Annotated in this window: 33 protein-coding genes and 1 riboswitch; of the genes, 17 read left to right on the forward strand and 16 right to left on the reverse strand. The window is 75.1% G+C overall.

Annotated features, from left to right (window positions below):
- Window positions 1-192: 192 nt before the first annotated feature.
- From AW16_RS0111935 to AW16_RS0111965, 7 genes are read left to right on the forward strand one after another with little or no spacing between them, the layout of a single operon-like run.
- Window positions 193-2,538, forward strand: a complete 2,346-nt coding sequence (locus tag AW16_RS0111935) for a hypothetical protein (protein ID WP_029290666.1) — start codon at window positions 193-195, stop codon at window positions 2,536-2,538.
- Window positions 2,538-3,194: a LysM peptidoglycan-binding domain-containing protein gene (locus tag AW16_RS0111940; protein WP_029290668.1), complete on the forward strand. Its 657-nt coding sequence runs from the start codon at window positions 2,538-2,540 to the stop codon at window positions 3,192-3,194. The genes AW16_RS0111935 and AW16_RS0111940 overlap by 1 nt, the downstream gene beginning before the upstream one ends.
- 20 nt (window positions 3,195-3,214) lie before the next feature.
- The gene (locus AW16_RS17180) at window positions 3,215-4,948 is read left to right on the forward strand and encodes a phage baseplate assembly protein V (protein WP_156044155.1); all 1,734 of its coding nucleotides are present in this window, start codon (window positions 3,215-3,217) and stop codon (window positions 4,946-4,948) included.
- A complete protein-coding gene (locus tag AW16_RS0111950; protein WP_029290721.1) occupies window positions 4,948-5,370 on the forward strand; it encodes a GPW/gp25 family protein in 423 nt (140 codons plus the stop codon). Before AW16_RS17180 ends, AW16_RS0111950 begins: the two co-directional genes overlap by 1 nt.
- Window positions 5,370-7,307 (forward strand): putative baseplate assembly protein, encoded by a 1,938-nt coding sequence (locus AW16_RS0111955; protein WP_029290670.1) that lies wholly within the window; start codon window positions 5,370-5,372, stop codon window positions 7,305-7,307. Before AW16_RS0111950 ends, AW16_RS0111955 begins: the two co-directional genes overlap by 1 nt.
- Complete coding sequence (locus AW16_RS0111960) at window positions 7,304-7,858, forward strand: phage tail protein (protein WP_034648977.1); 555 nt, start codon at window positions 7,304-7,306, stop codon at window positions 7,856-7,858. Before AW16_RS0111955 ends, AW16_RS0111960 begins: the two co-directional genes overlap by 4 nt.
- The gene (locus AW16_RS0111965; protein ID WP_029290674.1) at window positions 7,855-8,355 is read left to right on the forward strand and encodes a hypothetical protein; all 501 of its coding nucleotides are present in this window, start codon (window positions 7,855-7,857) and stop codon (window positions 8,353-8,355) included. Before AW16_RS0111960 ends, AW16_RS0111965 begins: the two co-directional genes overlap by 4 nt.
- A gap of 6 nt (window positions 8,356-8,361) precedes the next feature.
- Here the strand turns inward: AW16_RS0111965 and AW16_RS0111970 are convergent, their stop codons facing one another.
- From AW16_RS0111970 to AW16_RS0111995, 4 genes are all read right to left on the reverse strand, one after another.
- Window positions 8,362-14,487 (reverse strand): carboxypeptidase-like regulatory domain-containing protein, encoded by a 6,126-nt coding sequence (locus AW16_RS0111970; RefSeq protein ID WP_051681901.1) that lies wholly within the window; start codon window positions 14,485-14,487, stop codon window positions 8,362-8,364.
- Window positions 14,488-14,558: 71 nt separating this feature from the next.
- Complete coding sequence (locus AW16_RS0111985) at window positions 14,559-17,087, reverse strand: carboxypeptidase-like regulatory domain-containing protein (protein WP_029290678.1); 2,529 nt, start codon at window positions 17,085-17,087, stop codon at window positions 14,559-14,561.
- Window positions 17,080-19,311: a carboxypeptidase regulatory-like domain-containing protein gene (locus tag AW16_RS0111990; RefSeq protein ID WP_156044156.1), complete on the reverse strand. Its 2,232-nt coding sequence runs from the start codon at window positions 19,309-19,311 to the stop codon at window positions 17,080-17,082. The genes AW16_RS0111985 and AW16_RS0111990 overlap by 8 nt, the downstream gene beginning before the upstream one ends.
- Entirely contained in the window at window positions 19,308-19,871 is a 564-nt protein-coding gene (locus AW16_RS0111995; RefSeq protein ID WP_029290682.1) for a DUF4255 domain-containing protein, read from the reverse strand. The genes AW16_RS0111990 and AW16_RS0111995 overlap by 4 nt, the downstream gene beginning before the upstream one ends.
- A 220-nt stretch (window positions 19,872-20,091) precedes the next feature.
- On the opposite strand from AW16_RS0111995, the gene AW16_RS0112000 reads away from it, so the two are divergent.
- From AW16_RS0112000 to AW16_RS0112010, 3 genes are all read left to right on the forward strand, one after another.
- On the forward strand, window positions 20,092-22,032 hold the full coding sequence (locus AW16_RS0112000) for an ATP-binding protein (protein WP_051681902.1): 1,941 nt from the start codon (window positions 20,092-20,094) through the stop codon (window positions 22,030-22,032).
- Between the two features lie 96 nt (window positions 22,033-22,128).
- Entirely contained in the window at window positions 22,129-25,374 is a 3,246-nt protein-coding gene (locus tag AW16_RS17775; RefSeq protein ID WP_051681903.1) for a DUF4157 domain-containing protein, read from the forward strand.
- Window positions 25,371-25,916, forward strand: a complete 546-nt coding sequence (locus AW16_RS0112010; RefSeq protein ID WP_029290686.1) for a hypothetical protein — start codon at window positions 25,371-25,373, stop codon at window positions 25,914-25,916. Before AW16_RS17775 ends, AW16_RS0112010 begins: the two co-directional genes overlap by 4 nt.
- Window positions 25,917-25,919: 3 nt before the next feature.
- Here the strand turns inward: AW16_RS0112010 and AW16_RS0112015 are convergent, their stop codons facing one another.
- Both AW16_RS0112015 and AW16_RS0112020 read right to left on the reverse strand, forming a co-directional pair.
- Window positions 25,920-26,306, reverse strand: a complete 387-nt coding sequence (locus AW16_RS0112015; protein ID WP_029290688.1) for a DUF4280 domain-containing protein — start codon at window positions 26,304-26,306, stop codon at window positions 25,920-25,922.
- Window positions 26,307-26,311: 5 nt separating this feature from the next.
- Window positions 26,312-26,806, reverse strand: a complete 495-nt coding sequence (locus tag AW16_RS0112020; protein ID WP_029290689.1) for a septum formation family protein — start codon at window positions 26,804-26,806, stop codon at window positions 26,312-26,314.
- 161 nt (window positions 26,807-26,967) lie between these two features.
- Here AW16_RS0112020 and AW16_RS0112025 point away from each other — a divergent pair, with 161 nt between their 5' ends.
- Window positions 26,968-27,477: an OsmC family protein gene (locus AW16_RS0112025; RefSeq protein WP_081861634.1), complete on the forward strand. Its 510-nt coding sequence runs from the start codon at window positions 26,968-26,970 to the stop codon at window positions 27,475-27,477.
- Window positions 27,477-28,184: a hypothetical protein gene (locus tag AW16_RS0112030; RefSeq protein WP_034648985.1), complete on the forward strand. Its 708-nt coding sequence runs from the start codon at window positions 27,477-27,479 to the stop codon at window positions 28,182-28,184. The genes AW16_RS0112025 and AW16_RS0112030 overlap by 1 nt, the downstream gene beginning before the upstream one ends.
- A gap of 71 nt (window positions 28,185-28,255) precedes the next feature.
- Here the strand turns inward: AW16_RS0112030 and AW16_RS0112035 are convergent, their stop codons facing one another.
- Window positions 28,256-29,236, reverse strand: coding sequence for an aldo/keto reductase (locus AW16_RS0112035; protein ID WP_029290695.1), 981 nt, complete (start codon window positions 29,234-29,236; stop codon window positions 28,256-28,258).
- Window positions 29,237-29,333: 97 nt separating this feature from the next.
- Here AW16_RS0112035 and AW16_RS17780 point away from each other — a divergent pair, with 97 nt between their 5' ends.
- From AW16_RS17780 to rocD, 3 genes are all read left to right on the forward strand, one after another.
- Window positions 29,334-29,795, forward strand: a complete 462-nt coding sequence (locus tag AW16_RS17780) for an SRPBCC family protein (protein WP_051681904.1) — start codon at window positions 29,334-29,336, stop codon at window positions 29,793-29,795.
- A 147-nt stretch (window positions 29,796-29,942) separates the two neighbouring features.
- Window positions 29,943-30,770 carry a dimethylargininase gene (gene ddaH / locus AW16_RS0112045; protein ID WP_029290698.1) on the forward strand — a complete coding sequence of 276 codons (828 nt, stop codon included), beginning with the start codon at window positions 29,943-29,945 and terminating at the stop codon, window positions 30,768-30,770.
- Between the two features lies 1 nt (window position 30,771).
- Complete coding sequence (gene rocD, locus AW16_RS0112050) at window positions 30,772-32,028, forward strand: ornithine--oxo-acid transaminase (protein WP_029290700.1); 1,257 nt, start codon at window positions 30,772-30,774, stop codon at window positions 32,026-32,028.
- 18 nt (window positions 32,029-32,046) lie between these two features.
- On the opposite strand, the gene AW16_RS18645 is transcribed toward rocD, so the two are convergent.
- Window positions 32,047-32,919: a CAP domain-containing protein gene (locus AW16_RS18645; RefSeq protein ID WP_197021616.1), complete on the reverse strand. Its 873-nt coding sequence runs from the start codon at window positions 32,917-32,919 to the stop codon at window positions 32,047-32,049.
- Between the two features lie 211 nt (window positions 32,920-33,130).
- On the opposite strand from AW16_RS18645, the gene AW16_RS0112060 reads away from it, so the two are divergent.
- The gene (locus AW16_RS0112060; protein ID WP_029290703.1) at window positions 33,131-33,589 is read left to right on the forward strand and encodes an Lrp/AsnC family transcriptional regulator; all 459 of its coding nucleotides are present in this window, start codon (window positions 33,131-33,133) and stop codon (window positions 33,587-33,589) included.
- A 3-nt stretch (window positions 33,590-33,592) separates the two neighbouring features.
- On the opposite strand, the gene AW16_RS0112065 is transcribed toward AW16_RS0112060, so the two are convergent.
- The 4 genes from AW16_RS0112065 to AW16_RS0112080 all read right to left on the reverse strand — a co-directional run bounded on the left by AW16_RS0112065 (window position 33,593) and on the right by AW16_RS0112080 (window position 37,451).
- Entirely contained in the window at window positions 33,593-34,519 is a 927-nt protein-coding gene (locus AW16_RS0112065) for a universal stress protein (protein WP_029290705.1), read from the reverse strand.
- 120 nt (window positions 34,520-34,639) lie between these two features.
- Window positions 34,640-35,227, reverse strand: coding sequence for an HNH endonuclease (locus tag AW16_RS0112070; protein WP_369794790.1), 588 nt, complete (start codon window positions 35,225-35,227; stop codon window positions 34,640-34,642).
- 235 nt (window positions 35,228-35,462) lie between these two features.
- Complete coding sequence (locus AW16_RS0112075) at window positions 35,463-36,275, reverse strand: C40 family peptidase (RefSeq protein ID WP_029290708.1); 813 nt, start codon at window positions 36,273-36,275, stop codon at window positions 35,463-35,465.
- A gap of 3 nt (window positions 36,276-36,278) precedes the next feature.
- Window positions 36,279-36,477: riboswitch (cyclic di-AMP (ydaO/yuaA leader) on the reverse strand.
- A gap of 272 nt (window positions 36,478-36,749) precedes the next feature.
- Complete coding sequence (locus AW16_RS0112080) at window positions 36,750-37,451, reverse strand: metal-dependent transcriptional regulator (protein ID WP_029290710.1); 702 nt, start codon at window positions 37,449-37,451, stop codon at window positions 36,750-36,752.
- A 114-nt stretch (window positions 37,452-37,565) separates the two neighbouring features.
- On the opposite strand from AW16_RS0112080, the gene serC reads away from it, so the two are divergent.
- A complete protein-coding gene (gene serC, locus AW16_RS0112085) occupies window positions 37,566-38,711 on the forward strand; it encodes a phosphoserine transaminase (RefSeq protein ID WP_029290712.1) in 1,146 nt (381 codons plus the stop codon).
- 126 nt (window positions 38,712-38,837) lie between these two features.
- Here serC and AW16_RS0112090 read toward each other — a convergent pair whose 3' ends face one another.
- The 4 genes from AW16_RS0112090 to AW16_RS0112105 form a co-directional block, all read right to left on the reverse strand.
- A complete protein-coding gene (locus tag AW16_RS0112090; protein ID WP_029290713.1) occupies window positions 38,838-39,533 on the reverse strand; it encodes an LPXTG cell wall anchor domain-containing protein in 696 nt (231 codons plus the stop codon).
- A gap of 124 nt (window positions 39,534-39,657) precedes the next feature.
- Complete coding sequence (locus AW16_RS0112095; RefSeq protein WP_029290715.1) at window positions 39,658-41,439, reverse strand: DUF4012 domain-containing protein; 1,782 nt, start codon at window positions 41,437-41,439, stop codon at window positions 39,658-39,660.
- Window positions 41,440-41,503: 64 nt separating this feature from the next.
- Window positions 41,504-42,826: an MFS transporter gene (locus AW16_RS0112100; protein ID WP_029290717.1), complete on the reverse strand. Its 1,323-nt coding sequence runs from the start codon at window positions 42,824-42,826 to the stop codon at window positions 41,504-41,506.
- On the reverse strand, window positions 42,823-43,248 hold the full coding sequence (locus AW16_RS0112105; RefSeq protein ID WP_029290719.1) for a MarR family winged helix-turn-helix transcriptional regulator: 426 nt from the start codon (window positions 43,246-43,248) through the stop codon (window positions 42,823-42,825). The genes AW16_RS0112100 and AW16_RS0112105 overlap by 4 nt, the downstream gene beginning before the upstream one ends.
- Between the last annotated feature and the right edge of the window lie 158 nt (window positions 43,249-43,406).

The raw sequence follows: 43,406 nt of genomic DNA on the forward strand, positions 1-43,406 counted from the left end.
ACGTGCACGAGCGGCAGGCCGTGCTCACGGGCCCGGGCACGGCCGAGGGGCCCCAGGCGCGGGTCGCGCCCGGGGCCCGCCCGCCCCCCGGGGCCCGCCCCCCCCCGGCCCCCCCCCGCCCCCCCGCCGCCCCCCCCCCCCCCCCCCCCGGGGCGCCGCCCCCGCCCCCCCCCCTCTTGCTTGGAGACCCCCGTGTCCGCCTCCGTCGCGGCCGCACCCGCCGGTCGCGGCGGGGCGGCGGGGGCTGCCCGCGTCGTAGGGCACGGGGGCACCGCGTCCGGCGCACGCGACCTCGGGACGGACGCGCGCGGCGGATGGACGGCGTCTGCCGCCGCCGCGCACGCCGGCGCGCCCGAGCCGCAGGTCTCGTCGCCCGTCGCGCCGGGTGCGCACGCTCCGCGTGACGCCGTGTCGGCGCCCGCCTCCGTGCCGACCGGGCGGTCCTCGATCGGGACCGGGCCTGCGGCGTCCGGGCTCGCAGGGTCGGGGCTCGCAGGGTCGGGGCTCGTCGGGTCAGGGCTCGTCGGGCAGGGGCTCGTCGGGCGTGGTGCCGAGCCGACGACCGCCGCCGACCAGCCCGCCGCGCTGCCCACGAGCAGCGGGCGTGGGCTCGCGGGGGCCGTGCGGCGCGCCCTCGGGCGGTCGCTCCCCGCGGCGCACGCGAGCACGGGTGACCCGACCGCACGCGTGCGACGGCTCGTCGCGCCGTCCGCACCCGCCGTCGCGGCGCTCCGGACCCCCGAGGGGTCGACGACCGCGCCGCTCGCGACGAGCACCGCGACACGGTCCTCGTCCGCCGCGCGGGCGGGGACCGCCACGTCGTCGCCGGCCGTGCCGCACGCGGTCGCGACGACCCCGGGGCCGGGCGCGCCCGCCCAGTCGTCGGCCGCTGCCTCACCTGCGTCGTCGCCGCCCGCGTCGTCGCCACCTGCCCCGTCGTCGTCGATCGCGTCGTCGGTCGCGTCGTCGGGGCTCTCGTCACCGGGTGCCACCACGCCCGCGGGAGCGCCGACGACGGCGACGGACGGGGCCACGACGAACGCGGCTGCGGACGGGGCGACGACGAGCCCCGCGCGGCTCGTGCCGGACGCCGCCGACCGCACCACCGCCGCGAGCGGCCCACCCGCCGCGGTACGCGCCGCATCCCCGGCCGCGAGCCCGAACGCGACCGCACCCGCCGGTGCTCCGGCCTCGCGGCTCACGCGCGACGGCACACCTGCCGCACCGCCGCTGCGCCGGCTCACGCTCTCGTCGTCGCGCGCGGACGCCCTGCCGGGTGCGGGCCACCGTCGCGCGGGCGACCGCCCCGCGTGGTCGGACGACGCCCGCCGCGCGATGGGCATCGAGCACGCGACGGTGCGGCGTGCGACGGCGCGGCGGCTGACCTCGCCCACGGCTCCCGCCACGTCCACGACGATCCGCGCGGCTGCACACGCCGGCACCCCGGCGCCCTCCGCGGCGATGGTCGCGCACCTCGGTGCGTCGCCGCAGGCCGCCGGGGACCGGCCGCTCACGGCGACGGCCTCCGGGCCCACCGGCGGCGCCCGCCGCACCCCTCAGCTCCCGACGCAGGGCCCCGTGACGGTGCCCGGAATCGCTGCCGCACCCGCTCCGTCGGCACCCTCGCTGACCGCCACCGCTCGCTGGGAGCGCCCGGCGCCGGCCGCGCACGGCGCCCCCGGGTCGGCGCTCGCGCTCATGTCGTCGGTGCCGATCCGCCCCGCGTCCGGCGCGTCGGCCGCTCCCTCGCCCGCGAACCTCGGCGCCCGTGCGGTCGCCGGCCAGCGCGAGCGCGCCGGCGCGCAGGGCGGCGGCCACGGCTCGACGCGCGCCGGGGGCTCGGGCGCGGCGCACGGGACGACGGTCCGCCGGTGGCTCGCGGGAACGGTGCCGGGCGCGCCCGAGCGCGGGCGACCGCGCCCCGGCGCGGTCTCGCCGCACCCGGCACCGCGGGATGCCTCGCCGGGCAGCCCGGCGGGGGCACCCGGCACAGCAGGGGCGTCCGGATGGTCGTCAGCCGCTCCCGGTGTCCCGGCCACACCGGTCAGCGCGGCCGGCGCGGCGCAGGCGCCCGCGATGCCGTCGTCGTGGCGCGTCGTCCCGCCACGCACCGCGGGGCTGCGTCCGGCGTCCGCGCCGACGATCGGCGCGGCTCGCTCCGCCGTCACGGCCGGCACGTCCCCCGGCCCCGCCGCGACGCCACCGGTACCCGCGTCCGCGGGTGCCATGACGCCCGCCGCCGCGATGGCAGCGGCTGCCGCCGCAGCGAGCGGCCCCTCGTCGTCCCAGCCCGCACGCCCGGGAGGCCCCATGTCCTTCGTCACTCCCGCGCTCGCGGCGCCCGTGCACGCCGACGAGGCGCAGCCCGGGGCAGCCGCGCAGGCGGCGATCGTCGCCGCGGTCGAGGAGCGCATGCTCGCGTGGTTCGGCAGGTGGCAGGACGAGGAGCTCGACGAGCGCGTGCTGCTGCTCGTCGAGCGCCGCCTGCAGGAGGAGACCGAGCGGCGCTCGTGGCGCCGCGGCACGGAGGTGTTCTGATGACCGGCGTCGAGAAGGCGTTCCTCGAGATCGAGGGCGGCCAGCGGGTGCCCTGCCTGTTCAACCCGTCCGAGCTGCAGCTCACGCGCTCGAACTCGTGGGCGGGCGTGCCGATGCCAGGCCGCGGCGTCCCGCGCCTGCGGTACACGGGCGCGGTGTCGGGCGTGCTCAAGGTGGACCTGTTCTTCGACACGACGAGCGACGGCACGGACGTCACGGCGCACACGGGCAAGATCGTCGCGCTCATGGACGTGGACCCGAAGCTGCCGGGTTCCGACGAGGCGAGCCACAACCTGCGCCCCCCGTACGTGACGTTCCACTGGGGCGACCTGCACTCGTTCAAGGCCGTCGTCACCGACCTCGACCTGACGTTCACGTACTTCTCCGGCACCGGCACGCCGCTGCGTGCGACCGCCGCGCTGACGCTGCGCCAGTACGAGGAGTCGCAGGCGTTCGGACGGCAGAACCCCACGTCGGGCACGCCTCGTCCGCACCGTGTGCACCGCGTGCAGTCGGGCGAGACGCTCGACCGGATCGCCGCGACGTACTACGGCGACGCGACCCGCTGGCGCACGCTCGCCGCCGCGAACGGCATCTCCGACCCGCTCTCGATCCGCCCGGGCTCCCTCATCAGCGTGCCGAGGTCCGACCAGTGACGGTGCGCAACGAGCTCACGATGACCTGGCCGCGGATCACCGTGGCCGGCCAGGAGCTGCAGGAGAAGTGGCTCGACCGCCTCGTCGAGCTGCGCGTGCACCACGGTCTGCGCAGCATCGGGCGCGCGACGCTCACGTTCACCGACCCCGGGTACGAGCTCGCGCAGGACTCGGCGCTCGCGGTCGGGGCTCGCGTGTCGGTCGCGTCCGCGGTCCGCTCGTCGGACGTGCTGCACGCAGGCACGGTGACGTCGGTCGAGACCGAGCTCGCGCCGCGCGACGGCGTGCGGCTCGTCGTGACCGTCGACGACAAGGCGCTCGAGATGACGCGCTCGTCGGGCGCCGCGACGTACCACGAGACCACGCTGAGCGCGCTCGTCACGACGCTCGCCCAGGAGTGCGGCCTGCGTGCGACCGTGAGCGGTCTGCCCGCGACGACCGTGCCGTTCCTGCTCCGCAACGACACGCCGCTGGGGCTGGTCGACGAGATCGCGACGCGCTACGGCTGCGACTGGGTGGTCGAGGGCGACGCGCTGCTGGTGTGGGCGGCCGCGACCGCGAACGCGCCGGACGCCGGCACGGTCACGCTCACCACGCAGCGGGACCTGCTCGCGCTGTCCGTGCGCCAGGTGAGCGACGCGCCCACCGAGGTCCACGTGCGTGGCTGGGACCCCGCGGCGCAGGAGGCGGTCTCCGCCACCGCGACGTCGCCCGACGCGCGCTCGGGCCGCGCCCCGGCGACGCCGAGCGGCAAGAAGTTCGTGCGCACCGAGGCGCACGTCGGCGCGTCGACGCAGGAGGAGGCGAAGCTGCTCGCGCAGGGCCTCGCGGCGCGCACCGGGCGGATGGTCGCGCGCGGCCGCGCGCTGTTCACGCCCGCGCTGACCGTGGGCGGCACCGTCACGATCGCCGACGCCGGGCCGACGAGCGGCGCGTACTACGTGCGCGAGGTGACGCACGTGGTCGACGCGAGCGGCTCGCGCACGTCGTTCGTCGCGGGCGACCGCGACCCCGTGCGCCTGGCCGACCCCTGGACGCAGGACCCCGCCCCCAGCTTCCGGCGCTCCGGGCTCGCGGTGGGCGTCGTCGACAACCTCCAGGACCCCGGCGCGCTCGGGCGCGTGAGCGTGTCGCTCAGCACCGCGTCCGACGAGGCGAAGTCCGCGTGGGCGCGGGTCCTGCAGCCCGGCGCCGGCAACGGGCGCGGGCACGTCTTCCTGCCCGACGTGGGCGACGAGGTGCTCGTCGGGTTCGAGAACGACGACGTGTCCCGCCCGGTGGTGCTCGGCGGGCTGTACGGGCAGCGGTCCAAGCCGAGCCGGGCGGTGGTCGACGGCAACGGCAAGCTCGTCGCGCACGTCATCTCGACGCGCAGCGGGCACGTCGTCGAGCTCAGCGAGGGCGAGGCGGAGGGCGAGCAGCACATCCTGCTCAAGCTCGCGAGCGGCGCACAGCTGCGCGTCGGCAAGGACGAGGTGTCCCTGTCCGCACCGGACGGCGTCCCGCTCAGGCTCAGCAGCGGGGGTGCGTCGATCACGTTCGACGGGAACGGCAAGATCACCCTCGACGCGAGCGAGCTCGCCGTCTCGACCAAGCAGGCCACGACGATCTCGGCGCAGGGCGACGTCTCGATCACCGCGGTCAAGGGGTTCCAGGCGAAGGGCACGACCGCCACGCTGAAGGCCGATGCGAAGGGCAGCGTCGAGGCGTCCGGCATCCTCGAGGTCAAGGGAGCGATGGTGAAGATCAACTGATGTCCGAGACTGCGCTCCCCTCCTCCCCCGACTTCGTCGGCCGCGGTTTCGCGTGGCCGCTCGGCGTCGACCACACCGGATCCCTCGCGCTCACCGCGCCCGGCGGCGACCTCGAGGACTCGATCCGCGTGGTCCTGCTGACCGCCCCCGGCGAACGGCTCATGCGCCCCCAGTTCGGGTGCCGCATCTGGGACCTGCTGTTCGAGCCGGTCAACGCCAACCTCATCGGCCTCGTCTCCCAGGCGGTGCGCGACGCGCTCGCGCAGTGGGAGCCGCGCATCGTGGTCGAGGACGTCCAGCCGGTCCAGGACGACGACGACGCGGGCCTGGTCCGCATCGCCATCACCTACCGTGTGCGCGCGACCAACGACCGCCGCAACCTCGTGTACCCGTTCTACGTCATCCCCCGTGAGGACGCCTGATGCCGCTCGACCCGCCGCACCTCGACGACCGCTCCTTCCAGGACATCGTCGACGAGACCAAGCGGCTCATCCCCCGCTTCACGCCGGAGTGGACCAACCACAACGTCTCCGACCCCGGCGTCGCGCTCGTCGAGCTGTTCGCGTGGATGTCGGAGATGGTGCTGTTCCGCGTGAACCAGGTGCCGGACCGGATGTTCGTGCACTTCCTCAACCTCGTCGGGATCGAGCCGTTCCCCCCGAGCGTCGCGCACGCGGACCTGACGTTCTGGCTCTCGGCCCCGGCCGAGCGGCCCGTGCGCGTGCCCGCGGGCACGCAGGTGGCGACCGTCGGCGAGGAGCCCGTGGTGTTCTCCACGTCGGCCGAGGCCGTGGTGTCGCCGCCCGACCTGGTCGCGGCGCTGGCCGGCACCGCGCAGGGCCAGCTGCACGACGTGTGGGAGGACCTCACCGTCCCCGGCGCCTCCGCGCTGTGCTTCCCGTCGGACCCGGTCACTCCCGGGGACGCGCTGCACCTCGGGACACGCGCGTCGCTCGCCGGGTACGCCGTCCGGCTCGAGCTCGCCGCGCGCGCCGAGGGCATCGGCGTCGACCCGCGCAACCCCCCGCTCGCGTGGGAGGCGTGGGACGGCGAGGCCTGGGTCGCGTGCCAGGTGGAGTCCGACGGCACGGGCGGGCTCAACAAGTCCGGCTCGGTGGTGCTGCTGGTCCCGCAGCGGCACGAGCCGCTCGTGCTCGGCGGGGAGCTCGCGCACTGGGTCCGGGTGCGCCTGACCCGCCCGCAGCCGGGGCAGCCGACCTTCCAGGCGTCGCCGCGGATCTCGTCGGCCTCGCTGCAGGCCGTCGGGGTCACGGTCCCCGCGGAGCACGCGACGACGACGCCCGCGGAGCTGCTCGGGCACTCGACCGGCTCGCCGGGGCAGGTCTTCGCGGTGTCCGTGGCGCCCGTCGCCGCGCGGCGCGAGGGCGAGGAGGTCGTCGTCGTCGACCGCGGTCGCGCGCAGGCCTGGCAGGAGGTCGAGGACTTCGCGTCCTCCGGGCCGGGAGACCGGCACGTGGTGTGGGACTCGACCACCGGCGAGGTGCGGTTCGGCCCCGCCATCCGCCACCCCGACGGCATCGTGCGCCAGCACGGCGCGGTGCCGGCCGACGGCGCCGAGGTGCGCGTCACGGCCTACCGCACGGGCGGCGGCGCGCGAGGCAACGTCGGCGCGCGCACGCTCGTCGCGCTGCGCAGCGGCGTGCCGTTCGTCGCGTCCGTGACCAACGCGCGCGCCGCGACCGGGGGCGTCGACGCCGAGTCGGTCGCCGAGGCGAAGCTGCGCGGCCCGCTCACGCTGCGCACGGGCCAGCGTGCCGTGACGGCGTCCGACTTCGAGGCGATCACCCGGCAGGCGTCGGTCGAGGTCGCGCGCGCCCGGTGCCTGCCCGCGAGCCGCAGCGGCTCCTCGACCGTGCGCGTGCTCGTCGTCCCCGCGCTGCGCACCGACCCGCGCGCGCACCGCATCGACGACTTCGCGCTGTCCCCCGAGCTGTTCGACGCCGTCGCGGGGGCGCTCGACGAGCGGCGCACCGTGGGCGTCGCGGTCGAGGTCGGCACGCCGTACTACCAGGGCGTGAGCGTCGCTGCGCTCGTGCGCTCGCTCCCGGGCCGCCCCGCCGCGATGGTCCGCCAGCGCATCTCCGACGCGCTCACGCGGTTCATCCACCCCCTCACGGGTGGCCCCGACGGGGGCGGCTGGCCGTTCGACGCGCCGCTCACCGCGACCGCGGCCGCGCAGGTGGTCGAGGGCATCGACGGCGTGCTCGCGGTCGACGAGCTGCAGCTGTTCGAGTACGACCTGCGCACCGGCCGGCGCATCGGCGGCGGGCGCGAGCAGATCGCGCTGTCCGACAACGCGCTGTTCCTCTCGGCGGACCACCGGGTCGTCGTGCGATGACCGGCCGCGCCCCCGACTGGCTGCTGCGCCAGCTCCCGCACGGGATGCTCGCGGAGGACTTCTTCGTGCGGTTCGTCTCGATCTTCCAGGCGCAGGCCGAGACGCTGCTGCAGCACGCCGACAACCTGCCCCACCTGGCCGACCCCGACCTCACGCCGCCCGCGATGGTGCGCGAGATGGGCCGCTGGCTGGGGCTCGAGGGCATCGACGCGTCGTACCCCGAGGCCGCGCAGCGCCAGATCCTGCGGACCGCGTCGGCCACGCTGCAGTGGCGCGGCACGCTCGCGGGCCTGCGACGCCTCGTCGAGCTGTACTCGGACGGGCCCGTGCGGGTCTCCGAGAGCGGAGGCGTGTTCGCCGAGGGCGAGGCGCCCGACGACGTCGCATGGGTCGTGGTCGAGACGGCGTCGACCGGTCCGCTGTCCGAGGCGGACCTCGTCGCGCTCGTGCTCGACGAGATCCCCGCGCACGTGCACGCCGAGGTCCGCGTCGCGGGCCGAGTCGTGTGGCCGCAGCAGGCACAGGAGCACGAGAGCGAGCTCGCGTCATGACGGACCTCCAGCACGGCACCCCCGGCACGAGCAGCACGAGCGGCACCGACGACGCCGCGACCCTCGCCGTCACGTGCCCCGAGTGCGGCACGGTCACGCGCGTGCGCGCCGACCGCCGGCTCGCGAGCGACTTCTGCCCGTCGTGCGACTACCCGCTGTTCTGGGCGCGGCCGTCCGCCGGTCCCGCCGTCGACGAGCAGGGCGACGACGCCCGCTGGCGCGCACCGGGCACGAGCGGGACCTTCGCGGCCGCGCCCCTGGCGTGCCCCGCGTGCGCCGAGCTCAACGTCGCGACCGCCGCGGTGTGCGTGCGGTGCGGCGCGAGCATGACACCGCCGCCCCCGGTGGTCGTCGCGCCTCCGCCGCCCGCGCCCGTCGTCGTGGTGCAGGCGCCGCCCGAGCAGATCCCGTGCCGGCACTGGCCGACCGGGTGGGTGATCGTCGTGACGGCGGCCGTGACCGCCGCCGTCACGCTCGCGATCGTCTGGCTCGCCTGACGCCCGTCACGGCGTCCCGCCACCACCACCGCCACCACCGCCACCGCCGCCGGTCGCCGCGGGCGTCTGCGTCGCCGCCGACGTCGAGCCCGCCCACGGCGAGGTCCCGGTGAACACCGCGCGCACGCTCGTGCTCGCCGCGAGCGCGGTGCCCGGCGTGCAGGACGCCTTCGCGCTCGCGATCGCGACCGCGACACACCCGGACACGTCCGTCCACGTGGTGCCCTGGCGGTACTGGAACGTCACCGAGCCCGCGAGCGCGCCGCCCCCGGTCGCGGTCTTCGCGACGGTCGCGACGAGCGGGACGTCGCTCGCGTCGAGCGTGGTCGTCGTCCCGCGCAGCGCGGCGCTCACGCCCGTCACGGCCACGGGACCGGCGGCGGCCCACTGGCCGTCCCCGGAGTAGGACACGCGCAGCGTCTGGCCGCCGGCCGCCCACCCGGAGGTGGACGCGGTGAGGGTCGCGGTCCCGGTGCCGCTGAGCGTCGCGGTCGCGATCTGGCTCCACGTCGTGCCCGCGTCGGTGCTGCGCTCGAGCACCGCGGAGCCGCTCGTCGCGGGGTCGGAGCCGGCCTTGACCAGCACCTTGACCGTCAGCGAGTCGCCGATCGGCACGGCACCCGGCGAGTCGGTCACCGTGAGCGTCGTCGTGCGCGCGGACAGCGCAGCGGTGACCAGCTGGTGGTCGGCGCCCGCCGCGACGTTCGGCGAACCGGACGGCGTGACGGTCGTCTGCCACCCGCCCGTGCCCGTGAACGTCACGGTCGCGCCGGAGTCGCGGATCCACACCACCGAGTCGCCGCCACCGACCGCGACGAGCACGTCGCGTGCCGTGCCGCCGACGGGAGCGACGTGCGCGGTCACCGTGTCGGGCGTGCCGCTCACGCTCGTCGTCGCACGCAGGCGCACCTGCGTCTCGGCGGCGTCGATGCTCACGGCGTCGTCGTCGGGCAGCGTCACGGTGGTCTCCCACACACCCAGGTGGCCGGACGGGCCGGACAGCCGCACGGTCCACGTGCCCGCGGGCAGCTGCGTGAACGAGGTGACGAAGTCGTCCCCGGAGCGCACGACGGGCTGCGCTGCGGGCGAGGCGGGCCCGGACAGGCTCACGAGCGCACCCGTCAGGTCGGACGACGAGCGGACCGTGACCGCGAGCGGGTACGTCTGCTCGGTGAGGGTGAGGTCGACGACGAGCCCGTCGCCGGGTTGCAGCACGACGGCCCGTGTCGCCGAGAGCCCGCCCTGGCTCACCTTGAGCGTGTAGGCGCCCGCCGCGACGCTCGCGAAGCGGTACCGCCCGTCGCCGTCCGTGGTCGCGGTGGCGTCCGGTGCGCCGGCCGCGTCGGGGTCGAGCGTGACGGTCGTCCCGGTGACGGGTGCGGTCGTGCCGCCGGCCGACTGCTTGAGCACGACGCCCTGCACCGAGCCCGACGGCGCCGTCACGGGCACCGTGAGCGCGCGGGTCTCGCCCGCGGCGACCGCGACCGGCGTCGACAGCGGCGAGTACGACGCACCCGAGATGTTGAGCGTGTACGTCAGGGGGGCGAGGTTGTCGAACACGTACAGGCCGGTCTGGGGCGTGCAGGTCGACGTCGGGTTCGACGACGGGCCGCACGTCGGCTCGAGGTCGATGTCGTTGGTCGCGTCCGTGTACGTCAGCGACATCGTCAGGCCGTCGACGCCCGCGCCGCCGCTCGTCGCGAACACCCGCAGGCGGCCCGCCACGGGCGTCATCTGGATGGTCGGGGCGGTGACCGTCGTGGCGCCGGGCGCGACGTTCACCGTGGCCAGCGGCGCAGCCTCGTAGCCGGGTGCCGTCGCGGTGACGCTCCACTGGCCCGACGTGAGCCCCTGCCGGTCGAGCGTGCCCGTCACCGAGTACGCGCCGCCCGTGCCGGTGGTCGTCGTGAACGGGTCGGTCCCGGTCTTGGCCGCGCTCACGGCCGCACCGACGACACCCTGCGTGAGCGTCGGCGTGATCTGCGCCTGCACGACGCCCGAGATCGTCGCGAGCCGCGTGAGCGTCAGGGTCGCGGGCGCCGCGACCGTCTGCCCGGGCGAGACCGTGATCTCCCCCGTGAACGTCTGGAAGCCCGCGGCGCGCACCTGCACCGGGTAGGTGCCCGGCGCCGTCTCGCCGAAGTCGACGTAGCCGTTGCCCGGGAGCGCCTCGCGGCGCTCGTCGATCCCGGCACGCGTCAGGATCACCGCAGACTGGTAGACCGGCCCCTGCACGCCGGTGGAGACGTCGGGTGCCTGGAGCGCGACGCGCAGCATGCCGTACCGCTTGAGCGTCAGGGACACCGCTGCGGGCGTCTCGCCGGGGCGGACGTCGAACGTCACCGTGTCGCCGAGGTAGCCGGCCAGGCTCGCCGCCACCACGTAGTGGCCGGGGCGGATCAGGCGGCCGTCGCCGTCGACGGGCTGCGCCGAGTCGTTCCAGACGAGCGCACCCGTGCTCGTCGCCCGGACCGAGAGCTGACCGACGCCCGGCGGCGCCTGGCGCACGTCGAACGTGATGTCGTCGTACTCGTCGGCCGGCGTGCTCGACCCCTGCAGCTCGACCGTGCCCGTGAAGCTGCGGCCCAGCGGGGTCAGCGCGACGGGCGCGAGGTTGGTGGTGTCGACGCCGTTGGCCGAGTAGTCGGCGTAGCCGTCGGCCGTGATCCGCAGGTCCATGCGCTGCTCGATGAGCGCGAGCGCCGTGACCGACGGGTCGGTGGAGCAGCCCGTGGCCGCGGTGCAGACCGTGAACGTTCCGTCGGGTCGCGTCGTCGCGACGGGGACGCCCGTGGACTGCACGGGCGAGACGCCGCGGTAGCCGGTGACTCCCGACACCGTGACCTTCGCCCCCTGGACGGGCGTCTCGCTGTCGCCGCCGAGTAGCGTCACGACCTTGCCCTGCACGTCGGACGCACCCTTGGTGAGCACGACCTGCGTCTGCACCTCCTGGTTGAGCCCGACCTGCACCCCTGTCACCTTGCCGCTCGACGAGCCGGTGGCCGACGACGCCTCGACCGTGTACGACGCGCGCGGCAGGCGGCGCAGCTGCACGACGCCGTCGGTCGTGGTCCCCGTGACGTGGATGCCGCCCGCGGCGGTGAGGTCGACCGATGCGTCGTCGGCCGGGAAGAGGGCACCCGTGCCGTCCGTCGAGTAGACGCTCACGGTCAGCACGCCGAGCCGGTCGAGCGTCGAGTCGACGCGGCGCAGGTCGCCCGGGGTGAGCGTCACCGACACCGGGTCGGGTGCGACGTACTCGCCGCCCTGCTCGGGCATGACGTAGACGTCGTAGCCGCCCGAGCTGAGCCGGTCGATCTCGTAGGAGCCGTTGACCCCGATGAACGAGCACGCGCCAGCGGCAGCGGTGCAGCGGCCGTCGGTCTTGCCGCACGGGTGCGCCGCGTCGGGTGCCGCGCCACCGTGCACGACGGCCACGACGCACGTGGTGGTCGGGACGACGCCGACGCGTGCGGCGACCGAGCCGACGATCGAGGGCGACGGGTAGAGCGCGACGGTCGCCGCCTCGACCACCTGGCCCATCGGGACGGTCACGTCCACCGTGCCCGGCTCGTAGCCGGGGGCGGACAGCTGCAGGCGGTACAGCCCCGGGTACAGGCCGCCCTCGCCCGCGCGCGGCAGCTCGTACGGCTGGTCGGGATCGGAGCGGACCGTGACCGTCGTCGGCGCCTGGCCGGGCACCTGCGTCGTCGTGGTGACCGTCAGCTCGCACTTCTCGCCCGGCAGCAGGTTGGGGCACGTGAGCCGCGCGCCCGTGCTCGCGTCGGTGGCGCGGCCCCGGATCTGCGACGTCGCCGTCAGGCCGTCCCCCTCGAGCGCGCGCAGCACCAGCCGGGCACCGGCGTGACCCGAACCCTTGACCGTCACCTGCGCCGACGCGGGCTCGTGGCCGAACGAGTCGGCCGTGAGCGTGTACCTACCCGCCGGGATGCCGTCGAAGCGGAACGTGCCCTGGTCGTCGGACGCGGACATCGTCTTGAACGTGCCGCCCGGACCGGTGAGCGTGAGCCCCGCCGCGGCGACCGGCTTGCCGGAGTCGTCCTTCGCGGTGCCGCTCACCGTCCCGCCGAGCGACGACACGGTGAACGACGCGGGCGCGCGCCCCTTCGACGTCAGCCGCAGCTGGTGGGTCTGCGTCGCGTACCCGGGGGCCGACAGCGTCACGCGGTACGTGCCCGGGACGGGCAGGTCCGGGAGCACGAAGGCTCCGCGGTGGTCGCCCGTGACGGTCGTCGCGGTGCGGGTGACCGACCCCGCGGTCGCGGTGACGGTGACCCCTCCCAGGCCGCCCTGGCCGCCGAACGAGTCGCGCCCGCGCACGCTCCCGGACAGCGTCGTCACGCCCGCCTCGAGCCGCAGGCCCACGGTGCGCTCCCCCGCGGCGGGCAGCGTCACGAGCGCGGCCTGCGCGCCCAGGTCCGTCGAGCTCGCGCTCACCAGGTACGTGCTGGGCGTCGACAGCCCGTCGACCTCCCACCGGCCCACGTCGCCGGTCGTCGCGGTGCGCGTCGTGACCGTCGTCGTGCCGTCGGAGATCGTCACCAGCACGCCGCCCGCGCGTCCGGACGGCCCGGTGACCGTGCCGCTCAGGCGGCCCTGGCCGGGGACGAGCGCGAGCTCGAGCGGCGACGCGGCCGCCTGCGCACCCGTCACCCAGAACCGCTGCGTCTCGTAGCCGGGCTTCGCGACGGTGATGAGGTAGCGGCCCGTGGCCGAGAGCCCCGCGAACGCCCAGGCGCCGTCCGAGCCCGTGGTGGTCGTCAGGCGCTGGTCGGCGACGTCGGTGCGCTCGACCGGCAGCGCGAGCGCCGAGACCTTGCCGACGGGTCCGTCGGCGGACCTCGCCTGGCCGCCGGTGGCGGAGCGCGCGAGCGACGCCGCCGCACCGACGACGCTCCCGACGAGCGAGCGCGCGGCGGCGACCGTCGACCGCACAGCCCGGTCCGCGCGGTGCGCGACCGCGGCGACGACCGTGGCGTCGTCGCCCCCGCCGGCCGTGCCCGAGGAGCCCGACGCGTCGGTGCTCGTGCTGCTCGATCCGCTCGATCCGGCGGAGTCGTCGTCCGACGAGTCCGCGGCCGTGAGCGCGCCCGCGGGCACCACCTGCACGGTGACGCCCGAGGGGTCGCTCGACGTCACGACCCCGGCGACGCGCACGCCCTCGTCGTCGGCCCCGGAGCCGTCGTCGGACCCGGACCCGTCGCCCGAGCCAGAGCCGTCACCCGAGCCGGTACCCGAGCCGTCGCCGGTTCCTGAGCCGGTGCCCGAGCCGGTTCCTGAGCCGCTCGTCGCCGGCGCGGTCGCCACACCGGCCTGCTGGTCCACGCTGCGCCCCGAGCCCGAGAAGCGGTCGGAGAGCCACGGCAGGGCCGCGATCACGAGCCCGACCCACAGGATCGCGACCGTCGCGACCGCGACGCCGCGCAGGAGCGAGCCGCCGAGGAGCGGGCGGGCCGTGAACGACCCGTCGAACCGCTGCGGCGCGCGGTCGCCCGTCGCCGTGACGTGGAACCCGGCGCGGCGCACCGAGCCGAAGACGCGGGGGCGGTGCACGCCGGCACGCGCGCCGACGCGCACGCTCGCGTGCGGCTCGACGACGAGGTCGCGGCGGTCGAGGCGGACGAACGCGCCCGACCGGTCGTCGGCGCGTGCGTCGAGCCGGACGCGTGCGGGCTGGTCACCGGTGTTGGCGAGCACCACCTGGACGCGGCGCGAGCGCACGGCACGCGAGTCGGCGGGCTCGACGCCCAGCACGAGCCCGCTCGCGCCGTCGACGCGCACCGAGCCGTCGACGAGGGTGGTCGACCTCTCGCCCGCGGTCACCGACTCGACCGCGACGACGAACGGGTAGTCGCCGGGCTGCGTGCCGACGGGCGGCAGCAGCGTGAGCTCGACGCTCACGGTCGCGTCGGGGGCGACGCCGGGGACCGCGACCGGGACGGGCAGCCACGCGCCCTCGAGCCCGACGACCGAGACGACGAGGTCGAGCGGTGCGGACGTGACGTTGCGCGCGTGCACGCGCAGCACGGCGGCGTCGCCGGGCGTCGCGTGCGCGCCGGGCTCGACGAGCGCGGACGTCGCCGCGCCGCCCCCACGGGGTGCCTTCGCCATCGTTCCTCCTCGTCGTGCTGTCGTCGGTGCCGTCGTCGGTGCTGTCTTCGGTGCTCTCTTCAGGGCCGCCGTCAGGACGGCGGGACCGTCACGTCCACGCGTCGCTGGTCGCTCGGGCTGAGGGTCTGCGGCGACGAGGTCCCCAGGACGCTGCCGTCGGCGGTGACCCGGATCTCGACGATGTAGCTCTCGGGGGCGTCGACGCCCTCGAACGCGTACGTCCCGCCGTCGTCGGTGATCGTGGTCGCGACCGGACCGGCCGCGGTGCCGTACTCGGACGCGCGGTAGAGCAGCACCGCGACGCCGTCGGCCGTCCCGCCGCCCTGGTAGCGCACGGTGCCGTAGACGCGCGCGGGCGCGACGAGCGTGGGCGAGACCGTCTTCTCCTGCGCGGCCGCGAGCACGACGATCTGCGACGTCGCGCGCGTCCCGGGGCGCGAGAACGTGACCGTGTACGTGCCCGGTTCGAGGCCGTCGACGACGTAGGTCCCCACCTCGTCGGACGGCGTGGAGGCGGTGTAGGTGACGTGCTGCGTCCCGCCCGAGCTGACCGTGACCTTGACGTTCCCGACGGGCTCGGCGTCGGCGCCCTGCGTCGCGGGCTGCTTCACCGTCCCGACGATGCGCCCGTTCGCGGCGCGCATCGTGACGTCCACCGCGGTCGCCGACGTCGCGCCGGCGGTGACGTTCCCGAACGCGTCGACGCTCACCGACACGACCTGCGACTCGAGGTCGGCGCGCGCGAACGTCACGGTGTACGTGCTCGGCACGCGCAGGCCCGAGAGCTTCCAGCGGCCCGCGGGCTTGGTGGACTGGGTCACGGTCTGCAGCGTGAGCGAGCCGTCGGTCACGGTCACGCTCACGCCCCCCGGGTCGCCGCCGGGGATGCTGACCTGCCCCCCGAGCGTCGCCTCGTCGCGTCCGAGCACCACCGCGACGCCCGTGAGCGCCTGGCCCTGGGTGAGCGTGAGGTTGAGCGTGGTGGGCGCGTACCCGTCGGCGGACACGACGACCGTGTACGAGCCGGGCGTCGGCAGCCCGCGCACGACGAACGACCCGACCGCGTCCTGCGTGAGCGACACGGTCTCGACCACCACCTGGCCGTTGCTCGCGACGACGGTGGCCCCCGCGAGCGGCCCGTCGAGGCCCGAGACGGTCCCCGCGATCGACCCGTCGCCCTGCGTGAGCGAGATCTTCACGCCCGTGCGGTCCTCGCCCGCCGCCACGTCGACGCGCTGCACGGTCGACGCGAAGCCGTCCTTCGTCACCACCAGGTCGTACACGCCCGGCGAGGGCAGGTCCGCGACCTCGAACGTCCCCTCGGCGCCGATCGGCACCGAGCGCACGACCGCCCCGGAGGTCGCGGTGGGAGCGGCCTCGCCGGGCTCGGCGGGGGTGCCCGCGAGCGGGCCGGTGTCGAGCGGCAGCTCCACCGTGAGCTTCGCACCCGCGACGTCGGTCCCGCTCACCGTGCCGGACAGGCGCGCGGGCACGCCGCCGACGAGCACCTTGAGGCCCGTCGCGGCCTGGCCGGTCTGCACCTGCACCTGCTGCGCGTCGGCCTGCGTGGGCGCCGCGGGGTACCAGGTCTCGGCGAACCCCGCGCCGCGCACGCGCAGCGTGTAGGTGCCCGCGGGCAGCCGGTCGAGCGCGTAGCTGCCGTCCTTCGCGGTCGCGGTCGTGAGGATCGGGTTCGCGGGGTCGTCGGCGAACGCCTCGACGGACACGCCGCCGACGCCCGCACCCGTCGACAGGTCCGTGACGCTCCCGGCGAGCGAGGACGTGCCCGTCGTCGTCTGCACGTCGCGCGCCTGCGCGACCTGCAGCGCGAGGTCGCGGTCCGCCGCGGAGCGCCCCACGACCGAGCCGAGCGCGATCGTGATGACCACCGCGAACGTGCTCAGAGCGAGCAGCAGCCCGAGCAGCGCGAGCACCCCGCGCGAGAACCGGGGCTTCTGCACGAAGACACCGGCGGCCGCGGGCGGCGCGTCGGGCGGGGGCGCGGTCGGGCCGTCGACCCGCAGCTCGAACGGCCGCAGCCGCGGGTCGCCGACGAACGGACGACGGGCCCGCGCGCGCAGCGCGAGCGCCGTGCTCTGGCCGGGGGGGACGCTGTACTGCGGCGGCTCGAACGTGAACGCGACCGCGGCCTCGGGGTCGCGTGCGACGAGCCGGCCCACCTGCACGGTGTTGCCCTCGTTGTGCACGAGGACCGAGAACTCCGCCACCGCTCCCGCGGTGACCGTGGGCGGGTCGAGCCGGACCGCGGTGCGCGGTGCGGCGGGGACGTCGAGCACGACCTCCTCGACCGCGACCAGGCCGGGGTCCGTGAGGTCGCGCACCTGGACCGCGACGCGTCGCTCGCCCGCGGGCAGCCCCGGCGGGAGCGTGAGCACCACGGGCACGACGCCCGTCTCCTCGGGGAACAGCCGCAGCTGGGGCTCGTCGACCCGCACCCAGGACGGGTCGGCGCCCAGCACGCGCACCGCGTAGCCGCCGATGAGGTCCGAGGTGTTGGTGACCGCCGCGACGACCGTCGTCGGGACGCCGGGCTGGACGACGACCCGGCGCGGGTCGAGCTCGAGCCGCACGTCACCCACCCCCGTAGGGCAGGTCGCGGCGCGTGCTGCCGCCCCCGGAGACGGTCACGACGGACGTCGCGACGACCGCGTCGTCGACCCGCACCGTGAGGGTGTACTCGCCCGCGGGCAGGTCGGCGAGCACGTACGTGCCCGCGCCGTGCGCGCCTGTCTGGGTGGTCGTGACCGCGCGCGTCGTCGGGCCGGTCGCGGTCACGGTCGCGCCGACGACCCCGCCGTCGGCGTCGCGCACGCGCCCGGTGACGGTCCCGACCGCCGACGACATCGTGACGTCGACGGGCGTCGCCGGGCCGGATGCGGGCACCGCGACGGGGAGCGTCACGGACGCGTACCCGGCCCGCTCGAACGTCAGCGTCACCGACGCACCGCCGGTGAGCCCGGTGAGCGTGAACGCGCCGACGTCGCCGGCCGTGAGGGTCGTCGTGCCGGTCCCGCCCGAGCCTCCGCCGACCGAGACGGTCACGCCCCCGATGCCCTTGCCCGTCGCGTCGCGCACGTGGCCCGTGACGGTCCCCGCCCCGCCGGCCATCGTCACAGCGAGGTCGCTGCGCTGCTCGCCCGCGGCGAGGTCGACGACGACCGTCGTCGGGCTGAACCCGTCCTTCGAGAACGTGAGCACGTACGTGCCGGGGGTCGGCAGGCCGGGCAGCACGAAGCGTCCGACCGAGCCGACCGTCGGCGTGCCGACCTCGAGCTTCTTGCCCCCGGACGTCGTCGTGACGGAGACGCCGCCGAGCGGTGCGCCGCCCGCGCTCACGGTCCCCGCGATCGAGCCGGTCCCCGCGCCGAGCCGCACGTCGAGCGCGAAGCGGTGCTGGCCGCCGAGCACGCGCTCGGTGGACGTCGTCGGCTGGTAGCCCTCGGCGGTGAACGTGAGCTCGTAGGTCCCGGGCGCGGGCAGGTCGGTGAACGTGTAGCCGCCGTCGGCGTCGGCCGTGGTGTCCCACGACTCGCCGGGGTCCGCGCCGCTCCACGCAGCCCGTGCGGTCACGGTCACGGGCACGTCGCCGTCGGCGTCGCCGACGTCGACCTTGCCGGACAGCGTCGCGTCGTGGCCGGTGATCGTGAGGTCGGCACCGCCCGTGACCTCGCGCGCGACCGCGGTGACCTCGCGCGCCGCCTGCTGCGTGCGCGCCGCGGGGTGCCAGACCGTGTCGTACCCGTCGGCCTTCACGCGCAGCAGGTACGGGCCCGGGAACAGCCCCGACATCGTGTACGTGCCGTCCGACTGCGTCGCGGCCGACGACACGGTGACGAGCCCGTCGCGCCCCTCGCGCAGCGCGACGACGGTGATGCGCCCGACGCCCGCGCCGTCGGCACGCCCGCGCACGGTCCCGGAGATCGTGGCGCCTACGCCCGCCGGCAGCGGACCGTCCTTGGCGAGCGCACCCGCGGGCGCGGCACCGGCCGCGTCGGTCCCGGTGCCCTGCTCCCCCGTCGCGTCGCTCGTCTCGAGCGCCGCGAAGAACGACGCCGGGGCGACCTTGGTGTACGGGTCCGCACCCAGCACCTGGCGCGTGCCGAGCAGGAACGCGAGCGCCCACGCGACGACGATCGCGAGCAGCACGAGCACCGTGACCAGCCCGCGGCTGAACGTCGAGCGCTGGCGCAGCACCAGGTCCACGCCGTCGCTCGCCCCGGGCGCCTCGGCGAGCACCGTGACGGGCCGGTCCCGGTCGGAGCCGAGCAGCTGGCGCGGGCCGCGGACCAGCACGGTCGTCGTCGCGACGTCACCCGCCGGGACCGTGAGCGTCGAGGGGGTGAGCGTCGTGCGGACCGTGCGGTCGCCGTCCGCGGCGCGCAGCGCGACGTCGAGCGGCACGTTGCCCTCGTTGCGGACCTGGACGGTGAACCCCGCGCGCCCGCGCGTGCGCACGAGCGAGGGCGTCGCGTCGAGGCGCACCGAGGGACGCGCGGGGACGACGATCTCGACGTCGTGGAACGCCTCGCGCGCGCCCGGCGCCCGGCCGGCCACGACGAACGTCACCGGGTACGTGCCCGAGGGGAACTGCTCGGGCACCCCGACCGTGAGCGTCACCGCGCCCGCGGCCTCGGGGAACAGCGCGAGCGCCTCCGGCTCGGCGCGCACGGTGGCGGTCGGGACGCCGAGCGCCCGCACCGACAGCTGCTCGATGACCTCGGAGGTGTTCACCACCTCGAGCGGGACGACGCCGGTGCCGCCGGGCGGCACGTCCAGCCGCTCGACGGTGCTGCTCACCCTCACGGGCGGCCCAGCCTGCCGAGGACGGGCTCCACGCCGGTGACCTCCGGCGGCGCGGTCTGCCAGTCGTACGCGTCGGCGGCCACCGTCACGGTGAGCGTGAACGACGCCTTGAGCGAGCCGCCGAGCGACGACCACAGCTCACGCGGACGGTTGAGCTCGTCGGCCGCGAGCGCGAGCTGCACGGGCGACGCGGGCGGCCGCGCGAGGTGCTCGGCGGGCAGCACCTGGTGCGCGATGAGGCGCGTGAGGACGTCGCCGAGCAGGCCGTGCTCGTCCCGCGGCGACCCCGCCCACGCGCTGACGAGGTAGCTCAGCTCGACCATCGGGAGCGGGAACCGGCGCTCGGTGGTGCCGTCGGCCGCGGTGCGCACCTGTGCCGGGCGCGGCGGCTGCGGGCTGCGGCTCACGCGGTACAGGAACAGGTTCACGGTGAGGCGGTTGACCTGCGCGGACCACGTGCTCGACGGGGCGTCGAACGACACGTCGCCCTCGTCGACGGCGAGCGGCAAGGAGGCGCGCAGGAGGCGTTCCAGACCGTCGTCGATCGTGGGGATCAGCACGTGGTGCGCTCCCCTCTCGTCCTGCGCGCGCGAACTGCGCCCGGCCGGGCCGGGTCGTCTGACGCTAGGCAAGGCGGTCCGGGACGGGCATCGGTAATCGCTACCGAAGTTGTGCGCGCGCGGTTCCGCGGGGGTCGGCGAGGCGGCATGATCGGCCCGACGCGGCGACCCGCGTGACCAGCGTGACCAGGCGTGACTCAGGACTGCGGCGAGGACGGGCATGACGACGAGCGGGACCGGGCAGCGCGTGCGCGCGGCCGTGGCGCACGCCGTGCACCGCCGTCTCGAGCTGCCGGCGTGGCCCGCGGCCGACGCCGCGACCGCCGCGCTCGGCGCTCTCGAGCAGGACGCCGGTGGGCTCGCGGACGCGGATGCCGCGCTCGACGAGGTCGCCGACCTGTTCGGCCTCGACGTGCACACCGCGGCGCTGCTGGGGGTCGCGCAGCTCGCGGAGGTGCACCCGTCCGGGCACGTGCTCACGGGTCTGCTCTCGGGGGACCCCGCGGCGGGCCGCCCCACGGTCGCGCTCGGGCTCGAGCTCGCGGGCCTCCCGGTGGGCGACGCCCGCGCCCGCACGCTGCTCGACGACGCGGGGCCCCTGCGCCGCACGGGCCTGCTCGACGTCGACGGCGACGAACCCCTGCCCGCCCGCCGCCTGCGCCTGCCGGACCGCCCCGCCGCGAGGCTGCTCGGCGTCACGGCGACCCCGCCTGCGCTCGACCGGCTCCTGCTCGACCCCGTGCCGGCCGAGGCACCCGGTGCGGCGGAGGTCGCCGCGGCGCTGCGGGCCGGCGAGCAGCTCGTGTGGGTCCACGCACCGCTCGGCACGGCCGGCACCGCGGTGGCCGTCGCCGCGTGCCGTGAGCTCGACGTCGACGTCCTGGTCGCGGACCTCGAGCGGCTGCCCGTCACGCCGACTGCGCCGCTCGACCCCCTCGTGGTGCGGGACGCGGTGCGCGCGCTCGCCCTGGAGGCGGGGCTGGCCGGTGCGGTGCTCGTGCTCGCGGGCGCGCACCTCGCCGGGCCGCACCTCGTCGAGCTGGACCGCGCCGTGGTGCCGGTGGTGGCCGTGGGCCGCACCGCGTGGGCCGCGCACTGGGGTCTGCCGCTGCCCGCCGCGGTCGCCGCCGGCCGGCTCACCACCGCGGCGCGCGGCGAGCAGTGGGAGCGCATGCTCGGCGCCGGTGTCGCGACGCGTGACGTGCTCGCGCTGCGGCTCACGCCCGAGCAGATCGACGCCGTGGCGCGCCGTGCGCTGCGCGACGCCGCGGCCGACGGTCGGCCCCGCCCGGACGGTCCGACGCTGCGCGCGGCCGCGCGGCGGCTGTCGAGCAGCGGCTCGGCGCGTGTGCGCTCGTCGTCCGGTCCGGGCGCGACGCTCGACGACCTCGTGCTGCCCCCGCACACGCGGGGCGAGGTCGAGCGCCTCGTCGGCTGGGTGCGCGACCGCGACGACGTGCTCGCGCTCGGCGACCTGCACGGCAAGGGCGGCAAGGGCACGGGCATCTCGGCGCTGTTCTCGGGCAGCCCCGGCACGGGCAAGACGCTCGCCGCGCACGTCGTCGCCGACTCCCTGGGCGCCGACCTCTACCAGGTGGACCTGTCCGCGGTCGTCGACAAGTACATCGGCGAGACCGAGAAGAACCTCGAACGCGTCTTCGCGCACGCCGAGTCGCTCGGCGCCGTGCTGTTCTTCGACGAGGCGGACTCGCTGTTCGGCAGCCGCTCCGCGGTCAACGACGCGCGCGACCGGTACGCCAACCAGGAGGTCTCCTACCTCCTGCAGCGCATGGAGGCGTCGGAGGGCGTGACGATCCTCGCGACGAACCTGCGCGGCAACCTCGACCCCGCCTTCGCGCGGCGGCTGCACTTCATGGTCCACTTCCCCGACCCCGACGAGGCGACGCGCGCCCGGCTGTGGACGCACCACCTGGCCCAGCTCCCGACCACCGACGCGCAGGACCCGCCCGACGTCGACCTGCTCGCGCGCTCGCTCGAGCTCGCGGGGGGCGACATCCGCAACATCGTCCTGGCCTCGGCCTACGACGCGGTCGCGCAGCGCCGCCCCGTCGCGATGCGCGACCTGCGGCTCGCGGCGAACCGCGAGATGGCGAAGCTGGGGCGGCGCGTGGCGCACCCCGACTGGGACGCAGCTGCGTAGCGATTGCCGATGCCACCGGCCGTGCCGCAGGTCAGGCTGGGCCTGAGCGGCAGCGCATCCTCGCGCGCCCGCCCGCGTGACTCCCGGAGGCCCCGCATGAGCTCGCACCACGCACGCGTCCCCGTCCCGGCCGCCGCCGCCCCGGACCGGGCCGCGGCACCGGACACGGTCCGGCGCGCCCCCGCCGCCGGGCTCGCACCTGCCCCGGTGAGCGGGCTCACCGGGGGCCTGACGGTCGGGCACGCGGCGGACCCCGCGGAGCATGCGGCCGACGCGCTCGCCGACGTCGCGCTCGACCGGCTGCGGCGCAGCGAGGGCGACGAGGACGCAGCAGCTCCCGGCGCGGGCCCCGACACCGACGCGCACCGGCACGACCCCGGGTGCGGCCACCTGCGGCGCTCGCCCGCCGCCGCCCCGGAAGCGGCCCCGGGCTCGCTCGTCGGGCTCGAGGGCGGTGACCTCGACGCCACGACGACCGCACGCATCGAGGCGCGCCGCGGCTCCGGCGCGCCGCTGCCCGGAGCGGTGCGACGCCGCATGGAGACCGCGTTCGGCACGGGCCTGGGCCACGTGCGCGTGCACGACGGGCCCGAGGCGGCGGGGCTGTCCGCGGCCGTCTCCGCCGAGGCGTTCACGACAGGCTCGGACATCTTCTTCGGCGCCGGTCGGTTCGCACCCGACTCGCCCGGCGGCGAGCGTGTGCTCGCGCACGAGATCGCGCACGTCGTGCAGGAGGGCCCCGCGATCCGCCGCTGGCCGTGGAGCAAGAAGCTCACGCCGGACGAGCAGGCCGCCAAGGACCGCAAGAAGAAGGAGCAGGACGACAAGGCGCGCGCGGTCAAGCAGAGCAAGAAGACCGAGAAGACCGAGAAGGCCGAGCTCGCCAGCTCCCGCGAGACGGGCGTGCAGGGCCGCGAGCAGATGAAGGACGACCTGTACGCGGAGGGCAGGACCGAGGCGGGCGAGCTCACGCACTCGCGCGACGACGGCGACTTCTCGAAGATGACGTCCGGCGCGGGCGCCGACATGACCAACATGTACCTGCTGCTCGACAAGGCCCGCGCGCGCGAGGTCGAGGTCTTCGCCGAGATGCAGGACAAGAAGCTCGGCGGATCCGACGCGCAGCGGGCCAAGCTCGCCTACAAGCAGGTGTACTTCGTGGAGTTCCCGCAGCTCACGCACGTGCGCCCGGCGCGGGAGACCGACGCGGAGGTGCTCGTCGCGCAGGTCCGCCAGGTGCGCGGCGAGGCCCAGGCGGGCGCGACCGCGGCCGAGCAGGACGCGGCCGTCGTCAAGGAGCGCATGCTGCCCAAGAAGGTCGAGAAGCTGTACGACCGCATGGTCGTCGTCCGTGACGAGCTCATGGACGCCGACGAGGACGCGAGCGAGTTCCTGGCGATGGAGGAGGCTCGCGAGAAGGTGCTCGCGACCGTGCCGGCGAAGGAGCTCGGCGACCTCCCGCCCAAGGACGGCCCGCTCGACCAGGCGGCGTGGGCCGCCGCGGTCACGCGTGGCGAGGCACGCAAGCGGCAGAGCGACCGCGACGCGGCGAACGCGCAGGCGAACCTCGCGCTCCTCGACCCGACGCAGCGCATCGGGCCGCAGCAGCAGTCCGACCCCGTCGGCAAGAGCGCCGGTGAGGCGATGGAGAAGGTCGGCACGTACGGCGGCTACGGCCTCACCGCGATCGACAAGGTCGGCGGCGGCATCGCCAAGAAGGTCGGCGGGAAGAAGGACAAGGAGCTGCAGAAGAACCTCCCGAAGGAGAAGGACGACGGCCCGAGCTCGCCGGTGCCCTCCGCGGTCGACCGGCTCGGCGTCGGCGAGGCGTACGTGGCGGGCGCGAAGGCCGACCAGCAGCTCAAGAAGAACCAGCGCTCGGAGCCCGACAAGAAGGACCTGCCGACGTCGGACGCGACGAAGGCCGCGGAGGGCATCGGCAACGTCGTCTCGATCCTGCGGTCGCTCGTCTCGGCCGTGCAGTCGGCGATCGGCATGGCGCAGCAGATCGAGGCGTCGTGGAAGACCAACGACCCGTACGAGGGGCTCAAGGCCGCCAAGTCGGGCGCGTCGTCGCTCAGCAGCCTCGTCGACGGTGCGAAGCAGGCCGCGAACCTCGCCAAGACGATCGACTCGGGGGTCGCGTCCGGCGTGAAGTCGGTCATCCCCGGGCTCGACATCGCGAGCTCGGCGATCGCGATGGTCAGCGGCATCACCGACGTCGCGACGAGCGCGATGCGTCAGCACGAGACGGACGACGCGATGTTCGAGGCCCGTGCGGGCTCGACCGACAAGGTCAACGTGATGGTGTACCCGCTCATGCAGGTCTCCCAGACGTACACCAAGCAGCTCGAGAAGAACTCGTGGTCGCTCGGGTCGTCGGTGCTCGACTTCAGCCTCTCGATCGCCCAGGTCGCGAGCGCGGGCGGCTTCGGCATCCCCGCCGCGATCAAGGCGTCGGCGGCCGTCGTCGACAAGCTGCACTCGCTCGGGCACTACATCGCGGACAAGGTGCTCGCGACGCAGGCGAAGCGGGCCGAGAAGGAGTCGGCCGTCCAGCACCTCGAGGGCGCCGCGGAGAACGAGCTCAAGAAGCACCCGAAGATGGCGGTCGACGGCATCGTGCTGCGCGCCGCCAAGGGCGACAAGGTCGCGCTCGGCTTCCTGGCGAACTACCGGATCGACGGCAAGCCGATCACGCAGGACTTCGTCGCGCAGATCAAGCCCAAGCCGGTCGGGCCGGGGGGCGGCGACGGGCAGATGACGTCCGACGACGGCCTCCTGCTGCGCATTCGCGAGGTGGTCCTGGCCGGGATGGACGTGTCCGCGGACCCGCAGGGCGTGTTCGACGACCTGCAGTCCCAGCTCGACGAGGTCACCGGCAAGGGCAAGGGCCTCAAGGACGCGTGGGCGGAGTCGGGCGCGCTGCGCGACAAGCGCAACGAGCTCGGCTCGTCGGGCGGCCTCGGCGCGAACACCAAGGGCGACCGCGGCATCTTCTGGCAGCTGCGCATGACCTTGTCCGGGGACAAGCGGCAGAAGCTCAAGAACCGCACGCAGGCGTACACCGAGGGCGTCGAGGCGCTCCCGCAGGGTGTCGCGTGCGCGGTCGGCTCGCACGAGCTGAAGCTCGACGCGAGCCCGGTCGAGATGAAGGACTTCGTCACCGCGCTCACCGAGCAGGAGATCGAGGCCGAGCTGGGGCGCACGCCGCGGCGCAACGGCCCCGAGTGGATCGCGTTCCTGCGTGACGCGCTCAAGGAGAAGAAGGCCGCCGCCAAGGCGTCCGCGCCCACGGGCCGTGCACGCAGCAACGCGGTCACGACGAGGCCCGGCTCGTGAGCGGGCTCCCGGACGAGGTCACCCCCGACGACCTGTTCCTCGCCGACGTCGCCGCGGCGCTCGCGGCCGGTGGCCGGGACGTGCAGGTCGACCCCGACGCGTGCACGGTCGACGTCTCGTCGGTCGTCGGCGTGGGTCGCGTGCTCGCCGTCGTGCGGACCGCCGCTCGCTCCGTGACGCTCTACGCGCTGCACGCCGCGACGGTGCCGGCGGCCCGGCGGGCAGCGGCGGGCGAGCTCGTCGTGCGCGCGACGGGCGACCTGTTCGTCGCCGCGCTCGAGCTCGACCCGGCCTCGGGCGCCGTCTCGGCACGGCACGCGCTCGCGCTCGGCCCGCTCGACGTGCCCGACGAGGCACTCGCGGCGCTGCTCGCGACCGCGCTCGACGAGGTCGAGTCCGCGCTGGTGCGCTACGCGCCCGCGATCGACGCGGTCGCCGACGGTGCCGACGCGGCGACCGCGGCCCGCGCGGTGCTGCACGCGGACCTCGACGACCTCACGGCCGCGGTCGACGACCTGCGCGCCCGGGTCGGCGAGGCGTAGCGCTCAGCCCTCGAGCGTGGTCGTCGACCCCGGGTTGAGGATCTGCACCACGCCGCCGTAGGCGCACTGGCACGTCGCGCCGAACGTCAGCGCGGGCCGCCCCTCGATCGTCGTCTGCGTCGCACCGTTGACCCACGGGGTCGTCGCGGGAAGGCAGGGCATCGGGACCAGCACGCCGAGCGCGGCGGCCGTCGCCGCGGCGACCTGCGGGTTGGCGAGCGACATGCACATGCCGAACGAGGGGATGTTGAGCATCGGCGCCGCGTCGGTCACGGTCGCCGCAGGCTTGCCCTCGATGAGCACGGTCGCGGGGATGACGACGAGCGACGCGGGCGCGGCCCCGAACGAGCAGGTCATCATCGCGGTGGCGGTCGCGGCCGGCTTGCCCATCGCCGCTACCAGCCCGTTCCCTTGACCGACCGGGTGAGCTGCGAGCCCGTCGTCGTGACGAAGCACAGCGTCGTGCGGTCCGCGTTCTGCTCCCACCCGCGCGCCGACGGCACGAGGTAGGTGAAGTACAGCTTCGAGTCGCGGTAGTCGACTCCCACGTAGTCCTGGAACTCCTCCGCGCACGCGCCGTCCGAGAACGACTTGAGCGCCTCGTCGCCCGGGAACGAGTCCGGCGTCGCACCCGTGCCCGGGTCGGTGTACGTGACGCGCGCGTACGCCTCCTGCTCGTGCGGGTCGGTGCACGGGACCGAGGGCAGGGACGTGAGCTCGACCGTGATGTCGCCCGGGACGCGGAAGCACTGGCCCGCGGTGACGTCGAACACCGACACCCCGTGCGAGTCGTCGCCGTGGTCGAACAGCGAGCACCCCGCGACGGCGACCGCGGTACCGAGCGCGAGCACGGCGACGCGTGCGGCGAGACGCACCGGTCCACCGGCCACCGGGCGACCTCCCGCCGTCGTGCTGCGCCGCGCGGGTCCGCACGGCCCGGCAAGGCTACCCACCGGCGCGGGGTGCCCCCATCCGTAGTCGTTGCTCAATTGCGGTCGGCGCGGTCCGTGCCCGGGGCGCCGCGTGGGTGCCTGCGTGCGAGGATCGACGCATGACGATCCGGGACGAGGTCAGCGCCGCGCAGGAGACGAACGCGCAGGAGACCACCGCGCAGGAGACCACCGCGCAGGACGAGCCCCGCAACGCCGGCGGCACGCGGCTGTGGGTCGAGCGCACGGGCGAGCGCCGCTACGTCGGCCGCAGCTCGCGCGGCGCCGTCGTCGAGATCGGCGACATCCGCTACGAGGAGGCGTTCACGCCGGGCGAGCTCATGAAGATCGCGCTCGCGGCGTGCAGCGGCCTCTCGTCGGACGCCGCGATCTCGCGCCGCCTGGGCGACGACGTCGACGTCACCATCGAGGTCGAGGGCCCGTCCGACGAGGCCGAGGACCGCTACCCGGCGCTCACCGAACGGCTCGTCGTCGACCTGTCGAGCCTGGACCCGGCGCAGCGCGAACGCCTGCTGACGGTCGTGCACCGCGCGATCGACCAGCACTGCACGGTCGGCCGCACGCTCAAGGCCGGCGCGACGGTCGACCTCGCCGTCGTCGGGGAGCGCTGATGCCCCGCATCGTCGAGGAGGCGCTGCGCAAGGCGGTGTCCATCCCGTCGACGACGATCCACGCGCACGTCGAGAGCCTGCGCCGGCGCAACCCGGAGGCGACGCCCGAACAGCTGGTGCACATGCTCGAGAAGGAGTACCTGCGCGTCGTCGCAGGCGCGGGCGGTGCCGTCGGCGCCGCCGCGGCGGCCCCCGCGGTGGGGACCACCGCCGCGCTCGCGCTCACCGCGAGCGACGTCGCGACGTTCTTCGGGGCGTCCGCCGCGTTCGTGCTGGGCGTGGCGTCCGTGCACGGGATCGACGTCGAGGACTCCGAGCGGCGCCAGGCGCTGCTGCTCACGTCGCTGCTGGGCGAGTCCGGGGCCAAGGCGGTCCAGGACGTCACCGGTTTCGGGACGGCCGGCGCCGCGCGCCTGCTGCTGACCCGCATGCCGATCGCGACGGTCAAGAAGGTCAACACCACGCTCACGCGTCGCATGGTCCGCAAGCAGGTGGCCCGTCAGGGCGGCCTCTTCTTCGGGCGGCTGCTGCCCTACGGGGTGGGCGCCGTCGTCGGCTTCACGGGTGGCCGTGCGCTCGGCCGGACCGTCGTGCAGGGCGCCCGCACGGCGTTCGGACCGGCGCCGGCGACCTTCGGCAAGGTCATCGAGCTCGACCCGGCCCCTCGCCGCCGCCTGACCGTCGGCCGCCGCAGCCTCCCCCGCTGACGGCGCCCGCCCTGCCACCGACCCCGCCACCGCTCACCACGCCCCGTCTCACCGCGAGCTCGCGGTGGACGTCACCAGCGGTCGGCGACGTGCTCCGCGATCCGGTCGGCATAGACCGCCTCGAGGGCGGACAGCGTCGGCTCGTCGAGCGGCGCGAGGTCCGCGGCCGCCGCGTTGGCGCGCGCCTGCTCGGGGTTGCGGGCCCCCGGGATGACGACCGACACGCCAGGCTGGTCGACGATCCAGCGCAGGGCCAGCTGCGCGGTCGTCGCACCGTCCGGGGTCAGCGCCGCGACCTCGCGCGCCGCGGCGACCCCCACCTCGAACGGCACGCCGGCGAACGTCTCGCCGACGTCGAACGCCTCGCCGTGCCGGTTGTACGAGCGGTGGTCGGAGGCGTCGAACGTCGTGTGCTCGTCGTACTTGCCGGACAGCAGGCCCGATGCCAGCGGCACGCGCGCGATGATGCCGACGCCCGCAGCCGCGGCGGCCGGGAGCACGCGCTCGAGCGGCTTGCGGCGGAACACGTTGAGGATGATCTGCACGGTCGCCACGTGCGGGTGGGCGATGGCCGTGAGCGCCTCGTCGACCGTCTCGACCGACACCCCGTACGCGGCGACGCGCCCCTCGGCGACGAGCGTGTCGAGGTCGTCCCACGTCTGCTCGCGCGCGTACACCGGCGTCGGCGGGCAGTGCAGCTGGACGAGGTCGAGGGTGTCGACCCCGAGGTTGGACCGCGAGCGGTCGGTCCACGCGCGGTACACGTCGAGCGTGTAGGCCTCGGGCACCTGCGGGTCGGCGCGGCGACCCATCTTCGTCGCGACCGTGATGCCGTCCCGGCCGGCGGCGAACTGGCCGACGAGCTTCTCCGAGCGCCCGTCGCCGTACACGTCGGCGGTGTCGAAGAACGTCGCCCCCGCGTCGGCGGCCGCCTCGAGCACCGCGAGCGCGGTGTCCGGCTCGACCGTCCCCCAGTCGCCGCCGAGCTGCCAGCAGCCCAGCCCCACGACCCCGACCTGCCGTCCGGTCCGTCCCAGCGCGCGCGTCTCCATCTGCCTGACGCTACCGTCGCAGGGTGCCGTCGGCCGACCCGGGCCGCCTGCCGCCGCGGCCGTGCAACCGGGCGCCGTCCGACCCCAGGGAGGTGCCGTGCCCCGCGCGACGCGCACGTTCCCGCTCGACGCCGACGCGACGTGGGACCTCCTCACGGACGCCCGCAACCACGCGCGCTGGATCCCGCTCACGCGCGTCGACGCGGGTCCGGCGGTCGTCGGCGCACGTGTGGTGGCGGTCTCGGGGCCGTCCGCCCGACGAGGCGGGGGCGGGTTCGTCGACCGCATGGAGGTCACGCGGGCCGACCCGCCGTCGGCGCGCCCGCGCGTCGCGGTGTTCGTCAAGCACGGGCCGGTGCTGCTGGGCGAGGCGCGGATCGCGGTGCTGCCGGCGGGGCCGACGAGCGCACACGTGCGCTGGTCCGAGGACGTGCACCTCGCACGCGTGCCGCGCGCGGTCGGGCGCGTGCTGCTCGCGCCGTTCGTCGGGCTCATGCTGCGGTGGGCGCTGCTGCGCGCCGCACGCGAGACCGGTGACGCAACAGATCGCCACGCTTGACGCGGCGAGCGCAACGAATCGCGGCCCACAGCGCAACGCGACCTGTCGAGACCCACGCGGCGACGCTCGTACGCTCGAGGTGGACCTGTGCCCGCCCGCGGACCCCGCCCGCGGACGTGCGCACCATCGTCGGCACCGAGGAGCCCCATGACCACCACCGCCCCCGGCCGCACGGCCCGCCGCTACCTCATGTGCGAGCCCGTGCACTACACGGTGTCCTACGAGATCAACCCCTGGATGGACCGCACGCGGTTCACGGACTCCGACCTGGCCGTGCGGCAGTGGCGCACGCTGCGCGACACGTACCTCGAGCTCGGGCACGAGGTCGACACGATCGAGCCGATCCCGGGCCTGCCGGACATGGTCTACGCCGCGAACGGCGCGACCGTCGTCGACGGCGTCGTCTACTCGGCACGATTCCGGTACGCCGAGCGCCAGCCCGAGGGCCCCGCCTACCAGAAGTGGTTCGCCGACCACGGGTTCGTGACGCACACCGCGAACCAGACCAACGAGGGCGAGGGCGACCTGCTCGTCGTCGGCGACGTGGTGCTCGCCGGGACCGGGTTCCGCACCGAGCGCGCGGCGCACGCCGAGGCGCAGGAGCTGTTCGGGCGACCGGTCGTGTCGCTCGAGCTCGTCGACCCGCACTACTACCACCTCGACACGGCGCTCGCCGTGCTGTCGTCGGCGGCCGACGACCCGCAGATCGCCTACTACCCGCCGGCCTTCTCCGCGGGCTCGCGCGGCGTGCTCGAGACGATGTTCCCCGACGCGGTGGTCGCGACCGAGCGGGACGCCGTCGCGCTCGGGCTCAACGCGGTGTCGGACGGCGCGAACGTCGTCGTCGCCCCGGGTGCGGTGGACCTCGCCGCGGCGATCCGCGAGCGCGGCTACACGCCGATCCCGGTGGACACGAGCGAGCTGCTCAAGGGCGGCGGCGGCGCGAAGTGCTGCACGCTCGAGATCCGAGGCTGACGTGACCGCCGTCGCGGCGCCGGTCTCGGCCCTCGCGCACAACTACCACCCGCTGCCGGTGACGCTCGCGTCGGGCTCGGGGTCGTGGGTGACGGACGTCGACGGACGTCGCTACCTCGACCTGCTGGCCGGGTACTCGGCGCTCAACTTCGGGCACCGCCACCCCGCGCTGGTCGCGGCGGCGCACGCCCAGCTCGACCGGCTCACGCTCACGTCACGCGCGTTCGACCACGACCTGCTCGAACCGTTCGCGACCGCGCTCGCGGGGCTCGTCGGCCCGCTGCTCGTCGGCACGCCGATGGTGCTGCCGATGAACACGGGTGCCGAGGCGGTCGAGACCGCGATCAAGGCGGCACGCAAGTGGGGGTACGAGGTCAAGGGCGTGCCCGCGGGCCGCGCGACGATCGTCGTGGCAGACGGCAACTTCCACGGCCGCACGACGACCATCGTGTCGTTCTCGTCGGACCCCGAAGCGCGCGACGGATTCGGCCCCTACACGCCCGGCTTCGTGTCGGTTCCGTACGGTGACGCCGCGGCGCTGGCGGCCGTGATCGACGAGACGACCGTCGCCGTCCTGCTCGAGCCCGTGCAGGGCGAGCAGGGAGTCGTCGTCCCGCCGCCCGGGTACCTCCCCGCCGTGCGCGCGCTGTGCGACGACGCGGGCGTGCTGCTCGTGGCCGACGAGATCCAGTCTGGGCTCGGTCGCACCGGGACGACCCTCGCGTGCGAGACGTGGGGCGTGCGGCCCGACCTCGTGACGCTCGGCAAGGCCCTCGGCGGCGGGATCGTGCCCGTCTCCGCGGTCGTCGGGCGCGACGACGTGCTCGGCGTGCTGACCGCGGGCACCCACGGGTCCACGTTCGGGGGCAACCCCCTCGCGTGCGCGGTCGGGATCGCGGTCGTCGAGCTGCTCTCGACCGGCCAGGTGCAGGCCGCGGCGCGCGTGCGCGGCGAGCAGCTGGGCGCCCGGCTCGCACCGCTCGTGGCCGACGGCCTGCTGGGCGACGTGCGTCGGATCGGCCTGTGGGCGGGTCTCGACCTGCCGGCCTCTGCCGCGTCGGCCGCGGGCCCCTCGTCGGCCCCGGGCTCCTCGTCGGCCCGGCCTGCCACCGGGCGCGAGCTCTGCGAGCGGCTCCTGGCGCGCGGCGTCCTGGCCAAGGACACGCACGGGTCGACGATCCGGCTGGCCCCTCCCCTGACGATCACCGAGCCGGAGCTGGACCAGGCCCTCGACGCGCTGACCGCCGCCCTGGCCTGACCCCACCCGCGAGATCGGTCAGCTGAAGCGGACCGCGCCGAACAGCCAGCCGTCGTTCGTCGCGCCGCCGACCGACATGTGCGTCACGTCCTTGCGGAGCATCTGGGCGCGGTGCGGCGCCGAGTTGGCCCACGCGTCGACCATCGTGGCCGCGCTCGAGTTGCTCACGCACGCGACGATGTTGTCGTTGCCCGAGTGCCAGATGCCGCCAGTCGTCGCCATGCGCTCCGAGTGCAGCACCAGGCCCGACGAGCGCGAGATCGACAGCTTCTTGCGGCCGTGCGCGGCCCGCCACGAGTTGATCGCCTTCGCGATGGCCTGCACCGACGACTCATGAGCCCCCGCGCCACCCGTCCCACGGCACACCAGACCGCCCGAGGGCACCTTGGACGGCGCACCGAACGGTCGCGACGAGGACACCTTCTTCACCGACGAGCTCTTGGCGGCCGACGACTTCTTCGCGGCGCTCGACTTCTTGATCGACGACTTGGCGGCGGCCTTCTTCGCCGCGGCCTTCTTGGCGGCAGCCTTCTTCGCGGCAGCCTTCTTCGCGGCGGCCTTCTTCGCGGCGGCCTTCTTCGCCGCAGCCTTCTTCGCCGCAGCCTTCTTCGCGGCGGCCTTCTTCGCGGCAGCCTTCTTCTCGGCAGCGACCTTCGCCGCGGCCGCGGCGCGCGCCTGCTCGGCACGGGCCTGCGCAGCGGCGAGCGCCGACGCCGCCGTGCTCGCGGACCCCGCCGGGGCGACGGCCGTCGTGGACGCGCTCGTCGGGACGCCTGAGGACGCGGCACCCGCAGCCGACGAGTCCGCCCCTGCCGTGACGGCCACCGCCACCGCGATCGCGGCGATCACCGACCCGACGGCTGCTGCTCCCCGACGCCCCTGTGCCCGCACGGCCGCTCCCTGCTCTCGACGACGACCCGGCACCGAGCCCGGTCCTGACGACGCGCACCCGTCGTGCACGTGCAAGCGTCATCGGCACGAGTTCTGCAGCACTTGAGCGTCAACGGCCCCAAATGCGACGACCGGGACGAGTCGTGCGCAGCGGCACGCAGCACGACCCGCCGGACGACCAGCCGGACGACCAGCACGGCAAGATGGGCCCGTGGCCCACCTCGACGACCTCGACCTCGCGATCCTGCGCGTGCTCGCGAACGACGCGCGCGCGACGTTCGCGCAGGTCGGGGACCAGGTCTCGCTCTCGGCACCCGCGGTCAAGCGGCGTGTGGACCGGCTGCGCGAGCGCGGCGTGATCCGCGGCTTCACGGTGCGGCTCGACCCCACGGCGCTCGGGTGGCACACCGAGGCGTTCGTCGAGATCTACTGCCAAGGGTCGACGAGCCCGGCGACGATGCGCGGCGCGGTCGAGCAGTACCCGGAGGTCGTCGCCGCGAGCACCGTGACGGGCGACGTGGACCTCGTGGTGCAGGTGCGTGCCCGGGACATGCGGCACCTCGAGCAGGTCGTCGAGCGGCTCGCCGCGGAGCCGTTCGTCAGCCGCACACGCTCGACGGTCGTCCTCTCGGCGCTGGTACGGCGCCCGGACGTCCCGCAGGGACCGTAGCGGTCAGACGCCGTCGCAGTTCTTCGTCACGACCATGACGGGGCACGCCGCGTGGTGCAGCACCGCCTGGCTCGTCGAGCCGAGCAGCAGTCCTGCGAACCCGCCGCGCCCGCGCGAGCCGAGCACCACGAGGTCCGTGGCGGTCGAGAACTCGGTGAGCAGCTCGGCCCCCGAGCCGTCGAGCGCGTGGCGCTTCACGACGAGGTCCGGGTGGTCGGTCAGGGCCTGGTCGACGACGACGTCGAGGCCCTCCTGCATGTCGCGCAGCACCTGCTCGTGGTCGACGGCCGCGGGGAGCCACGCAAGCACCCCGGCGCGGGTCCCGAGGGGCACGCCCGCGACGGCCGTGAGCTCGGCGTCCCACGCCTCGGCCTCGCCGATCGCGGCCCGCAGCGCGTGCTCGGCCTGCGGAGAGCCGTCGACGCCGACGACGATGCGCCGGGGCACCCGCACGGGCGGGATCTCGGCGTCGTCGGGCAGCGCGCGCCCCTCGCCGTCCCGCAGGGGCACGACGACCGTCGGGCAGTGCGCGTGCGCCGGCAGGGCCGACGACACCGTGCCGAGGAGCCGCTCAGCGAACCCCCCGCGCCCGCGCGTCCCGACCACCACGAGCCGGGCCTCGCGCGACAGCTCGACGAGCACACCCGCCGCGTCGCCCGTGTGCACCTTCGCGGTGACCGCGAGCCCGTGGTGCGCGACGCGGGCGACCGCCTCGTCCAGCACCGCCCGCGCACCCTCCTGGATCGCGGAGTCGTCGAGCGCCGCGTAGCCGCCGTCGAGCGACGCCGCGGTGAACGACGGCAGCGAGTACGCGCACACGAGGTGCAGCTGCCACCCACGCTGCGCCGCCGCGGCAGCCGCCCAGTCGAGCGCGTGCAGCGCGGGCGCCGATCCGTCGACCCCGACCAGGACCACGTCGTCGCGTGCCATCCGGACCCCTCCTCGCGTCGTCGTCCCAGTCTGCCCCGATCGCACCGGCAGCCCGAGAGCATGCCGCATCTTGACACGATCTTGACCGGATGCGGATCTCCTGCCCGCGCGAGGCGACGATCAGGCGGGCACGTACGCCGACCACGCGGGGTCGAGCCGCGAGCCGGCGGGTCCGAACGCGAACGACCACCGCGGCGCGCGCGGCGTGAAGCCCAGCTCCCACCCGATCTCGTGCAGCAGCCGGTCCGCCTTGCGGTGGTTGCAGCGCACGCAGGCAGCCACGACGTTGGTCCACTCGTGCCGACCGCCGCGCGAGCGCGGGTGCACGTGGTCCACGGTGTCCGCACCGGCGCCGCAGTACGCGCACCGGTGCTGGTCGCGCTGCAGCACGGTGCGCCTCGTCGGCGGGACCGGGCGACGCACGGGCACGTGCACGTACCGGGTGAGCGAGATGACGACGGGGACGGGCACCTCGTCGTGCTCCGAGTGCAGCGTGAGCCCCGACGACTCCAGCACGCGCGCCTTGCCGCTCATCATGAGCAGCACCGCGCGGTGCAGCGTCACGACGCACAGCGGCTCGAGGCTCGCGTTGAGCAGGAGCGTCCGGGCGGGGGCGACGGCCTCGGCCGCGGGCGCGTTCGCCGGCGCGCGCGGGACGGGGGCGGCGACCTCGGGCACGACCTTCAGCGCGGCACTCTTCGTCAGCACGGCGAACCTCCCGACCGGGTGGTCGGACCGGCTGGCTGCCGGCCCGGGCGGAGCGTTGGAGCAGCGTGGTGCGCGACCAGGGTAACCGGCGCGGGCGTCGGGCCGGTGACGGCGCGACATCGGGTCTCTCGCGTGCCCCCGGTCGAGAGGGGCGGGCCGGGGATGGCGGGGTCCGGGGACGCGACGAGGCCCCGGCGAACGTGTCGCCGGGGCCTCGTCGGATGCTCTGCTGGGGTCAGCCCACGCGGAGGAACACCGGCGAACGCTGCCAGATGCCGCGGAACTGGATGGTCTTGCCCGGACGCGGGGCGTCGATCTGCATGTTGCCGCCCGCGTAGATGGCGACGTGGCCCGGGGTCCAGATGATGTCGCCCGGCTTGGCCTCCGAGCGCGAGATCACGTGGCCCGCGGCGCGGATGCCGCCGGACGTGCGGGGCAGCGAGATGCCGAGCTGCTTGTAGACGTAGCCGACGAAGCCGGAGCAGTCGAAGCCGCCGGGGGCCGAGCCGCCCGAGACGTACGGGGTGCCGACGTAACGGGCAGCGATCTCGAGCACCGCGTTGCCGGAGACCGACTGCGGGATCGCGTGGCTGCTCGAGCCGTCGCTGGAGTCGTTCGCGTCGTCGTCGCCCGCGTCCGCGGCGGTGCGGACGGTGCTGCGCGAGACGGTCTGGGTGCGCTCGACCGTGACGGTCTTGACGACCTTCGGCTTGACGGTCTTCACGACCGGGGCGTCGAGCGTCCACTCGGCGTCGAGCGGCGCGGTGACGACCGGGCCGGAGGCCAGCACGGCCTTGGCGGAAGCGGTCAGGGCGTCGGTGTCGACGGCCGCGAGGGCGCCCGTGACGGTGTCGTCCGTCGGTGCGGCGGCCGACGCGGGCGAGGCGCCCAGCATCGAGACCACGAGGCCCGACGAGGCGGCGACGACGGCGGTACGTCGGCCGACGGTCCCGAGCTGGTCGGTCGCAGCCGACGCGAGCTCGGTCAGCGGCGTCGAGGGACGCCGTGCGGCGCGGTGGCGGGCGCCGGTGGTGGTGCTCACGGTCACGCGAGTGCCTCTCCGTTCGCCTACGAGGTGAGCTGTCGGGTTCGGGCGGAGACTGCCCGGCCTCGGCGCCCGGCCCGAGGGCCGTTCGTCGGGGCTTCACCCCAAGATCACCGCTTGCGGTGACCACAAGATTGGGTCCCCCGCCCCTGCCGGCGGTTCGTACGGACCTCGTAGCGGCGGCAGGGTTCGGCGTTCCGCGAGAGGGCTTCCGGGAGGAGGGGTTCCTAGAAGCAGGACCGAACGTACCTGACGCTCGCGGGGATGTCACGTTCCGGTCACGAGAAATCGGCCGGGATCTGAACAATCGACCGAGTGGAGCGACGTGGCCCACGTCACCGCAGGTCAGCGCCTCGACGACGACGAGAGAGGGCCGCCACCCGATCGGATGGCGACCCTCGTCGGCTCATATTCCGGACAACGCGGGAGGATCCCCCGCCCCGGTGTGACGCGCGCCACACCGGGGCGCGCGTCAGGTCAGGCCGTCGTGACGAAAACGTGCCGGGCGACGTCGTCGGGCAGGTCCAGCACGGTCTCGGCACCCGGCGTCCCGACCGTCACGACTCCCGCCCCCCGCTGCACGGCGATCTCGCGCCCGGGGACCACTCCGGCCTCCTCGAGACGGGACAGGAGCTCCACGTCCACCTGCAGCGGCTCCGCGATCCGGGCGACCACCGCGCGACCGTCCGCCGGCCCACCGGCCTCGATCACGGTGAGCAGCGACGCGACGCCGTCGAGGAAGCCGATCCGCGTCTGCTCCTCGCCGATCTCGCTCAGGCCCGGGATCGGGTTGCCGTACGGGTCGAAGTGCGGGTGGTCGAGGAGCGACGCGAGGCGCTTCTCGACGCGCTCGCTCATGACGTGCTCCCAGCGGCACGCCTCCTCGTGCACGTAGGGCCACTCGAGGCCGACGACGTCCGTGAGGAGCCGCTCCGCGAGCCGGTGCTTGCGCATCACGCGCACGGCCTTCGCGTGGCCCGCGGGCGTCAGCTCGAGGTGGCGGTCGCCGGTCACTACGACGAGCCCGTCGCGCTCCATGCGGGCGACCGTCTGCGACACGGTGGGACCCGAGTGGCCCAGTCGCTCGGCGATGCGGGCACGCAGCGGCGTGATGCCCTCCTCGGTGAGCTCGTAGACCGTCTTCAGGTACATCTCCGTCGTGTCGATCAGGTCGCTCATCGCTGGCCTCCGCTGTTCTGCCGTCGTGCCGCGCGCGAACGCTGCGCGGGCGCTGTGCCCAGGGTAGTTGGTCACGCCGACGCCAGGGGGCCGCCCGGGCCTATCCTCGGCCTCGTGCCCGACGCGACCGACGCCCCCGTGCCCCTGACGATCCCCGCGCACCTCCTGCCGCGCGACGGCCGGTTCGGCTCCGGCCCGTCCAAGGTGCGCCGCGAGCAGCTCGAGGCGCTCGCCGGCCCGGGCGCGGCGCTCATGGGCACGTCGCATCGGCAGGCACCCGTGCGCGCGCTCGTCGGCCGGGTCCGCGCGGGCCTCGCAGCGCTCCTCGACGCGCCCGACGGCTACGAGGTGGTGCTCGGCAACGGCGGCTCGACCGCGTTCTGGGACGTCGCCACGCTGTGCCTCGTCGAGCAGCGCTCGGCGCACGCGACGTTCGGGGAGTTCGGGGCGAAGTTCGCGGCCGCGACGCGCAGCGCGCCGTTCCTCGCCGACCCGGTCGTCACGTCGGTCACGCCCGGCCAGGTCGCGGTGCCTGCGTTCGACGATTCGGTGGACGCCTACGCGTGGCCGCACAACGAGACGTCCACGGGCGTCGTCGCCCCCGTGCGGCGCGTGGCCGGCTCGCGCGAGCAGGGCGCGCTCGTGCTCGTCGACGGCACGTCGGCCGCCGGCGGGCTCACGGTGGACGTGAGCCAGACCGACGTCTACTACCTCGCGCCGCAGAAGTCGTTCGCGTCCGACGGCGGGCTGTGGCTCGCGCTCGCGTCGCCCGCGGCGGTCGAGCGCGCCGCCCGCATCGAGTCGGGCGACCGCTGGGTGCCCGAGTTCCTGTCGTTCACGACGGCGGTGACGAGCTCGCGCCTCGACCAGACGCTCAACACGCCCGCGATCGCGACCCTGTTCCTGCTCGCCGAGCAGGTGGACTGGATGCTCGCACAGGGCGGTCTCGCGTGGGCCGCGCAGCGCACCGCGACGTCCGCGGGCCATCTGTACTCGTGGGCGGAGTCGCGCGACTGGGCGACCCCGTTCGTCACGGACCCCGCGGCACGCTCGTCGGTGGTCGGCACGATCGACCTCGCGCCGGAGATCGAGGCGCCGACGATCGCCAAGGCCCTGCGCGCGCACGGCGTGGTCGACGTCGAGCCCTACCGCAAGCTGGGCCGCAACCAGCTGCGCGTCGCGATGTACCCCGCGGTGGAGCCCGACGACGTGCTCGCGCTCACCGCGTGCATCGACCACCTCGTCGACCAGCTCGTCTGAGCCTCCGACGCCCGCGCGTCCCGCACCGCGCTCCCGTACGACGACGAGGTCCGTCCCCCGCGTAGGGGACGGACCTCGTCGTCGTCGGCGGACGGACCTGTCGGGCTGCGTCAGGTCCGCCGCGTGTCAGCTCGCGTCGTGCCGGCGCCGAGCCAGCACCAGGGCCACCGCACCCGCGACCACGAGCGCACCGGCACCCCACACGATCGGCATCGCGTTCGACCCGGTCGACGAGAGCACCTGCGGGGGGGTGTCACCCGGCGGGTTGGCGAGCACCTCGGTGTCGGGCGGGCTGGTGAGGCACTTCGGGCTCGACGGCGGGTACGCGACGGTCGTCGTCATGTGGGGGTTGACCTCGAAGAGCACCTTGACGCTCGGGCGGACCCAGTCGAACTCGTCGCCCTCGACCCACGTGCCGTCGACGAGCCGCCAGCCGGGCCAGTCGACGCCCACGCCGTTCTTCTCGACCGCTCCGGGCCACAGCACCGTGCCGGACAGCGGCAGGCCCTTCTGCACCACGTCGGCGCCGTCGGGGTTGATCCACGTGATCGTGACGGTCTTGTTGGGAGAGCCGATCGCCTCGACCGCGTACCGCAGCTTCGGCACGTCGTTGTCGCAGATCGGCTCGAGCACCTTGACCTTGAGCTCGCACGGCAGGTCGCCGCCGTACCCGCTCTCGTCGGCGAGGCAGCCGTACTGCGTGGCGGACGGGCTGGGGTCGGCGGCCGGGGCCGCGGCCCCCGCGAACGCGACGCCGGGACCCAGGACGGCGACGGCGACCGTCACGAGTGCGACGAGGCCGGCCTTGAGGATGCGTGGCATGACGGGGGTCCCCCCTGGGTGCGGTCGAATTGCGGTGGTTCGCCCCCATACTCACCCCCGCGGCGTCGCAACCATAGCGGCAGAACGGGTGATTTCGGACATCTTGTCCGTCCTGGACGGATGTTCACCCGCTGCAGGTGTGCTCGGCCACCCCGGGGGCCGTGAGCGTCGGCGTCGCCCAGACCGTCACGCGCCCGTTCCGCACGGGGACGGACGCGGAGACCGTCGTGGTCTCGCCGGCGCGCAGGAAGGCCGTCGTCGACACCGCGGACCGCTCGTCCTGCACGGCCTGGCCGCCCGCGACGAGGTCGCCGTCACGGGTGAGGGAGTCGAGCTCGGCGCCACGCGGGGCGTAGACCACGACGCGCGTCGCGAGCGTCCCTGGCGGGATCTCGCCGGGCCGCGTGCCGAGCACGTACGCGGGCAGGTCCGCGAGGTCCTTCGGCGGGTCGTAGGCGAGCGTCACGCGCACGGTCGCGGTGCGCGACGACGCCGTGCACTCGACACCCACGGTCGTGCGCAGGTAGTAGTCGAGCTTGCCCGTCGTGATGTCGTCGAGGAACACCCCGGTGGCGTCGGGGGCGGCGCCGGACAGGAACGCCCCGCCGACGAGCGTCCCGGCGAGCACGCGCTGCTCGTCGTCGTGCGCGGACCACACCCGCACCCGACCCTGCGAGCTCGCCTCGGTGACCGCGGCCACGAGGCCCTGCGAGGTCCCCTTGCCGGACGTGACGGCCCCGAAGATGCTGCCCGCGACCGACGAGAACACCGCGTCCGCCTGCGGGCCGTTCGCGGTCTCGCGGTAGGTGTCGCTCAGGAGCACGCGCAGGAACGTCGAGGGCTCGAGCGTGAGGCCGGTGCCGGTGCGGACCTTGCCCACCGCGCCCAGCACCTCCTTGACCGCGACGGGGTCGGTCGCGACGACGCCGTCCACGTGGCCGCCCACGTCCGCGGCCCAGCGCGCCGTGATGAGCGCCGCGGTGCGCGGGAAGTCGGGGGTCGCCGACGCGTTCTGGATCCACCTGCCGAGCTGGTCGCCGTACAGCTCGCGCTCCGCGGGCGTCAGGGGCAGGACCGGCTCGTCGAGCGCCCGGAGCTCGCTCGTCGTGCGCTCCTTGCCGAGGCTCAGGTGCCCGTCGTCGGCCGCGACCTGCAGGACGGTGCCGACGATGCCGCCCGCGCTGCGCAGCTCCGCGGAGTTGAGGGCGAGGAACAGGTACGAGCGCGGGCCGTCGGCGCCCAGCATCCCCGGGAGCAACGTCGCGACCTTGTCCGCGCCCGCGAGCTGCGCATCGACCTTCGCGAGCGCGGTGCGCACCTGCGTGACCGGGTCCGCCAGCGGGCCGACGAGCGCCTCGGTGTCGATCCCGGCGACGCGATCGCTCGCGGCCGACGTGGCGAGGGCCGCTGCGTGCAGGCGAGGCGCGGCCGCGGCGAGCGCGTCGACGTCGATGCTGCCGTCGGCGCGGCGCAGCGCCGAGCCGTCCGCGAGCCCGGCCACCGCGTCGACCGCCGGCAGCGCGTCGTGCGTGACGTCGTCGAGGGCCCAGGACACGGTGCCGACCGCGCGCAGCTGCGGCCCGATCCACGGTGCGTGCTCGTACAGCCGCCACACCGGGTCCGAGGTCGCGGACCTCGCGCGCCCGGTGGCGTCCTGCGCGGCGGGGACCGACGCCACGATGGTGTCGGTGTCGCGGTCGTCGATCGCGGTCTGCACGCGGTCGACGACCGAGCGCGCGTCGAGCAGCGCCCCCGCGGCCTGGACGGCTCGCACCGCGAGCCACCCGAGCGAGACCACCAGCAGGACGACGAGCAGCACGACGACGAGCGCCACCCGGCGCCCCCGCCTGCCGCGCCGGGCCGGTGCGTCGGCCGCGGGCGCGGTCTCGTCGACCTGGGTGCTCACCGCCCGATCGTCACATACCGGACACCGCGGACATGCGCGTGACCGGCGGTTTCACCCGCCCGGCTCAGGCTGCGGACTGCTCGTCGGCCGCGTCCTGCGCGCCCACGCGCGCGACCTCGGCCTCGCGCCGCGCCTCGAGCTGGTGCACGACGTCCAGGTGCGGCGAGCGCAGGTGGTAGCGCACCTCGACCCCCCAGGCCCGACGGGCCCACAGGGCCGCGCCGACGCTCACGAGGATCGCCGTGATCGAGCCGATGCCGATCGACCAGCGCGCACCGAGCTCCTGCCCGATCCAGCCGACGATGGGCGACCCCACGGGCGTCGCACCGAGGAACACGATCATGTACAGCGCCATGACGCGACCGCGCATCGCAGGGTCGGTGCTCATCTGGATGGTCGCGTTGGCGGCGGTCATCATCGTGAGCGACGCGAGCCCGACGGGGATCGACGCGATCGCGTACGACGTGAACGTGGGCATGAGGGCCATGACGCCGCTCGCGACCCCGAACCCGAATGCCGCACCGATGACGAGCCGCACGCGGGGCCGGTCGCGGCGCGCGGCGAGCAGCGCGCCGGTGAGCGAGCCGATCGCGAGCACCGAGCCGAGGATCCCGTACTCACCCGCACCCTTGCCGAACTCGGTGCGCGCCATCATCGCGCTCGTGAGCTGGAAGTTGAGGCCGAACGTCGACACGACGCCGACCACGACCATGATGACGACGATGTCGCTGCGTCCCCGCACGTAGGCCACGCCCTCGCGGATCTGCCCCCGCCCGCGCGGTGCGCTGGGCATGCGGCGCAGCTCCGAGGTGCGCATCTGCGTGAGGGCGAAGATGGTCGCGGCGAACGTCGCGGCGTTGATGACGAACACCCAGCCGGTGCCCACCGCAGCGATCGCCAGGCCGGCGATGCCGGGGCCGATGAGGCGCGCGGCGTTGAACGACGCGCTGTTGAGCCCCACCGCGTTGGACAGCTTGTTGGCGGGCACCAGCTCGGCCACGAACGTCTGCCGCACCGGGCCGTCGATCGCCGAGACGCAGCCGAGCAATGCCGCGAAAACGTAGACCTGCCACAGCTGTGCGTGGCCGCCGAGCACGAGTGCGCCGAGACCGGCCGCGAGCACGCCCTGGCCGATCTGCGTGGCCATGAGCAGCTTGCGCCGGTCGACCCGGTCGGCGAGCAGCCCGGCGTACGCCGAGAGCAGCAGCACGGGCGCGAACTGCAGCGCGGTGGTGATGCCGACCGCCACGCCGGACTCGTCGGACAGCTGCGTCAGCACCAACCAGTCCTGCGCCACGCGCTGCATCCACGTGCCGATGTTGGCGACGAGCGCGCCGGCGAACCAGAGCCGGTAGTTGCGGAACCTCAGGGAGTCGAACGTGCTCACGAGTCGGCGAGCCTCCGCAGGATCTCGGCGGCGGCGGCGAGTTGCGTGCGCTCGTCGGGCGTCAGCGTGGCGAGCCGGCCCGCGAGCCAGGTGTCGCGGCGGCGACGCGTCTCGGCGATCTCCGCCTTGCCCGCGCCGGTGAGACTCACGACGACCGCGCGCCCGTCGGTGGGGTGGGCGTCCTTGACGACGAGCCCCTCGTCGGCCAGGCAGTTGACCGTGCGGGTCATGGACGGCGGCTGGATGCGCTCGAGCTCGGCCAGCTGGCCGGGGGTCAGCGGGCCGCGCTTCTCGAGCCAGAGCAGGACCGAGAACTGGGTGTCGGTGAGGCCGGCGTCGCCGCGCTCGGCGCGGATCCGGCGCGATGCGCGGCCGACGGCGATGCGCAGCTCGGACGCGAGCGTGGGTGCGGCGGTGGGCATGATGATTACCCTAACTCATTACCTTAAGTAATCACACCCGCCGACGACGAAGGCCGTCCCGCCTCCCGTGAGCCTCTCCGCGACCCGTCGTGCGACCAAGGTCCGTGGGCCGCGACCGCCGGCTCGACGGCGGCGGCCGACCGGGTCACGACGGCCGC

This window comes from Cellulomonas sp. HZM, assembly GCF_000708885.1.
Lineage (GTDB): Bacteria > Actinomycetota > Actinomycetes > Actinomycetales > Cellulomonadaceae > Cellulomonas.

Bases quoted from the DNA above. Each gene is read 5' to 3' on its own strand.
- AW16_RS17775 (WP_051681903.1), top strand. From the start codon at position 22,129: ATGAGCTCGCACCACGCACGCGTCCCCGTCCCGGCCGCCGCCGCCCCG.
- AW16_RS0112065 (WP_029290705.1), bottom strand. From the start codon at position 34,519: ATGGCACGCGACGACGTGGTCCTGGTCGGGGTCGACGGATCGGCGCCC.
- AW16_RS0112080 (WP_029290710.1), bottom strand. From the start codon at position 37,451: ATGAGCGACCTGATCGACACGACGGAGATGTACCTGAAGACGGTCTAC.
- AW16_RS0112025 (WP_081861634.1), top strand. From the start codon at position 26,968: ATGACGATCCGGGACGAGGTCAGCGCCGCGCAGGAGACGAACGCGCAG.
- AW16_RS0112015 (WP_029290688.1), bottom strand. From the start codon at position 26,306: ATGGGCAAGCCGGCCGCGACCGCCACCGCGATGATGACCTGCTCGTTC.
- AW16_RS0111970 (WP_051681901.1), bottom strand. From the start codon at position 14,487: ATGGCGAAGGCACCCCGTGGGGGCGGCGCGGCGACGTCCGCGCTCGTC.
- AW16_RS0112105 (WP_029290719.1), bottom strand. From the start codon at position 43,248: ATGCCCACCGCCGCACCCACGCTCGCGTCCGAGCTGCGCATCGCCGTC.
- ddaH (WP_029290698.1), top strand. From the start codon at position 29,943: ATGACCACCACCGCCCCCGGCCGCACGGCCCGCCGCTACCTCATGTGC.
- AW16_RS0112090 (WP_029290713.1), bottom strand. From the start codon at position 39,533: ATGCCACGCATCCTCAAGGCCGGCCTCGTCGCACTCGTGACGGTCGCC.
- AW16_RS0112030 (WP_034648985.1), top strand. From the start codon at position 27,477: ATGCCCCGCATCGTCGAGGAGGCGCTGCGCAAGGCGGTGTCCATCCCG.
- AW16_RS0111950 (WP_029290721.1), top strand. From the start codon at position 4,948: ATGTCCGAGACTGCGCTCCCCTCCTCCCCCGACTTCGTCGGCCGCGGT.
- AW16_RS17180 (WP_156044155.1), top strand. From the start codon at position 3,215: ATGACCTGGCCGCGGATCACCGTGGCCGGCCAGGAGCTGCAGGAGAAG.
- AW16_RS0111965 (WP_029290674.1), top strand. From the start codon at position 7,855: ATGACGGACCTCCAGCACGGCACCCCCGGCACGAGCAGCACGAGCGGC.
- AW16_RS0111955 (WP_029290670.1), top strand. From the start codon at position 5,370: ATGCCGCTCGACCCGCCGCACCTCGACGACCGCTCCTTCCAGGACATC.
- AW16_RS0112035 (WP_029290695.1), bottom strand. From the start codon at position 29,236: ATGGAGACGCGCGCGCTGGGACGGACCGGACGGCAGGTCGGGGTCGTG.
- AW16_RS0111960 (WP_034648977.1), top strand. From the start codon at position 7,304: ATGACCGGCCGCGCCCCCGACTGGCTGCTGCGCCAGCTCCCGCACGGG.
- AW16_RS0112000 (WP_051681902.1), top strand. From the start codon at position 20,092: ATGACGACGAGCGGGACCGGGCAGCGCGTGCGCGCGGCCGTGGCGCAC.
- AW16_RS0111940 (WP_029290668.1), top strand. From the start codon at position 2,538: ATGACCGGCGTCGAGAAGGCGTTCCTCGAGATCGAGGGCGGCCAGCGG.